The sequence below is a fragment of the Silanimonas lenta DSM 16282 genome, assembly GCF_000429065.1.
Lineage (GTDB): Bacteria > Pseudomonadota > Gammaproteobacteria > Xanthomonadales > Xanthomonadaceae > Silanimonas > Silanimonas lenta.
Map to the genome: position 1 here is coordinate 1 of NZ_KE386844.1, position 55,694 is coordinate 55,694.

Here is a 55,694-nt window from a genome sequence, read left to right on the forward strand (position 1 = left end):
TCGGTGAATCGGGACTTACGCATGGGCTCCTCGTCTTCGTCGGGAGCCATCCTCTCAACTTTCAACTGGACCGAAAATCGCCAGGCAGGTCACAGCCAGCGAAAGAGATCCAACAGCATCACTGCTAACGCGATCCCAGTAGCGACCCAAAGCACCCATGGGAGCGAGTACTGATTCGAAACCTCACGCATGAGGAGAACGAAAACCACTGCGCCAATAGTGAGGGGCCGCAGAGGAAAATCACCAAAGCGCATTCATCTATCTCCAGTCGACGATGATCCATCGCCCATTGATGCACATCATGCCCGCCGCATAGCCGCCTGCGCCCACTCCAAGCTTTAGCTTGTCACTCGGATTCACCGAAATGCCGGAACCACTCAAATCGATAGCGGCGCCACCTACAACCCCTTTCCCGCCTTCAAACTGAAGCTGGTGGCTGATCCAGGAATCCTTCTCAAGGTCGCACGACGTCACGTTCTGGGCACCGAATTGGAGCCCACCTCCAATGAATGCGCCACCGCCGAGACCGAAGCACGACTGCCCAACAATGCTAAGCGCCCACCCCGATACAGCAACGCTTACGCCAAGCGAGCCCCCTTTGATCGAGCCGAATGCCGTACCGCCTAAACCGACGGAATACTCCCTACTCATCGCCTGCTGGAATCGTCCTTGACCTTGAATCTGATTCATGCGCCCGCCGCTATAAGCACCGGCAAAGGCCTGCGACGCAGACTGTCCAAACAACCCCAACGGATCATTAGCCGTAAGCGGCGCCGCTCCGACGTAGCTATACGTCGAGATGCCGCCGTTTAGACCAATCGGATCGCTCTCCAGATACCGCCCGATGCTCGGGTCGTAGTAGCGGTGCACGTTGTAGTACCACCCGCTCTCGCTGTCGCGGTACTGCCCGGCAAAGCGCAGGTTGAACGTGAAGCTCGTCGCGTCGCCATCCGGGTTCTGGTTCGGGCTGCTCTCGCCGAACGGGTCGTTGCTCTGGTTCCAGCGCCAGATCCCGACGTTGCGGGTGGCCTCCACGATCACGCGCGGCGTGCCGAGGTGGTCGCTCTCGATGTAGTGCAGCACCGGGGTGGCCGCGGTGCCAGCGATCACGCCGACCGGCAGGTTGCCGAGCCAGATGATCTCCTGCACGCGGGCGCCGGCGTTGTCGTACTCGCCGATGAGCTGCGCGCTCTCGTTGTAGACGAAGTAGGTGTTGCCGCTGGTGTTGCTGCTCGTCCACTTCCGCACGCGCAGGCCCTGGCCGGTGTACTGGTAGCGCCGCGTGGTGGTGCCGTTGACGAACACCGTCAGACGGCTGCGGTCGTCGTAGGTGAGCTGCCGTGCACCGATGGTGATCGGGTTACCCACCGCGTCGTAGGTGCGGGCCTCGGTGCCGGTTTGGGTCAGGCGGTGGCTGGTGGTCTCGTAGCTGTAGGGCGTGATCGCGCCGTTCGCCGCCGTCTGCTTGCCGGTGCGGTTGCCCGTCTTGTCGACCGGGTACTGGCGCTGCGTGACGTTGCTGGTGTTGTCGGCATGCGTCAGGCGGTCGAGGCCGTCGTAGCGGAAGCGGGTGTTCGCGCCCGTGTCGAAGGTGAGCCACCGCGCTCGCGCGGCACAGCCGCGCGCGGTGGTGAACGGGTTGGGCAGGATTGCCCAACCCCGGAGCGACTTCGCGAGCGGAGGACGCGCGAGGTTAGTCGCCGGGTGGGGCATCTGGACAGGCTTGATTGCCATGGCCTGCAGGTGGCCTCAACTCTGCATTGAGTTTATTGAGCAACACCTGCGCATCCTCGTTTCCTTGATTGACGAGAATCCGCAAATGAAATCTCGCCCTGGCGACCGATCTCTGATCGCACCGCTCCAAAAGGAGCGACGCATAGTTTTTTCGTCCCAAGTCGCTTCCATTTTCCATTGCCACCCGAGACCAATACAGAGCCTCGTCTTTGTTCCCTCGGTCAAGGTAAAACCAAAAAACGTCAAGTGCATCCTGAGGTGATCCGTTTAATGCGGATTCGACCTTGGAATTGAGATTGGATTCTTCAATTTCGAATTGATGCGAGATATCCACGGGCTTCTCTCCCCCTTCAGCGAAAACCTGTGTCGATGCGGAAAGGAGAAAAACCAAAGCGGCAATAGTCAGCCTATTCATTATTTACCTCCATACGGAAACAAAATCATGTTTCCCCGCCTGCTTAGATCAGGCCACTCCGACGGCGGCGAAGTATGTGGCGCAATAATCACTCTGCCGTCACGGTATATCCAAACTCTTTCATTTGGCGCCGAGACATCGGCTTCAAGCTCTTCAGCCAAATCTCTTGCGTAGTCTTCCTGTCCGGTACGGCACGCATACAACTCAACAGGCATTCCCTCCGCGTACTTAGGGTGTCTCCTGATTCTTTGAGCAAGTTCGGCCGGCGTGAGCAACCCACCATAACCATCATTTACGGCACCAGGGTTGCCATGCCCCACAACGGAAAACACTCCCGGCGGGCTTTTAAGCGCAACGGCATTCGCATAGCCATTTGCACTAGGCTTTAGCAAGATCAAGTCAGCTAAACCAAGTGGATCAACAGAGCGAAGCGGATTCGCCCCCACATAGCCGTAGGTGCTGATCCCACCCCCCAGCCCAATCGGATCGCTCTCCAGATACCGCCCGATGCTCGGGTCGTAGTAGCGGTGCACGTTGTAGTACCACCCGCTCTCGCTGTCGCGGTACTGCCCGGCGAACCTCAGATTGAACGTGAAGCTCGTCGTGTCGCCGTCCGGGTTCTGGTTCGGGGTGCTCTCGCCGAAGGGGTCGTTCGTCTGGTTCCAGCGCCAGATCCCGACGTTGCGGGCGGCCTCCACGATCACGCGCGGCGTGCCGAGGTGGTCGCTCTCGATGTAGTGCAGCACCGGGGTGGCCGCGCTGCCCGCGATCACGCCGATCGGCAGGTTGCCGAGCCAGATGATTTCCTGCACGCGCGCGCCGGCGTTGTCGTACTCGCCGATCAGCTGCGCGTTCTCGTTGTAGACGAAGTAGGTGTTGCCCGAGGTGTTGCTGCTCGTCCACTTCCGCACGCGCAGGCCCTGGCCGGTGTACTGGTAGCGCCGCGTGGTGCTGCCGTTGACGAACACCGTCAGGCGGCTGCGGTCGTCGTAGGTGAGCTGCCGTGCACCGATGCTGCGCGGGTTGCCTACCGCGTCGTAGGTGCGGGCCTCGGTGCCGGTCTGGGTCAGGCGGTGGCTGGTGGCCTCGTAGCTGTACGGCGTGATCGCGCCGTTCGCCGCCGTCTGCTTGCCCGTGCGGTTGCCCGTCTTGTCGACCGGGTACTGGCGCTGCGTGACGTTGCTGGTGTTGTCGGCGTGCGTCAGGCGGTCGAGGCCGTCATACCGGAAGCGGTTGTTCGCGCCGGTGCCGAGGATGGCCGCGAGGTTGCCCACCGCGTCCACGCCGTAGTCCTGCGTCCAGCCGCTGGCCTCGCTACTGGTGATGCGGTCGATGGCGTAATCGAGGTCGTACGCGCGGGCCTGCGTGCGGCCGTTGCCGTAGGTCAGCTTCGACACCGGCCCGAAGGGCAGGCGCTCGATGCCGTTGATCAGGGGCAGGTCGACGCTGCTGCCGGGCAGGCGCACGGCCACGGTGCTCACTTCGCCGGTGGCATAGCCGAACTTGACGATGGCGCCGCTCGGCAGGGTCTGCGTGCTCAGGCGCCCTTGCGCGTCGTAGGCGTAGGCCGTGGTGAACGTGCGGCCATTGGTCACCTGCACCTTGCGGGTGAGGCGGCCCAGCAGGTCGTAGCACCAGCGCGTGCTGCCGCTGGCGTCCGTCATCGACGACAGACGGCCCAGCGCGAAGGTCTCGCCCGCCGGGCAGCCGGTGGCGCTGTCGTAGACGAACGTGGTGTTCAGCGCGGCGGTGGGGAACGTGATGCCGGTGAGGCGGTTCAGCGCGTCGTAGGCGTAGTTCACCGTCACGCCGCGGGCGTCGGTCTGGCTGCGGCGGTTGCCGGCGGCGTCCACCGTGTAGGTGGTGGTGCCGGTGTCCGGGCTTTCCAGTTTCAGCAGGTTGCCCAAGCCGTCGTGGGTGTAACGCGTGATCAGGCCCTTCGGGTCGGTGACCGTAGTGAGCTGGTCCAGCGCGTCGTAGCCGAACTGCGTTTCGACGTTCAGCCCCGCCACGTCCTGCAGCTGCTTCGTGACGCGGTCGAGCGCGTCGACGTCCTGGTCGGTAGTGCGGTTCAGCGGGTCGCTGACGAGGTCGAGGTTGCCGTTCGCGTCCTGCGTGAACAGCGTGGCCTGCCCCGCCGCGTTGGCGGCCTGCGAGAGCCGGCCCAGCGTGTTGAACTGCTGGGTGAGCGTGCGGCGCAGGGTGCCCGAGGCGTCCTTCACCGCCTCCGCCGTGCGGTTGCCGGCGTTGTCCAGCGTCCAGTCGATGCGGTTGCCGCGCTGGTCCTGCACGGCCGTCAGGCGGCGCGCGGTGTCGTAGGTGTAGGTGAGCGAGCGGCCGTCCGGCGTGGTGACCTTCTCTACGTCGCCCACCGCGGTGTAGTCGATGCGGGTGGTGAGCCCGCCCACCGTGCGCGAGGCCAGCCAGCCGCGCGGGGTGTAGGTGAAGGTGCTCAGCAGCCCGTTGGCGTCGCGGCTTTCCAGCAGGCGACCGGCGCCGTCGTAGCGGACGAAGTGCGTGGTGTAGCCCAGCGCGTTGGTGACGGACTTCAGGTCGCCCTTGCGGAACAAGCACGTCGTCGGCGACGAGCCACAGGCCGGATCCTCGGCATCGAAGTAAGTGTAGGTAGTGACGTCCGCCACATCCGTGCGCGGGCCGTCGATGGTGAGGAGGCGGCCTTCGGGGTCGCGCGTCATCGTCGTGGTCTGAATCAAGGGCGAGGACGGGTCCTGCACCGAGGCCGTGAGCAGTGCGCCCTTGACGTCGTAGGTGAATGTCTCGCGGCGCACGCTCTGTCCGGCTGCGTTCTTGATCCGACGTTCCGTCGGCTGGTTCCAGATCGGATGCAAATCGGTCTCTACACGCCGCTGCAGACTCGTTCCGGCCGCCTCAACAACTGCCGAGGGCGCAGCATTGGAATACTCGTAGGATGTTCGTTGGCCCTTTGCGTCCTGATGCTCTGTGAGCTGGTTGTTACTGTTGTAGGTCCAGCGCTCTGTCCCATTTGGCGCAGCAATCGCGGTAATGCGACGATAAGGATCATCGCTGATCGTATAGCGCCGCTGATAGCCTTCCGGCTGCGTGGTTTCAACCTCGGTGCGGCTCAGATACCGCAATGTAGTCTTCTCAGTGACTCCATTCGCTGTCACCACTTCACTGAGGCGCACGCTGCCATAGGGGGTGTAGCCGAAACGCATCACCCGCACGCCGGTCTCGTCGCTAATGCCAGTGAGCTGGTGCATGCCAAAGTGACCCGTTGGCGTCGAGGCAAGATCTGGCTCACCGTAGTGATAGTTTCGGTAGCGACCATCCGGATAGGCCACCCTGGCGAGATTGCCCCAGCGGTCATAGGTGTAGTCCAGCGAAGAGCCGTCTGGCAGCTCAATTCGAGTGACGCGAGGCAACCGAAGCTCGGTGGTGCAACCAAACCGTTCGCTTGCGCGTTCGCACGCAATGTTCGGGATCAGGATCTTTGGAGACTCATGGACGAAAGTGAGTCGGCGCCCATGCCTATCCACCAACGCCGTGACCAATCCATTAGCGCCCCGTTGGATTGTGAATCCAACACTGGGGTCGCTCAGGTTGACAACAGAGATCAGAAGGCCAGGCGACCCTGAAGGCGTACGTTGAAAGACCCATTGCTGACGCTTGGCATCAATCACGCGAATCTCGTTAGCCAGCACCAAGGTTAGGCGCTCGCCGTCCCGACTTGAGCGATAGGCATTAGCGCTCGCTCCGCCGATGCTCACTGAACCAGCATATCGCGCCCCGTCGTAGTGACCATTGGAGTCGGTCAGCCACCCCGCGGTATTGGCGCGCTGCGACAGAAGGGTGGTCCACCCGGCACCGAATGAGGCGCCGATCGCGCCCGGGAAATCACCGTCGGAATCCAGTGAGTGATAGGTGCGAGTGAAAGGGATGCCGCCAAATACGAAGTCGCGCTCGTAGCGCGCCTTGTCGCCCGTCGCGGGGAAGCAAGGGCGGTCGTTAGCGGGGCAGGTTGCGGCGCGCCGCGTGGTCTTTGTGATCTGGTGACTTGGGCCATGCGGCAGGCAGATGCGCGGCCACATCTCAGGATTACCCCCGGCGGAAAACCCTTCTGCACAGCGGTAAGGGATGGTCTGCCTAATCACCATATCAAGCGTTTGACGCTCAGAATGGTGCGGACACTGCCAACTCAATTCTAAGCGTCGTCCCGGATCCGAACCGAAGTACAAGACGTTGAGAAAGATCTGGTTTGGGGTGCCCAATGCACCCTTGGGCTCTCCCTGGTAACCACATTGCGGGTTGTTTTGTCGGAACATCGCAATCACGTTGCCAATCATCTCTGCTTCGTTCGCACACCAAGCAGAAGTGAATACTGGGCCGCGCAGGGCTTCTTCACCCACTGCGGCACAGAGGTGAAAGCTCGTGTTCGAGGTGTTCCACCCACCGACGTCGAATGCCGGCGTGCCCTGCCATTCCACTTCTTCGCGATCAACGACAAACGAGATTGTTTGCTTTGCCGCACCCTCTGCGGCAACCAAAGACGGCTGGTACTGACTTGCTCGAAGCTTGCCCCGGTATTCAGGGAAGGTCTGTTCTAGGTAGCTCTGCGCTTCACCCAGCGTAGGGAAACACTGTTCAGGCGTATTACGCTGGCTGTTTGAATAGCAGTAGGTTGTTCCTTGCCACTCACTAGGCGGCTGCGTTTGCGCCTGCACATGAGCAGGCATGAACGTAATGCAAGCGGCCACGGTAAGCGGAATCGCAACAAGGGAGGTGCGCGCCGCGAGCGAAAAGGCGCCAAGAAGAATTCCTGGGCGCGCGAAAAGACAAAGCAAGGTGTGCATTGGGGGGAGGGACTCATCCTGAGCCAATCGGGGGGCGGGGGAATTCCGAGCGGGACGCTACCTCACACGAACTTCATGCGCAAGTTTGAACCGCCCCGGCTTTTCCGGAGGCTGTTTTCATTGAGTCACGCCGCTTTGGCGTAACCACTGGTTTCGGCGTAGAACGCCGCCTCGGCTTCCGCCGGGGGAATGTAGCCGATCGGCCCCAGCAGTCGCTTTGTGTTGTACCACTGCACCCAATCAGCCACCGCCCATTCGACGTCCTCGCGGCCCCGCCAGGTCTGCCGGTAGATCACCTCGGTTTTGAACAGGCCGATCACCGTCTCGGCCAGCGCGTTGTCGTAGGAATCGCCCACACTGCCCACCGAGGGCTCGATCCCGGCGTCCAGCAGGCGGTCGGTGTAGCGGATCGACACGTATTGGCTGCCGCGGTCGCTGTGGTGCACCAACTTCTCGCCCGGCCGGCGGCTCCATACCGCCTGTTCCAGCGCGTCCAGCACGAACTGCGTCTGCGCCGAGCCCGATACCCGCCAGCCGACGATCCGCCTCGCGAAGACGTCGATGACGAGGGCCGCGTAGATGAAGCCCTGCCACGTGGCGATGTAGGTGAAGTCCGAGACCCACAACGCATTCGGCCGATCGGCCTTGAACTGGCGGTTGACCTTGTCCAGCGGCTTCTCCTCGACCTCATCGATGGGCCGCCAACGCTTCGGATCGCCGCGCCGCACCCCTTTCAGCCCGGCCCGCCGCATCAGCCGCTCGACCGTGCAGCGCGCCGCCGCGACACCTTCGCGGTGAAGCTGCTTCCAGACCTTGTCCGCGCCATACACCGACTTGTTCTCGCGCCAGACGCGCTCGATCGTGGCCGACAGCGCCTCGTCGCGATGCCAGCGCGCCGGCCGCGTCTCGGGCGCCGCCTCGCGGGCCTTGTGCAGGTGGTAGGTCTCGTTCGCCTGCCGCAGCTCGCGGTTCTCCTTCTCGAGCTGCTTCAGTCGCGCTTTGTCGTCGGTCGCGCCGCCCACTGCGACGAATACTCGGACTGGTGCTCCGCAGCACTTCGTGTTCCCCTTCCTCGCCCACGCGCTGGGCACCTTCGGCGGCGCGACCTTGGCCTGCGGGCTGGCGCCGCAGCGAAGTGCCGGGCCGGCCTGGGCGGTGGGCGTGCTGTTCCTGCTGGGCGGGATCGCAGCGGCGACAATGCTGCCAGCGCCCGCGTGGTTCCTCGCCATCGACCTGCTGCTGGCCTACCTGCCCGCGGCGTGGCTCGGGCTGCGCCTCGCCCGCCGGCTCCGGCCGGCGAGCTAACACCTGAGTTAAGCCGCGCCGCGAAGCGGCGTCGGCTTGGACGAATGGCTAGCGGCCAAGCCTTGCAGCTTTGCGAACCGGCGCTTTGCGATCAGATGCGTGGCTAGCTGTGGAGTTTCAACAGGTTGTTTTGCCCGAACGGCAAACGACTGATGGGTGGGCGACCGCCGAGTGCGCTGTGTGGGCGGTGACAGTTGTAGTGATGCAGCCAGTCCCGCAGCGCCTCGCGGCGCTGCTGCGACGTGGCATAGCTCGCGGCATACGCCCATTCGCGCAGGCAGGTCTGGATGAACCGCTCGGCCTTGCCATTGGTCTGCGGGGTGTACGGCCGGGTGCGCAGGTGGCGCACGCCCAGCCGCCGGCAGGCGGCCGCGAACGCCTTGGACTGGTAAGCCGACCCGTTGTCGGTCATCACCCGCTGCACCTTGATGCCGCAGGCGCGGTAGTGCGCCACCACCTGTTCCAGGAACGCCACCGCGCTGTCCTGGCGCTCGTCCTCGGCCATCGTCACCAGCGACGTGCGCGAATGGTCGTCGATCGCGACGTGCGCGAACTCCCAGCCGATGCCACGGCTGCGGTGAGTGCGATGCCCGGTGACCCGATGCCCGGGCGCGCCAATCCGCCCCAGTTTCTTGGTATCGATGTGGACCAGCTCGACCGGCGCTTGGCGCTCGTAGCGCACCACCGGCGCCTGCGGCTCCAGCTCGCGCCAGCGACTCAGCCCGGCCCGGCGCAGCACGCGTGACACCGTCGCGACCGAAAGCCCGAGGGTCTGCGCGATCAGTCGCCCGCAACGGCGCTGCCGGCGCAGCGCTTCGATCTGCGCGCGCCGCTCGGCCCCGATCGCCCGTGGACTCGAGTGCGGCCGGCTGCTGCGGTCGTGCAGGCCTTCGCCGTCGCGAAAGCGGCGCCACCACTTCCGGACCGTCGTTTCCGACAGGCCCATCGCCTGGGCGACTTCGGCCACGCGTTGTCCAGCCTGCAGGCGGCCGATCAGCACCTCTCGACCCTTCACGGTCAGGCGCGCATTCTTGTGCATGGTTGTTCCCCTCGCGGATGGAAGCTGGGTGTTTGGCGACATCAGCTTCGCCCTCCGGCCAGAGGGGAACAACCTCTTGAAACATCACAGCTAGACGGCAAGGCAACCGTCTTCCGATACCTCACCCCGGAGGCCGCATGGAAAAGTGGGTTGGCTATGCCATCGTCTCGATGCTCTTCGCGGGTTTCACCTCGGTCATCGCCAAGATGGGCCTGCAGGGCATCTCGGGCGAACTGGGCCTCGCGGTGCGCACCGTCTTCGTCGCCGTGTTCGTGCTCGGCTTCGCCGCGGTCTTCGTGGAGACGAAGGAACTCGGCGCCCTCGATGCCCGCAACCTGTTCTGGCTCGGCGCCTCGGGGGTGACCACGGCGGTGTCCTGGGTCTTCTACTACAAGGCGCTGAAGGACGGCGAGGTCTCGACCGTGGCGCTGATCGACAAGGGCAGCTTCATCGTCGCCGTGCTGCTGGCCTGGCTGCTGCTCAAGGAGCAGATCACGCCGCGGGTGCTGCTCGGCTGCCTTTTGATCGGTGCCGGGCTCTTCGTCGTCGCCCACCGGCCCTCGGGCTGAAAACGCCGCCTCAGCCCGCACCGCCGGGGCGCCGGGCCGTGGCCTGCCGGCTGGCGGCGGCCTGCTTCACCCGGCGCAGGGCCTCGGCCACCGCCGACTCGCCTTCGATGATGGTGCCGGTGGCATAGCCGTCGGCCACCTCGCCCTCGCCCTGCAGGTGGCTCGGCAGGTCCTGCTCGCGCAGGCCGCGCACTGGGGTGCCGGGCAGACGCACGTCGGGGGCGATGCCCACGGCCTGGATGGAACGTCCGGCAGGGGTGTAGTAGCGGGCGGTGGTGAGCTTCACCGCATCGCCATTGCCGAGGTCGACCACGGTCTGTACCGAGCCCTTGCCGAAGCTGCGGGCGCCGAGCAGCAGGGCGCGGCGCTGGTCGCGCAGGGCGCCGGCCACCACTTCCGCCGAGCTTGCCGTGCCGACGTCGAGCAGCACGGCCATCGGGGCGCCGCCGAGCAGGTCGCCGGGAGTGGCGCGGTAGAGGGTGTTGGCCACCGGGGTGCGGCCGCGGGTGCTGACGATGGGGCCTTCCTCGAGGAAGAGGTCGGCGGTGGCCACGGCGGTGGTGAGCAGGCCGCCGGGGTTGTTGCGCAGGTCGAGCACCAGGCCGGCGAGCGGGCCGCCGGACTCGCGGGCGAGGCGCTCGACGGCGCGGCGCGTCTCGTCGGCGGTATCTCCCTCGAAGTAGCGGATGCGAAGGTAGCCGTAGCCGGGTTCGAGCAGGCGGGCATCCACGCTGCCGGCGGCGATGCGCCGCCGCACCAGGGTGTAGTCGCGGGGCTGGGCCTCGCCGGGGCGCAGCACCGAGAGCCGCACGCTGGTGCCGGCGGTGCCGCGCAGGGCCTGGGCCGGCGCCTCGTCGCGGCGGCTGCCCACCGGGCGGCCGTCGATGGCCACGATGACATCGCCGGTGCGCAGGCCGGCCTGCTGCGCCGGGCCACCCTCGATGGCGCCCACCACGCGCAGGCTGCGGTCGGGCCGCACGTCCACCTCGACGCCGATGCCGTCGTACACGCCCTCGATCTCCTCGCGCAGGGCCCCGGCGCTGGTGGCAGGCAGGTAGGCGCTGTGCGGGTCGAGATCGGCGAGCAGGGCGCGGATCGCCGAGCGCATCAGCCGGGCATCGTCGATCGGATCGACATAGCCCTGCTGGATGGTGCGGAACACCTCGACGAAGCGGCGGATCTCCTCCAGCGGCACGGCCGGCGAGTCCGGCACGGCAAGCGGCGGCTCGGGATTGACCGGCGGCGTGGCGGCCACGGGCAAAGCCGCCGCGAGGCCGGCGGCGGCGATCAGGAGCGGGAGATGGGCGAGGGGGGAGAGGCGCATGGCGGGCCCGGTTGGACGGGCCATTATCCCGCCGTCGCGGGCCGCGGTGTGCAGGCCGCGTCTCGCCGCGGGGCTGCCGTTCAGCGCCACCAGCCGCGCGGATCGACGGGCCTGCCGTCGCGGCGCAGCTCGAAGTAGAGCGAAGGCTCGCCCTGCCCGCCCGAGCTGCCGGCGCGGGCCAGCACCTCGCCCTGCTGCACCCAGTCGCCCACTCCGCGCACCAGGGCGTCGTTGTTGGCATACAGGCTCATCCAGCCGCCGCCGTGGTCGAGGATCAGCAGCAGGCCGTAGCCGCGCAGCCAGTCGGCATAGGCCACCCGGCCCGGGGCCACGGCACGTACCGGGCTGCCGCGCGGCACGGAAAAGCGCAGGCCCTCGCTGGCCTGGCCGCCGGGTTGCGGGCTGCCGAAGCGCTGGAGCACGCGGGCGCCGGCCACCGGCAGTGGCAACTGCCCGCGACGGGTGGCGAAGGGACGGTCGTCGCCGAGCTGCCTGGGGATGTCGGACAGGGCATCGCGCAGTTCGGCGAGCAGGGCCTCGACGGCGCGCTGGTCGCGGCCCAGGGCGGCCAGCCGTGCCTCGCCATCGCGGAAACGGGCCTCGAGCCCGGCCAGGGTGGCGCGCCGGGCATCGCGCTCGGCGGCGAGGGCCCGGCTGGCCTCGGCAGCAGCGGCGGCGGCGGCCGCTGCCTCGGCGCGGCGCTCGCGCACCTCGGCCGCCAGCAGGGCCAGGGCCTCCATCTCGGCGAGCAGGGCGCGCACCCGGCGCTCGCGGTCGGCCTGCACGTAGCGGTGGTAGGCCAGCGCGCGCACCATCGCCCCCACCTGGTCCTGGGCCAGCAGCAGCTTGAGCTGCTCGTGCCGGCCGGCGGCATAGGCCGCCCGCACCAGGCGGGCCAGTGCCTCGCGCTGGGTGGCGAGCGACGCGGCCACGGCGGCCTGCTCGGCTTCCTTGGCCGCCAGCTCGGCCTCCCGGGCCCGCTGCTCGGCCTCGGCCGCGGCGAGCGCGGCATCGGCGCGGGCCACGGCGGTGTCGGCCTCGCGCAGGGCGGCCAAGGCTTCGCTGCGCTCGGCTTCGGCGCGGCGCTGCTCGGCAGCCAGGGCCACGACACGGCGCTTCAGTTCGGCGAGCTGGCGCTCCAGCTCCGCCTCGCGGGCGGCACGGGCCGGATCGGCCGGCTGGGCGAAGGCCGGGGCGGCAAGCAGCGCCGCCAGCAGGGCCAGTCCCGCCGCCAGCCGCGAGGCCCCCGCCATCAGGCAGGCAGCAGCAGGCTCTGGCCGCTCATCGCCGCTGGCTTCGGCAGGCCGAGCAGCTCGAGCACGGTGGGCGCGATGTCGCGCAGGGCGCCACCATCGCGCAGGCGCCGGCCGGGGCCGCCGAGGTAGACGAAAGGCACCGGGCCCACGGTGTGCGCGGTATGCGGCTGGCCGGTCTCCGGGTCGCGCATCAGCTCGAGGTTGCCATGGTCGGCGGTGACCAGCATGGCCCCGCCCACCGCCTCGATCGCCTCGCGCAGCCGGCCCAGGGCGGCATCCACCGCCTCGGCGGCCTTGATCGCCGCAACGAGGTCGCCGGTATGGCCCACCATGTCCGGGTTGGCGATGTTGCAGGCGATGAAGGCATAGCCGCCATGCCGGATCGCCTCGACGAGACGGTCGGTCACTTCCGGGCAGCTCATCTCCGGCTTCAAGTCGTAGGTGGCCACCTTCGGCGAGGGCACCAGGATGCGCGTCTCGCCGGGATATTCCTGCTCGCGCCCGCCGCTGAAGAAGAAGGTGACGTGGGCGTACTTCTCGGTCTCGGCGATGCGCAGCTGGGTAAGCCCCGCGGCAGACACCACCTCGCCCAGGGTGTCGCGCAGGTCCTCGGGCGGGAAGGCCACCCCGGCCGGCAGGCCGGCGGCGTACTCGGCCATGCCGACGAAGCGCGAAAGCGCGATCGGCCGCGGACGGGCGAAGCCCTCGAAGCCGGGCACGGTGAAGGCGGTGGTGAGCTGGCGGGCGCGGTCGGCGCGGAAGTTGAAGAACACCACGGCATCGCCATCGCGCATCGGCTGGGCGCCCTCGATGACCGTGGGCTTCACGAACTCGTCGCTCTCGCCGCGGGCGTAGGCCGCCTCGAGGGCCGCGAGGCCGTCGGCCGCCGCGAACGGGGCATGGGCATCGGTGATGGCGCGGTAGGCGGCCTCGATCCGCTCCCAGCGCTGGTCGCGGTCCATGGCGTAGTAGCGGCCGCAGACGCTGGCGAGCCGGGCATTGCCTGCCCTGGCGCAGGCCTCCGCCAGGGCCCGCAGCGAGGGGGCGGCCGACTTCGGCGGCATGTCGCGGCCGTCGAGGAAGGCATGCACCGCCACCCGCGGCAGGCCCTCGCGCCGTGCCAGCTCGATCAGGGCGAACAGGTGCGCCTCGTGCGAATGCACGCCGCCCGGCGAGAGCAGGCCCATCAGGTGCAGGGTGCCGCCGGCCTCGCGGGCGGCATGGCAGGCGGCCAGGAACTCGGCATTGGTGAAGAAGCTGCCATCCTCGATGGCGGCATCCACCCGGGTCAGGTCCTGGTAGACGATGCGGCCGGCGCCGATGTTCATGTGCCCGACCTCGGAATTGCCCATCTGCCCGTCCGGCAGGCCGACATGGCGGCCCTCGGTGTGGACGAGGGTATGCGGGCAGTCGGCCAGCAGGCGCCGCCAGTGCGGCAGCTCGGCAAGGGCGATGGCATTGTCCGCCGGGTCCTCGCGATGGCCCCAGCCATCGAGGATGAGCAGCAGGACGGGTTTGGGCGGCACGGCCATGACGGAGGCACCAGTGACGAACGGGAGACGACAAGTCTAGCGGCCGGGGCGCAGGATGGTGCCCGACGCCACCCGAATGCCCGGAGCACCGCCATGCCTGCCCCGTCCCGTCGCCCGCATCCACGCTCCCGCCGCAGCCTGCGCCTCGCCCCGACGCTCGGCCTCCTGCTGGCCGCCGGCCTCGCCCTGGCCGAGGCCCCGCGCAACGAATCGAAGGTCTTCGGCGCCCTCAATGCCGAGGCCGGGGTGGAATACGGCAGCCTGTCCACCGTGAACGGCGGCATCACCGTGCAGGCCGGGGCGCGGGTGCGCGGCGCCGAGACGGTGAATGGCGGCATCAGCCTCGGCGAGGGCGCCGAGGTGGGCAAGGCCGAGACGGTGAACGGCGGCATCACCCTGGCCAACCGCGTGCGCCTCGGCCAGGCCGAGACGGTGAACGGCGGCATCCGCATCGGCGAGGCCTGCGAGATCGACGGCTCGGTGGAGACGGTGAACGGCGGCATCCGCATCGGCCAGGGCAGCCGCGTGGGCCGCAACGCCGACACGGTGAACGGCGCCATCACCCTCGAGGGCGCGGTGGTGCGCGGCCGGGTGCGCACGGTGAACGGCGACATCCTGCTCGACAAGGGCGCCGAGGCCGGCTCGATCCAGGTCGAGAAGCCGAACCGCGGCTGGTGGAACTGGGGCACCGAGACCCTGCCGCGGGTGGTGATCGGCCGCGACGCCAGGGTGCACGGGCCGATGGTGTTCGAACGCGAGGTGCGCCTGTTCGTGCATGCCAGCGCCCGCATCGGCGAGGTGCAGGGCGCCACGCCGGTGCGCTACGAAGGCGACGAAGCGCCGCTCTGATCCATGCGGCGCTGCGGCAGGGCAAGCGCCGCCGCGGCGCCTACAATCGGGCCACGTTCCCTGAAGGATGGCCCGAGATGCGCCTGATTCCCTTCGCAGGCCTCGTCCTGCTCTCCGCCGCCGCGCTGGCGGCACCGGTACCGCCGGTGGATGGCAGCACCCACCGCCACGGCTTCGGCCCCGAGATCTCGGCCGAGGACTTCCGCGCCCATGTCGAGGTGCTGGCCAGCGACGAGTTCGCCGGCCGCGCGCCCGGCAGCGTGGGCGAGACCAGGACCGTGGCCTACCTCGTCGAGCAGCTGAAGCGCCTCGGCCTCAAGCCCGGCAACGGCGAGGCCTATACCCAGGACGTGCCGATGGTGGAGACCAAGGCCGACTTCGAGGCCAGCCGGCTCTCGCTCGCCACGCCCAAGCGCAGCCTCGCCCCGGCCCTCGGCCCGGAGGCCGTGGTGGGCACCCGCAGCGGCCAGGCCTCGGTCACGATCGAGGACAGCGAGCTCGTGTTCGTCGGCTATGGCGTGAACGCGCCGGAACTCGGCTGGAACGACTACGAAGGCCTCGACGTGAAGGGCAAGACCGTGGTCATGCTGATCAACGACCCGGGCTTCCATGTCGGCGACGAGACCCTGTTCGGCGGCAGGCGCATGACCTACTACGGCCGCTGGACCTACAAGTACGAGGAAGCGGCCCGCCAGGGCGCTGCGGCGGCGCTGATCATCCACGACGATGCCGGTGCCGCCTACCCCTGGGAAGTGGTGCAGAACAGCTGGGGCGGCCCGCAGTTCGACCTGCCCCCGAGCGAGGACCCGGAGCCGCGCCTGCCGGCCCAGGGCTGGATCAACGACGCCACCGCCCGCGCCCTGTTCGCCGACGCCGGCCTCGATTTCGAGGCCCTGCGCGCCGCCGCCAGCCGCCCCGGCTTCCGCGCCGTGCCACTCGAGGCCCGCCTCTCGCTCACGCTCGAGAGCAGCACCCGCAGCGGCACCTCGCAGAACGTGGTGGCGGTACTGCCCGGCAGCACCCGCCCGGACGAAGCCATCGTCTACCTCGCCCACTGGGACCACCTCGGCCGCAATTTCTCCGGCCTCGGCGACCGCATCTTCAATGGCGCGGTGGACAACGCCACCGGCGTGGCCGGCGTGCTGGAGATCGCCGAGCTGTTCACCACCCTCAAGACCCCGCCCGAGCGCAGCGTGGTGTTCCTGTTCGTCACCCTCGAGGAATCCGGCCTGCTCGGCTCGAAGTACTACGCCGCCCACCCGCTGGTACCGCTGGAGAAGACCGTGGCGGCGATCAACCTCGATGCCATGAGCGTGATCGGCCCCACCCGCGACCTCGTGGTGATCGGCCTCGGCAATTCCGAACTCGACGACCTCGCCCGCCGCTTCGCCAAGACCCAGGGCCGCGTGCTGGTGGAGGAGAGCGCCCCGCAGAACGGCTACTTCTTCCGCTCCGACCACTTCAACTTCGCCAAGGCCGGCGTGCCGGCGCTGTACGCCAAGGGCGGCGTGGACCATGTGGAGAAGGGCAGCGAGTACGGCCTTGCCTGGCAGGCCGACTACGTGGCGAACCGCTACCACAAGGTGGGCGACAACTTCGACCCCGCCTGGGACCTTCGCGGCGTGGTGCAGGACCTGCAGCTGCTGTTCGCGGTGGGCCACACGCTGGCGACCAGCGAGGCCTGGCCGAACTACGTGGAGGGCAATGCCTTCCGCAAGACGGAGCAGCGCGGGCGGTTCTGAGCGCGGTAGCGGGGCGGGGAGCGCCTGCCTTGTGCTGACGGGCGTCTCGGCTGGCGGGCCTGCCCGCGGCATGCGGCAGTTGGTCGAGAAGCGCCTGCCTTCGCGGCGCTCCGGGTGTTTCGCCGCGAGCCGCGACGCCGCGGGTGGCGTTTCGCGGCAAGCGAGCCATGGATGGCGAGCGCCCGAGTCGGGGCAGGACTGCCCCGACCGAGGGAAGAGCGAAATGCCGCACGCGGCAGGCAGGCTCGCCAGCCACGACCGCCGTCCGCACGAGGCAGGCGCTCCAGAGAAGGGCCGCACGCGGCAGGCAGGCTCGCCAGCGACGACCACCGCCCGCGACGCTACCGCCCCAGCGCCTCCCGCAGCGCCGCCGCCGTGCCCGCCACGTCCTCCATCATCGGCATGTGCCCGCAGCCCGGCAGCAGCACGGTGCGCGAGTCGGCAAGGCCGGCGGCGTAGGCAGCGGCGGCGCTCGGGTCGATCACCCGGTCGCCCTCGCACCACAGCAGCAGGGTAGGAGCGCGGATCTGCCCCAGCAGGGGCTGCACGGCGAAGCGCTCCTCGCCGCGCAGGCGGGCCAGCACCGCCAGCTCGAAGTCGCGGTCGGCGATGCGGCGGCGGATGAAGGCGCGGTCTACCGGCCAGGGCACGAAGGGCGGGTCGGCGAAGACCAGGCCGAGGTAGCGGTCGAGGCTGGCGCGATCCTCCACCGCGAAGGGATGCCCGCCCGCGAGCACGGCGCGACCGAAGGCGTTCTCCTCGAAGGGCACGCCAGCGGCGGAGACGAGGGCGAGGCGCCGTATCTTCTCCGGCCGGGTGGCGGCCACCAGGGCGGCGATATGCCCCCCCATCGAATGGCCCACGAGCAGCTCGGGCGGGCGCGGCAGGGTGTCGAGCCAGGCGGCGATGCGCCCGGCCTGGGCGCGCACGCCGTAGTCGGCCCCCGGCAGGCGCTGGCTTTCGCCCCAGCCGGCCAGGTCCGGAGCGACGAGGCGGTACTCGCCGGAGAGTGCCGCCATCAGCGGCAGCCAGTTCTCCTTGCTGCCGGTGAAGCCGTGCAGCAGCACCACCAGCGGCGCCGACTCCGGCCCGGCCTCGAGCTGCACGAGGCGCTGCCCCTCCACCTCGACCGTCCGCTCGCTGGCCCCGGCCTGCCAGCGCTGCACCGCCACGTAGGCGGCCAGCGCCCACTCCGGCTTCCAGGCGAGGAGGCCGATCACCAGCAGCAGGTCGAGGCCCAGCGAGAGCCACACGATCCGCCGCCAGCGCCTGCGGCGCGCATCGCTGCGCGGCTCCCCCGCCAGGCGCTGCGCCGCAGCCATGGCTCAGGGCGCCCTGGCGTCGAGCAGGGCCTGCACGCTGGCGCGGGTGATCGGGTGGTAGCCCGGCGCGGCCTGCTGGAACACCTGGCGGGCGAAGACGCGGTCGCCCTCCGACTGCTCGGCCAGCGCCCGGTAGATCGGCAGGATCAGCTTGCGCCGCCCCACCTTGCGCAGGAACTGCGCCAGCGCCGGCCGCGCCTCGAAGTAGCCGGCACGCACCGTGATCGGATACCAGCGCTGGGCGATCTCGCCATTGGCGGTGCCGGTGAGGCGGAAGGCGCCGTCGATCTCCAGCAGCTGCTGGGCGCTGATGTCGGCCGGCAGCCCCTCGAGGAAGTGCACCCACTCCTGGGTGATCCAGCGCGAGGTGTCGATGCCGCGGGCCGTGGTCTGGCCCTCGAGCCAGCGCGTACGCGCGGCGTCCACGGCCTCGAGACGGGCCGAGGTGGCCGGCACTGCGGTATCGGGCAGGCCGGGGCCGGCGATCCACGCCGCCACCTCCGCGTCGCTGACCTTGCCCGGATGCTTCGCCAGCAGCTCGCGGCGCAGGAAGGCGAGGAAATCGTCGGTGGTCACGCTCTTGAAGGCGTGCTCGTCGAACCACTTGCGCAGGAAGGGGTCGAACACCTCGCGGCCGAAGCGCTGCTCGAGGAAGATCAGGAACCACTGGCCCTTGATGTAGGCCACGTCATTGGTGGCGTCCTCCGGGTCGCCTCCCGGCGTGGCCGGCAGGGCCAGCACCTGGCGCTCGGGGGGCAGGCTGCGCAGCGCCTCGCGCAGCCCGGCCTGGGCCACCACGTTCTCCATCGCGGCCTGCTCGGCGCCGAACACCTGCTCGACGATGCGGTTCTCGACGTAGCTGGTGAAGCCCTCGTTCAACCAGAAGTCCTTCCAGCTGGCATTGGTGACCAGGTTGCCCGACCAGGAATGCGCCAGTTCATGGGCGATCAGCGAGACCAGCGACTTGTCGCCGACGATGACCGTGGGAGTGATGAAGGAAAGCCGCGGGTTCTCCATGCCGCCGTAGGGGAAGCTGGCGGGCAGGATCAGGAGGTCGTAGCGCTCCCAGCGGTAGGGGCCGTAGAGCGCCTCGGTGGCCGCGATCATCGCCTCGGTGTCGGCGAACTCGGCCACGGCCCTGTCGAGCACCGGGGCCTCGGCCCAGATACCGGCGCGCGGCGAGAGCGGCTTGAAGCGGAAATCGCCCACCGCGATCGCGAGCAGGTAGCTCGGGATCGGCTGCGGCATGCGGAAGCGGTAGTCGCCGGTGGGCTGGGCGTCCGGGCGGTTGTCGGCGCTCATCAGCGCCATCAGCCCGGCCGGGGTGCGCACCCGCGCGCTGTAGGTGAAGCGTACCGAGGGCGTGTCCTGCAGCGGCACCCAGCTGCGGGCATGGATGGCCTGCGACTGGCTGAACAGCAGCGGCTGCCTGCCGGTGGCGGTGAGCGCAGGCGGCATCCACTGCAGGCCCGAGGCCTCGGGCGAGGTGCGGTAGCGGATGCGCACCGCCTCCACCCGCCCCGGCAGGGAGATCACGAGGCGGCGGCCGAGGATCTCGTCCGGCTCGCCGAGGGTGAAGGCAGCACGCTGCCAGCGGCCCTCGCCCACCCGGGCCTGCACCCGCTCGATGGCAAGATCGCGGGTGTCGAGCACCAGCTCCGCCGGGCCGGTGGCCTTCGGATCGGCCCAGGCCAGGGTGTGCACCACCTCGCCCTGCAGGGTGCGGGTGGCGAAGTCCACCCGCAGGTCGAGGGCCATGTCGGTGATCCGCACCAGCTGCGGCTGGGCATGGCTGTGTTCATCATCGGCCCGGGAACTGGCCAGGGCCACGGTGGCAAAGGCAGAGAGGGCAAGGGCGAAGAGCAGGCGCATCGGGCGGTCCAAACAGGGGCCGGGCAGCATTTGAGTCTACTCAAACGCGGTGCGGTTCCGGCGGGAGAGAGTGGGCGCATGCCCCCGCCCCTGCCGCCGACGTTCCAGGACAGCGCCCAGCTGGACCACTTTCTCTCCCGCCTTGCCTCGGGACTGGAGGTGATGCCCCATGGCCTCGCGGCCTCGGTGGACGTCGCCCATGTCGAACCCGACCCGCGCGCCCTGGCCCAGGTCCCGGGGCAGGCGGCGCGCCGCTTCGCCAGCCTGCCGCTGCGGCGCCATGGCCACCTGCTCGCGGTGGCGATGGCACGCCCCCATGACCTCGAGGCCCTCCAGGGCATTGGCTTCCTCACCGACTGCACGGTGATCCCGCTTGCCGCCGATCCGCAGGCGCTGGAGGCCGCACTGGCGGCGCATTACGACTACCAGGACGACCTCGAGGTGGCCCGCCAGCTCGGCCTCGACCGGGAGCGCGACCCCGAGGCCGTGGCGGCGGCCGACATGGAGCGGCTGGCGGCGCAGGCACCGATCATCCGCATGATCAACGACGCGATCGCCGACGCCGTCTCGCGGCGCGCCTCCGACCTGCATCTCCGCCCGGGCGAGCACGGGACGGAACTGCTGTACCGCATCGATGACGAACTGGTACCGGTACGGCGCTTCCTGCCCGACCTGCTTCCGGCCCTGGTGTCGCGCATCAAGGTGCTGGGCCGGATGAACCTCGCCGAGCACCGCACGGCGCAGGACGGCCGCACCACCTTCGTGCTTCCCGATGGCCGGCCGGTGGACCTGCGCATCTCGGTGCTGCCGAGCATCCACGGCGAAAGCGTGGCGATCCGGCTGCTGGACAGCTCGCAGGGCCTGCGCAGCCTCGACCAGATCGGGCTCTCGCCCACCGACCGCCAGCGCATCGACGACCTCCTGGCCGCCGACCATGGCCTGTTCCTCGTCTGCGGCCCCGCCGGCTTCACCTTCGCCTCGGCCATGCGCAACTTCCTCCGCCACGATCCCGACGTGATCATGGTGGGCGAGATCCGCGACCGGGAGACCGCAGAGATCGCCATCGAGAGCGCCCTGACCGGGCACCTCGTGCTCAGCACCCTGCATACCAATACCGCTGCCACGGCAGTGACCCGCCTGCTCGACCTCGGCGTCGAACCCTACCTGCTGCGGGCCAGTCTGCTCGGCGCCATGTCGCAACGTCTGGTGCGCCGGATCTGCCCGCACTGCAAGGCCAGGACACAGGCCGACCCGCGCATTGCCGGCCTGCTCGGCCTGCCGGCAGACGCCCCTTACTGGAAAGGCCGGGGCTGTGCGGAATGCGAGGGCCTCGGCATGCGCGGGCGCACCGCCGCCTACGAACTGCTCACCGTCTCACCCGGCATCCTGCCGCTGGTCCGGGCGGGCGCGGAAGCCGACCGCATCCATGCCGTGGCGGTGCAGGAAGGCATGGTGCCGCTCACCGCGACCGCGGCGGCAATGGCGGCACGCGGCGAGATCTCGCTGGAGGAGGCCTTCCGCGCCCGCACCGACTGAGCGCGTAGCGGCCGTTCAGGCCTTGCAGCCGGAATGGATGGCGCAGATGCCGGCCGAGAGATTGCGGTAGTCGCAGCGCTCGAAGCCGGCCTCGGCCATCATCGCCTTCAACGCCTCCTGCGGCGGATGCTTGCGGATGCTCTCGGCGAGGTACTGGTAGCTGCCGGCATCGTTGGCGATGAGCCGGCCGAGCCGCGGCAGCACCTGGAAGCTATGGAAGTCGTAGAGCGGCCGCAGCCACTCTGGCTTCACTTCGGAGAACTCCAGCACCAGGGCCTTGCCGCCGGGCTTCAGCACCCGGTGCATCTCGCGCAGGGCGCGGGCCTTGTCGGTGACATTGCGCAGGCCAAAAGCGATGGTGACGAGGTCGAAGCTGGCGTCCGGGAAGGGCAGGGCCTCGGCGTTCAGCTGCACCCAGCGCAGGCCGCGCACGAGGCCCCGGTCGGTCATGCGGTCGCGGCCCACCCCGAGCATGGCGGCGTTGATGTCGCCCACCACCACCTCGCCGCTCTCGCCCACCCGCTCGTGCAGCAGGGCGGCGATGTCGCCGGTGCCACCGGCAAGATCGAGGACCCGGTCGCCTTTCGCCACCCCCGAGGTGGCGACGAAATGCCGCTTCCAGAGCCGGTGCACGCCCAGGCTCATCAGGTCGTTCATCAGGTCGTACTTGCCGGCCACCGAGGTGAACACGCCGCGCACCAGGCGGGCCTTCTCGGCCACGGGCACGTCGCGGAAGCCGAAGTGGGTGGTGCCCTCGGGGCGGTTCGTCTCGTCCATCCGCCGATTATGCCGGAGCCGCCCCCCGCCCTGGCCGGGGCCAGCGGCCAGGCTCAGCCGCGCTCGAGCCCGGCCGCCGCCAGGGCCTGCTCGTAGGCGGCCCAGCGCTCGGCCTGCTCACGCCCCAGCCGGTGCAGGTAGTCCCAGGTGTAGAGCCCGGTGGCATGGCCATCGCTGAAGCGCAGCAGCACGGCGTAATGGCCCACCGGCTCCACCGCCTCGATGGCCACCCCGCGCTTGCCCGCCACCAGCACTTTCTGGTCTGGCGAATGCCCCTGCACCTCGGCGCTGGGCGATTCCACCCGCAGGTACTCCGCCGGCAGGCGGAAGGTCTGGCCATCGTCGAAGGCCACTTCCAGCAGCCGCGAGACGCGGTGCAGGGTGATCGCGGTTGGACGGGCGTTCATCGGCGCAACGGGGCCAGGGGCATCGGCAGGACGCGAAGCATGGCCGGAAACGGCGGCCTGCCGCGAGCCCCGCGCCGTGAAGACCGGGCTGAACGCCGCGCGACGGGCGGCTGAATGGACGTGGCGCCGGGCCTTGCCAGCGCCCATGGCGGGCCTATGCTCGGAGGCATCCGCTGCACGAGGAGCCTGCCATGCGCCGCCTGCCGCTCATTGCCGCCCTGCCCGCCCTGCTCGTCGCCCTGCCGGCATCCGCCTTCCAGCAGGTCGAGGTGAAGCTGCCCGCCGCCCTCGCCCAGGTACAGCAGGTCTACATCGCCCCGGCCACGCTCGAGCTGCCCGAGGCCCGGCGCTTCGACCGCCGCGGCGATGGCCCGCGCCCGGTGCTGGAGCGCGATGCCGAGGCCCGGGCCGCCGATCTCGCGGCCGCCCTGCGCCGCGGCTTCGACCGCGGCTTCACCGTGGTCGATGCGCCCGGCCCCGGCGTGCTGGTGGTGCAGCCCACCCTCACCCGCCTCGAGTCCAGCCGGCCGACCATGGCCGACTACCAGCGCGAACCCGGCCTCGGCTTCGAGTCCGTCTACGCCGGCGGCGCCGCGGTGCGCTTCCGCCTGGAGCGCGACGGGCAGGAGGTGGCCGTGCTGGAGGACCGCTACATGGGCAGCTTCAGCGATGGCGTGCCGCGGGTGGGCATCTGGCAGGACACCGACCGCGCCTTCTCGCAGTGGGCACGCCGGCTGCCGGCCTGGGTGGCGCAGCCGCGCACCGCAGGGCGCTGAACGCCTCCGTCCTCATCCTTCGCCGAAGGCCCGGCCCCGCCGGGCCTTCGGCGTTCAGGGCTTGCGCCGCGCCCGCGGATGGGCGCTGTCGTACACCTTCGCCAGATGCTGGAAATCGAGGTGGGTGTAGATCTGGGTGGTGGCGATGTTGGCGTGGCCCAGCAGTTCCTGCACGCCGCGCAGGTCGCCGGAACTCTCCAGCACGTGGCTGGCGAAACTGTGGCGCAGCAGGTGCGGATGCACGCGCTTCCACACGCCCTGGCGCATCGCCAGCTCGCGCACCCGCTTCTGCACGGCGCGCGGGCTGATCGGCGCGCCGCCGCGGCCCGGGAACACCGGCCGTGCCGCGGCCTCGGGGCCGGGCACGGTCGCCAGGGCCTCGGCCCGCCACGCGGCCAGGGCCGCGCGCGCGTGGCGCCCCACCGGCACGATGCGGGTCTTGCGGCCCTTGCCCAGCACCCGCACTTCGCCGCCGTCGAGGTCGAGGTCGCCCCAGCGCAGGGCGCAGAGCTCCGAGACGCGCAGGCCCGAAGAATAGAAGAGTTCCAGCATCGCCCGGTCGCGCACCCCGAGCGGCGCTGCCGTCGGCACTTCGACGAGCTGGCCCATCTCATCGACGTCCAGCACCTGCGGCAGCTTGCGCGGCGCCCTCGGGCCACGCAGGCCGGCGGCGGGATCGGCGGCGAGATGGCCATGCTTCAGAAGCCAGCGGAACAGGGCGCGGCAGGCCGAGAGCCGGCGCTGCACGCTGGCCGGCGCAAGGCCGCGGGCGTGCTCGTCGGCGACGAAGCGGCGCAGGGCGAGGCCATCGATGGCGGCCACCGCGGCGAGCCCCTGCGCCTCCAGCCAGGCCGTAAAGGCCGCAAGGTCGCGGCGGTAGGCATCGAGGGTATGCGGCGAGGCCTGTTTCTCCACCGCGAGGTGCTCGAGGAAGGCCGCGATCGCCTCGCCCGGCGCCATGGCGCTCAGTCCGCGCGGTCGAGGGCGGTGGCCAGGGCCTCGGCCATCATCCGCAGGAACAGGGTGCCCATGCCAGGGTAGAAGCGATTGGCATCGGAACTGCCCACGGCCACGAGGCCCCGGCCGGGCAGGGGCAGCAGCACGCAGGAGGCCACGCCGGCAGCCGCCCCGCCGAACAGCAGGGCGCCACGCTCCGGATCGGGCCGGCCGCAGTAGGGCTCGCCCCCGGCCACCAGCGGACGAAGGGCGGCAAACCGCGGATCGGCCTCCGGCAGCACCTGCAGCCAGGGGGCCGCCTCGAGCCCGACGGGCGCGGCATGCAGCAGTACCCGCACCTGCTCGCCGGCGAAATCCTCGCCGAGCACCGCCACCAGGGTGCGCAGGGTGTCGGGCACGCTGCGGGCCCGCATCAGGGCCAGGGTGAGCTGGTGGGTACGCACCGCGAGCCGCTCGTTTTCCTGCGCGTTCAGCGAGAGCTCGTGCAGCCGCCGGGTGAGTTCGCGGTTCTTCTCGCGCAGCACCTCGAGCTGGTAGCCGGCCAGCGAGGCGCTGCCCCCCTGGTCCTTCGGCACCACCAGGAGAAGGGCGAGATCGGGATGCTGCTCGAGGAAGCGCGGATGGCGGCGCAGCCAGTTGGCGACTTCCGCGGCCTCGAGCCGCGCACTGCGTTCCTCAGCCATCGATCCACTCTCCTTCGAAGACGAACGCGGCCGGGCCGCGCATGAACACCGGGTGGCCCTCGCCGGCCCAGTCGATGTGCAGGCTGCCGCCGGGCAGATCGATGCGCACCGACGGGCCGACCCGCCCCTGCCGCGCCAGCACCGCCACCGCGGCGCAGGCGCCGCTGCCACAGGCCAGGGTCTCGCCGACCCCGCGTTCGAAGACCCGGAGGCCGAGGTGATCGGGGCCGTGCACCTCGGCGAAGCCCACGTTCACCCCCTCGGGGAACAGGCCGCTGGCCTGCAGGGCCGGGCCGAGCCGGGCCACCTCGGTGGCAGCGAGATCCTGTACCTCGAGCACGGCATGCGGGTTGCCCATCGACACCGCGCCAAAGGCAAGATCGCCGGCGGCGGTGCGCGCCACGTAGCGCAGCCGCGCATCCGGCACGGCGAGCGGGACCGCTCCGGGGCGGAAATCGGGCACTGCCATGGCAAGACGCACCGTGCCATCGTCCAGGCATTCCACCTCGATGCGCCCGGCGGGACTGCCCATCGCGAAGCGCGCGCCGGCCGCCGCCCCGTCGCGGCGCAGCCAGGCGGCCACGCAGCGGGCGCCGTTGCCGCACTGCCCGGCGGCGCTGCCATCGGCATTCCAGATCCGGTAGTCGGCCACGAGTCCGGGAGCCGAGGGCGGCTCGATGGTGAGCAGCTGGTCGCAGCCGATGCCGAAATGGCGGTCGGCCATGCGCGCCACCTCGCCGGCACCGGGCGGCGGGCTGCCATCGCGCAGGTCGAGCAGCACGAAATCGTTGCCGGCCCCCTGCATCTTGCTGAAGCGCCGGCGCCGCGGCGCCGTGGCGCTCATGCCAACGCGGCCTCGGCCTTCGGCGAAGGGCGCACGAGATCGCCCTTGTTGCCGCAGGCGGCAAGAAGCAGCAGCGTGGCGGCGATGAGGACGAGGGCGAGGCAGGGACGCTTCATGGCAGCAGGCGGGCCGGGCGGAGGCCGGTCGGGAAATGCTCCCGAGTATAGCCACGGCATGGCACCGGCGATGAATACGTTTGCGCCTCGCCAGCCGGCACGGGCAGCCGCTCATGCGAAGGATTAGGCTGGCGGGCCACGGTACCGCCGATGCCCCGCGCCTTGCTTCCGATGACCCAGGACGCCTCCCTCTTCGTGCTCTTCGGCGCCACCGGCGATCTTGCCCAGCGCATGCTGCTGCCCTCGCTCTATGCGCTGGAGCGCGACGGCCTGCTGCCAGGACCGCTGCGGCTGCTGGGCACGGCGCGCAGCCCCATGGACGGCGAGGCCTTCCGCGCCCATGTCGCCGAATCGGTGCGCCGTGCCGTGCCGGGGGGCGAACTGCAGGAGGAGGCGCTGTCCCGGCTGCTCGCACGCTGCGACTACCAGCCCGCCTCGGTGGACGATCCCGCCGCGCTCTCCGCCCTCTCCGCCCGCATCGCCGCCCTGCGCGGCGAGGGCGACACCCTGGTGCACCTCTCCACCGCGCCGAAGTTCTACGGCCCGATCTGCCAGGCGCTCTCGGCCGGCGGCGTGGCCGACGCCCGCATGCGGGTGATGCTGGAAAAGCCGATCGGCCACGACCTCGGAAGCTCCATCGCCATCAACGAGGCCGTGGCGCAGGTATTCCGCGAGGCACAGGTGTTCCGCGTCGACCACTACCTCGGCAAGGAGGGGGTGCAGAACCTGCTGGCCCTGCGCTTCGGCAATGCCCTGTTCGAGCCGCTGTGGAACTCGCGCTTCGTCGAGCAGGTGCAGATCACCGTGGCCGAGACGGTGGGCCTCGAGGGCCGCGGCGGCTACTACGACGAGAGCGGCGCCATGCGCGACATGGTGCAGAACCACCTGCTGCAGCTGCTCACCCTGACGGCCATGGAGCCCCCTTCCCACTTCGAACCCTCGGCGGTGCGCAACGAGAAGCTGAAGGTGCTGCGCTCGCTGCGGCCCATCGAAGGCGAGGACGTGGCCACCCACACCGTGGCCGGCCAGTACACCGCCGGCGCCATCGACGGCCGGGCGGTGCCGGGCTATGCCGACGAGCTGGGCCGGAAGAGCCGCACCGAGAGCTTCGTGGCCATCCGCGCCCACATCGACAACTGGCGCTGGAGCGGCGTGCCCTTCTACCTGCGCACCGGCAAGCGCCTGCCGCGCCGCGCCACCGAGATCTTCGTGAAGCTGCGCGCCGTGCCGCACTCGATCTTCGATGGCGAGGGCGCACGGCCGGAGCCGAATGCCCTGCTGATCCGCCTGCAGCCGGAGGAGCGCATCTCGATGATGCTGATGAGCAAGACCCCCGGCCTCGACCGCGGCGGCCTGCGGCTCTCGCAGGTGGCGCTGGACCTCGACCTGCACGATGCCTTCGCCCACGAGCGGCGGCGCATCGCCTACGAACGGCTCTACCTCGACGCCCTGCAGGGCAACGGCACCCTGTTCGTGCGCCGCGACGAGATCGAGGCGGCCTGGACCTGGGTGGACCAGATCCTCGGCGGCTGGACCGCACGCGGCCAGGAGCCGAAGCCCTATCCCGCCGGCACCTGGGGGCCGACGGCGGCACTGGCCCTGCCCGAACGCCATGGCCACAGCTGGCGCGAATGAGCCTCCGGAGTGCCGCGGCATGAGCCCCCTGCCCCTCACCGTGCATGCCGATGCCGAGGCCCTCGCCGGCGCGGTGGCCGCGGCCCTGGCCGAGGCGATCCGCCGCGGCGTGGCGGCGCAGGGCGAGGCCTGGCTGGCCCTGGCCGGCGGCAGCACGCCCTTCGCGGCCTATCGCCGGCTGGCGGCCATGGATCTGCCCTGGTCGCGGGTGCATCTCGTGGCCAGCGACGAGCGCTGGGTGCCTGCCGGGCACGAGCGGCGCAACGAGCGCGCGCTGGCCGAGGCCTTCGCCGCGGCCTTTGGCGTCCGGCTGCACCCGCTGGCGCCGGCCGATGCCGATCCCGCCGCCTTCGCGCCAGGCCATGCCGCCACCCTCGCCACCGCCGAGGCCAGCCTCGCGCCCCTGCATCCGCGCGCCTTCGACGCCGTGCTGCTCGGCATGGGCAGCGATGCCCATTTCGCCTCGCTGTTCCCCAAGGTGACGCCGCCTGCCGCGCTCGATGCCGGTGACCGCAGGCCGGTGGTGGCACTCGTCCCCGACCCGCTGCCGCCCGAGGCTCCCTACCCGCGTGTCTCGCTCACGCTCTCCCGTCTGGTCGCCACGCATGCCCTGCTGCTGATGATCTCCGGTGAGGCCAAGCGCGCCGCGCTGGAATGGGCGCGCACCCGCCCGGCCAGCGAGGCCCCGATCCATGCCCTGCTGGCCGCCGCGCCGGACCTGGCGATCCACTGGAGCCCCTGAATGTCCCTGCATCCCGTCGTCGAGCGCGTCACCGAACGCATCCGCGAACACAGTGCGGAGAGCCGCCGCGCCTACCTCGCCCGCATCGAGGCCGCGCGCCTCGGGGGCACCGCCCGCGCCCGCCTCTCCTGCGGCAACCTGGCCCATGGCTTCGCCGCCTCGGGCGAAGACAAGGACGCGCTGAAGCGGCAGGTGAAGCCGAACCTCGGCATCGTCACCGCGTACAACGACATGCTCTCGGCGCACCAGCCCTTCGCCACCTATCCCGAGCTGATCCGGATGGCCGCGCGCAATGCCGGCGGCACCGCACAGGTGGCCGGCGGCGTGCCGGCGATGTGCGACGGCGTGACCCAGGGCCGCACCGGCATGGAGCTCTCGCTGTGGTCGCGCGACACCATCGCCCAGGCCACCGCCATCGCCCTCTCGCACGACATGTTCGACGCCGCGCTGATGCTGGGCGTCTGCGACAAGATCGTGCCCGGCATGCTGATGGGCGCGCTCGCCTTCGGCCACCTGCCGGTGATCTTCGTGCCGGCCGGCCCCATGCCCTCCGGCCTGCCCAACAAGGAGAAGGCGGCGGTGCGCCAGCGCTATGCCGAGGGCAAGGCCACGCGCGAGGAACTGCTGGCGGCCGAATCGGCGAGCTACCACGCTCCCGGCACCTGCACCTTCTACGGCACCGCCAACTCCAACCAGATGCTGATGGAGGTGATGGGCCTGCACCTGCCGGGCGCGGCTTTCGTCAACCCGGGCACCGCGCTGCGCGACGCCCTCACCGTGGCCGCCACCGAGCAGGCCCTGCGCATCACCGCGCTGGGGCCGGACTGGCGGCCCGTCGGGCATGTGGTCGACGAGAAGGCCATCGTGAATGCCATGGTCGGGCTGGCCGCCACCGGCGGCTCCACCAACCATGCCATCCATCTCGTCGCCATCGCCCGCGCCGCCGGCCTGCGCATCGACTGGGGCGATCTCGATGAACTGTCGCGGGCCACACCGCTGCTGGCCCGCGTCTATCCGAACGGCCAGGCCGACGTGAACCACTTCCATGCCGCCGGCGGCCTTGGCTTCGTGATCCGCGAGCTGCTGCAAGCCGGCCTGCTGCATGGCGACATCAAATGCGTGCATGGCGGCGATCTTTCCCGGCAGGCGCTCGAGCCGCGGCTCGAGGGCACGCGGCTCGTCTGGCACGAGCCGCCACGCGCCAGTGGCGACCTCGACGTCCTGCGCCCGGTGGTCCGGCCCTTCGATGCCGAAGGCGGCCTTCGCCTCCTCACCGGCCGCCTCGGCCGTGCCGTGGTGAAGGTCTCGGCGGTGGCCCCGGAGCACCGGCGCATCACTGCGCCGGCCCGGGTGTTCGAGGACCAGGACGCCCTGCTCGCCGCCTTCAGGGCGGGCCGGCTCGAAGGCGATTTCGTGGCCGTGGTGCGCGGCCAGGGCCCCAGGGCGAATGGCATGCCGGAGCTGCACAAGCTCACGCCGACGCTCGGCCTGCTGCAGGACCGCGGCCAGCGCGTGGCCCTGCTCACCGACGGGCGCATGAGCGGGGCCTCGGGCAAGGTGCTGGCCGCCATCCACCTCGTGCCGGAGGCGGTGGCCGACGGGCCGATCGCGAAACTGCGCGAAGGCGACCTCGTCACCATCGACGCCGAGGCCGCGACCCTCGAGGTGGCGGTGCCGGAGGCCGAGTGGGCGGCCCGCCCGCCCGCCCCCATGGACGTCTCGGGCAACCAGTTCGGCGTAGGCCGCGAGCTGTTCGCGGTATTCCGCGCCGCCGCCGGCAATGCCGAGGAGGGCGCCTGCGCCCTGTTCGGGAGCCAGGGCCCATGAACCCGCACCCCGTCACCGCCACCGCCGCGGCCCCGGCGCTGCAGCGCCCCGCCCTGGTCGCCGACATCGGCGGCACCAATGCCCGCTTCGCCCTCACCGATCTCGCCGCGCCGCGCCCGGCCCTGCACGCGGTGCAGAACCTGCCCTGCGGCGGCTACGCCAGCCTGCAGCACGCCGCCGAGGCCTACCTCGCCGGCATCGGCGTGGCGCCAGTGCAGGCCGCGATCGCCGTGGCCTGCCCGGTGGATGGCGATGCCATCCGCCTCACCAACCGCGCCTGGGCCTTCTCCCGCCGCGAACTGCAGGCCGTGCTCGGCTTCGAGCGCCTCGAAGTGCTGAACGATTTCGGCGCCGTGGCCTGGTCGGTGCCGGCGCTCGCGCCCGGCGACGTAGTGCCGCTGCATGGCGACCCTGCCCTGCCCACGCGCGGCCCGGTGAGCGTGCTCGGCCCCGGCACCGGCCTCGGCGTGGCCCTGCTGGTGGGCGATGCCCGGCGCGGCTGGCAGGTGGTGGAAACCGAAGGCGGGCACGTCAGCTTCGCCCCCATCGGCGAGGAGGAGCAGAAGATCCAGCGCTGGATGAACCAGCGCTTCGGCCGCACCAGCAACGAGCGCCTGCTCTGCGGCGCCGGGCTCTCGCACATCGAAGCCGCCCTGCGCGACCCCGGCACCGGCCCCGGGCCCCTGGGCGAGCGCGCCAGCGTGCTGCGCGACCCCGCCGCCATCGTCGAAGCGGCGCTGGAGGGCCACGACCTCGATGCCCGCCGCACCCTCGCCCGCTTCTGCGCCGTGCTCGGCAGCGTGGCCGGCGATACCGCGCTGATCCATGGGGCGAAGAGTGTGATGATCGCCGGCGGCATCGTGCCGCGCTTCATCCCCTTCCTGCAGGCCAGCGCCTTCCGCGAACGCTTTCTCGCCAAGGGCCGTTTCGCCGCCTACCTCGAGAAAGTCAGCCTGCATGTCATCACCCATCCGCAGCCGGGCCTGCTGGGCGCTGCCTGTGCACTACGGGCGGCAGAATGAGCAGCGAGTGGTGAAGCGAGGAAAGAGGAAAGAGGAAAGAGGGAACAGTGAAGCGGGCATCGACAGGCAGGGGAGTATCGGGGCGATGAACTGGACGACGGAGAAGCGCAATGCGGCGATCGATGCCGTATTCGCCAGGGCGCCGGTGCTGCCGGTGATCGTCATCGAAACCATCGATCAGGCCGTCCCCCTGGCCCGCGCCCTCGTGGCCGGGGGACTGCCGGTGCTGGAGGTCACGCTGCGCACGCCGGCGGCGCTCGAGGCGATGCGGCGCATCGCTGCCGAGGTGCCGGAGGCAGTGCTCGGTGCCGGCACCGTGCTCACGCCGACCGACCTCGACGCCGCGGCGAACGCCGGCTGCACCTTCGCCATCAGCCCTGGGGCAACACCCGCCCTGTATGCCGCCGCCGAGGCCAGCCCGATCGCCTGGCTGCCGGCCGTGGCCACCGCCAGCGAGGTGATGCAGGGCCTTGCCCACGGCCACCAGCGCTTCAAGTTCTTCCCCGCCATGCCCGCGGGCGGCACGGCCACGCTCAAGGCCTTCGCCGGCCCCTTCCCGCAGGCGCGCTTCTGTCCTACCGGCGGCCTCGATGCCGGCAGCGCCCCGGCCTTCCTCGCCCTGCCGAACGTCGGCACCGTGGGCGGCTCGTGGATGCTGCCGAAGGACGCCATCGCCCGCGGCGACTGGGCGCGGATCGAGGCTCTCGCACGCGCGGCCGTGGGCCTGCGCCCGGCCTGAGCGCGCCACCGCCATCCACGGCGCCTTGAGCCCCGCCCCGGCGCGCCGGGGTATCCTCCGGCCGATGGCCCGGAAATCCCGCCCCACTTCCTTCGACATCGCCTACCGCGCCGGGGTCTCGCAGGCCACGGTCTCGCGCGCCCTGCGCGACAGCCCGCTGGTGAGCGAGGAAACGCGCCGGCGCATCCGCCAGATCGCCCGCGAGCTCAACTACAAGGTCGACAAGAACGCCTCCAATCTGCGGCGCCAGAGCGCGGTCACCCTGGCCCTGCTGCTGTTCGAGGACCCGACCCCGAACGACACCCTGATCAACCCCTTCTTCCTCACCATGCTGGGCTCGATCACCCGCGCCTGCGCGCGCCAGGGCTACGACCTTTTGGTGAGCTTCCAGCAGTTCAGCGAAGACTGGCATGCCGACTACCAGGACGCGCACAAGGCCGACGGCCTGATCCTGCTCGGCTACGGCGACTGGCACAGCACCCGTGGCCGCCTGCAGCGCCTCGTGGAGCAAGGCACGCATTTCGTCCGCTGGGGACCGGTGTTCGAGGACCAGCCCGGGGTCTCGATCGGCAGCGACAACCGCCATGGCGGTCAGGTGGTGGGCCGCCACCTCGCCGCCCTCGGCCGCCGCCGCGTGGCCTTCCTCGGCGCCAACCGCCCCACCGCGCCCGAGTTCCGCGACCGCTACCTCGGCCTGTGCGACAGCCTCGCCGAAGCCGGGCTTTGCACCGAGCCGGCCCTGCAGGTGGACGTGGTGGATTCCACCGAGCTCGCCGGCTACGCCGCTGCCCAGGCCCTGTTCGCCCGCGGCGTGGCCTTCGATGCCCTGTTCTGCGCCTCCGACCTGATCGCCATCGGCGCTTTGCGCGCCCTGCTGGAACAGGGGCGCCGCGTGCCCGAGGACGTGGCCGTGGTCGGCTTCGACGACCAGCCGGTGGCGGCTTTCTGCAACCCGCCGCTCACCACCGTGATGCAGGACACCAAGCTCGCCGGCGAGAAACTGGTGAACACCCTGATCCGCGAGATCCGCGGCGAGCCGGTCGAAAGCGAAGTGCTGCTGCCCACCCTGGTGGTGCGGCAGAGCTGCGGCGCCGCCCTCCCCCGCTCCCGCCCCGCCACGTCCAGCCAGGCCCGATGAGCATGAAACCCGCCGCCCTTTGCACCCTCCTCGCCTCCAGCCTGCTGCTCGGCGCCTGCGCCAGCCGTCCGGAGCCCGCCAAGACCGCCGCCACACCTCCGGCCAGCGCGCCCGCCGCGCCCTTCCTCGAACGCAGCCTGCGCCTCGACAATGTGCTGCTGGGCCCGCAGCCGGGCGCCGAAGACTTCGCCGCGGTCCGGGCCCGGGGCATCACCCGGGTGATCAACCTGCGCACGCCCGAGGAGACCGCCACCCTCGGCTTCGATCCCGCCGCTGCCGCTGCATCCGCCGGGCTCGACTACCGCGTGCTGCCGGTGCCGAGCAGCGGCGGCTTCAGCCCCGCGGTGCTGGATGCCTTCAGCGCCGAGATGGCCAAGGGCGGCGAATTGCTGCTGCACTGCGGCACCGGTGCCCGCGCCGGCCAGCTCTATGCCGCCTGGCTGGTGCGCGAGCGCGGCCTCTCGCCGCAGGAGGCGATGCAGCGGGTGGCACCGCTGGGGCTCTGGCCCCTGCCCATGGAACGCCTGCTCGGCCGGCCGCTCGCCATCGACTTTGCCGCGCCGGCCGGCGGGGACGCGCCCCAGCCCTGAGGCGGCTTCGGCTCAGGGCCGACGCATCGCCTCCACCGCCGCGCGCAGCGCCAGGGCGGTGAGCGGCCGCTCGTAGAGATACACCTGCACGCCGTTCGCCGGCACCCGGGCCTCGAAGGCCTCACCCTCGCGCAGCTCCAGCGTGCGGCCCTCCAGGGCCTCGCGCCAGCGCCCCGGCTGCAGGGGACCGGTGAGCCGGAACTCGGCCGCCGCATCGCCCTTGTTCAGCAGCACCAGCGCCGTCTGCGCCACCGCGCCCTGCTCGTACACGCGGTAGAAGGCCGCGCGCTCGCCCTCGAACAGCAGGTTGAGCTGCAGGCCGCGCTGCAGGGCCGGGGTCTGGGCACGCAGCCGGGCGATGCGCCGCAGCGCCTGGTGGATGGGATGTGCCGGCGCGGCGTCGATGCGTGCCTGGCCGAAGTAATTGCGGTTGCCGGCATGCTCGGCGGTGCCGCGCTCGAAGCCGATCTCCGAGCCGTAGTAGACGACCGGGATGCCGCGCACCGTGAACAGCAGGTTGTGGGCATTGATGAAACCGGCATCGTCGGCGTCCAGCCGCGGCATGTCGTGGTTGTCGTGGAAGGTCATCAGCTCGTAGGGGTTGGCATAGGGCCCGCCCTCGAGGAACAGCACCCGCTCGATGGCCTCGAAGCCGGTGCGCGGCCGGCCGAACACCTCACCCATGGCCTTCTGCAGCGGGAAGTCGAGCACGGCGATGCCGCCGTTCTCCGGCCGGGTGAAGGCCCCCAGTACCTCGGGGTCGTAGTCGAAGGCCTCGCCGAACAGGAAGAAGCCCGGGTGCACGGCGCGGATGCGGTCGGTGAAGCGCTTCCAGAACGAATGCGGCATGTGCTTGATGGTGTCCACCCGGAAGGCATCGGCGCCCTCCTCGATCCACTTGAGGTAGGCGGCCACGAAGTACTCCAGCACCGCCGGGTTGTCTTCGTTGAAGTCGGCGAGCTGGGCGATGTCGGGCTTCGTATTGAAGAAGGCGTGCAGCGGCTCTCTGTCCGGGCGCAGGCGCTTCGGATGCAGGTTCTGGTGGTCGGCCAGCAGCCGGCCCTCGGCGTCGAAGAGCTTGCCGAAGTCGTCGCGCTGCGCCGGCGCGCCGAAGGCCGGCGAGCCGTGGTTCAGCACGATGTCGAGCACGGTCTTGAGGCCGCGGGCGCGCAGGCCCTCGGTGAGCTCGCGGAAGCCCAGGCCCTCGCTCGGCCAGTGCTCGTCCACGCGGAAGAAGTTGGTGCCCCAGTAGCCGTGATAGCCGGTCTTGCCGCGATCGGTGAAGTGCCCGCCCCAGACCACCGCCTCGCCGCCGGAGAAGGCCTCGTTGGGGTTCTCGACGATGGGCGAGAGCCAGACCGCGCCGAAGCCCATGTCGCGGATGTAGCCGGCGTTGTCGAGCAGGCCGCGGAAATCACCGCCAAGATAGCCGGCGTTGTCGGTGCGGCCCGGCGGCGCGCCGGGCGTCACCCGGTCGAAAGTGCCGTGGTCCGGCAGGCCCTGTTCGCGCTGGTCGTTCGTAGGATCGCCGTTGACGAAGCGGTCGGTGAGCACGAAATACACCGCATGCTCGGCCATCGGCTCGGTGGTGCCGACGAGGTCCTGGCGCACCGGGCTGCCCGTTTGGGCGGCGACCGGCGCGACGAGCAGGGCGGCGAGCAGCAGGGGCAGCGGGAGCAGGCGCATTCATCGCCTCGTCGGCAGTGAGGGAGCCCCGAGTGTAGCCAGCCCGCGCCGCAGCGCCGCCCCGGGCGGCGCGGGATGCAATCGAATGCAGCGAAGAGCGCCTAGTTCCCCTTCTCCACCCCCAACTGGTCGAGCATGAAGGCGTAGTACTCGGCGGCCTCGGCGAAGCGGCGGAAGCGCCCCGACTTGCCGCCGTGGCCGGCTTCCATGTTGGTGCGGAAGACGAGGAGATTGTCGTCGGTCTTCTTCGCCCGCAGCCGGGCCACGTACTTCGCCGGCTCCCAGTACTGCACCTGCGAATCCCAGAGGCCGGTGCCGACGAACATCGCCGGGTAGGCCTTGGCCTCGATCTGGTCGTAGGGCGAGTAGGAGAGCATGTAGGCGTAGAAATCCTCCTGCTCGGGGTTGCCCCACTCGTCGTACTCGTTGGTAGTGAGCGGGATGCTGGGGTCGAGCATGGTGGTCACCACGTCGACGAAGGGCACCAGCGAGAGCATCACCCGGTACTTCTCCGGCGCCATATTGGCCACCGCGCCCATCAGCAGGCCGCCGGCGCTGCCGCCCATGGCCGCCACCCGGTCCTTCGCCGCGTAGCCGTTCGCCACCAGCCAGTCGGTCACGTCGATGAAGTCGGTGAAGGTGTTCTTCTTGTTGAACAGCTTTCCGTCGTCGTACCAGGCGCGGCCCAGTTCCTGCCCGCCGCGGATGTGGGCCAGGGCATAGACCACGCCGCGGTCGAGCAGCGAGGGCAGCTGCACCGAGAAGCGCGGGTCCTGCGAACTGCCGTAGCTGCCGTAGGCGTACTGCAGCATCGGGGCCGTGCCGTCCTTCGCCAGGCCCTTGCGGTAGACCAGCGAGACCGGGATGCGGGCCTTGCCGTCGCGGGCCGGCACCCAGACGCGCTCGGTGACATAGTTGGCGGGGTCATAGCCCCCCAGCACCGGGTCGCGCTTCAGCAGCCGGCGCTCGCCGGTCTCGACGTTCACCTCGTAGGTGGTGTTCGGGGTGGTGAAGGAGGTGTAGGTGTAGCGCACCCACGGGGTATCGGGCATCGGGTTCATGCCAAGGCCCATGGTGTAGGCCGGCTCGTCGGACTTGACGTACTGGCTCTCGCCGCCGTCCTTGAGGATGCGGATGCGGCGCAGGCCTTCCGAGCGCTCGCCGATGGCCATGAAGCCGTCGAACAGCTCGATGCCCTCGATCAGCACGTCGTCCTTGTGCGGCACCAGCTCGCGCCAGTTCTCGCGGCTGCCGAGCGCGTCCTCGGCCGCGGTCATGATGCGGTAGTTCGGCGCCTGCCAGTTGGTGGTGATGACCCAGCGGCCGGCGTAGTGGTCGGCGTTGTACTCCACGTCGCGCTCGCGCGGGGCGATCACGAAGAACTCGCCGGGCTCGGAAGCCCTGGTGCAGCGCTGCTCCGAGGACACCGTGCTCTGCACGCCAATGCAGATGTACTGCTTCGAGCGGGTGCGGCCGATGCCCATGTAGAAGCTGGTGTCGGCCTCGGTGTAGACGGTCTTGTCCTGCGAGACCGGAGTGCCGATGACATGCGTCTTGACGTGGGTGGTGAGCAGGGTCTTGGGGTCGTTCTCGACGTACCAGATCGTCCGGTTGTCGTCGCCCCAGACGATGTTGGCGCTGGCCCCGGTCACGGCCTCGTCCAGCAGCTCGCCGCTGGCGATGTCCTTGACCTTGATCGTGTACTGGCGGCGGCCGTTGAGGTCTTCGGCCCAGGCCAGCTTCGTGCCATCGGGGCTCACCTCCCAGGTGCCGACCTGGAAGAAGTCCTTGCCGGCGGCCATGGCGTTCTGGTCGAGCAGGATTTCCTCCGGCGCCTCCATCGTGCCCTTGCGGCGGGCCACGATGGGATAGTCCTTCCCGGCCTCGAAGCGCGAGTAGTACCAGTAGCCATCCTCGAAGTAGGGCACGCTGGCATCGTCCTGCTGGATGCGGCCGACGATCTCGTCGTAGAGGCGCTGCTTCAGCGGCGCGAGCGGCGCCAGTACGGCATCGGCGTAGGCGTTCTCGGCCTCGAGATAGGCCAGCATCTCCGGATTGGTGCGCGTATCGTCGCGCAGCCAGTAGTACTCGTCGATGCGCACGGCGCCATGCGGCGCCTTCACCTCGTGCGGGCGCTTCTCCGCCACCGGCGGCGCAGGCAGCGCGGCGGAGGCCAGCGGCGCGGCAAGGCCGGCGGCAAGGGCGAGGCCCAGGGGGGCGAAGGACTGGCGGCGCGGCAGGGCGCGGGCAGGGCGGGGGGACATCGGCATCACTCCGTGAACAGCGTCTTCTTGAGGAAGGTGTAGGCAAGCGCGTTCATGTAGGCGCTCTGGGCATTGTTGGCAGCGCCACCGTGGCCCCCCTCGATGTTCTCGTAGTAGTAGACCGGGTGGCCCATCGACTGCATCAGCGCGAACATCTTGCGGGCGTGGCCGGGGTGCACGCGGTCGTCGCGGGTGGAGGTGGTGAACAGCACCGGCGGATATTTCACGTCCGGCTTCACGTTGTGGTAGGGCGAGAAGCGGCGGATGAACTCCCACTGCGCCGGATCATCCGGGTTGCCGTACTCGGCCATCCACGAGGCACCGGCCAGCAGCTGGTTGTAGCGGCGCATGTCGAGCAGGGGCACCTGGCAGACCACGGCGCCGAACAGCTCCGGGTAGAGCACGGTCATGTTGCCGACCAAAAGGCCGCCGTTGCTGCCGCCCTGGATGCCGAGATGCTTCGGCGAGGTGATGCCGCGCTGGATCAGGTCTTCCGCCACGGCAGCGAAGTCCTCGTAGGCACGCAGGCGGTTCTCCTTCAGCGCCGCCTGGTGCCAGCGCGGGCCGTACTCGCCGCCGCCGCGGATGTTGGCCACCACGTACACCCCGCCCTCGCTGAGCCAGGCACGGCCGACCGCGGCCGAATAGGACGGGGTGAGCGAGATCTCGAAGCCGCCGTAGCCGTAGAGCAGGGTCGGGTTCCTGCCGTTCTTCGGAAGGTCCTTCCGCGCCACCATGAAGTAGGGCACGCGGGTACCATCCTTGCTGGTGGCGAAGTGCTGGCTGATCTCGAGGCCGGTGGCGTCGAAGAAGGCCGGGAGCTGCTTCAGCGGCTCTGGCGCGCGGCCGATGCTGCCCATCATCAGGGTGGTGGGCGTGAGGTAGTCGGTGACGGTGAGGAAATAGTCGTCGCCCTCATCGGCATCCACCGGGGAGAGCGAGACCGTGCCGAAGGCCGGGGCCCCCGCCAGCGGCTCGCGGCTCCAGCGGCCATTGGCGTAGGTGAGCACGTAGAGGCGGTTCTTCACGTCCTCGAGCACGTTGAGCACGAGGTGGTTACGGGTGGGCGACATGCCAGCGAGCGCCGTGGTGGCGCTGGGCTCGAACAGCAGGTCGAAGTCGCGGCCACCGGCCATGAAGTCGTCGAACCTGGTGGCGATCAGCGCGCCCTTGGGATAGGTGCGGCCGCCCACCGTGTAGTCCTCGCGCAGCTCCAGCACCAGCCATTCGCGGTAGACGCTCTTGCTGGCGCTGTTGGGGGCGTCGATCTTCGTGAGGCTGCCATCGGCGCCGCGCAGGTAGAGCTCGTCGTTGTAGAAGGCCAGGGTGCGGCTGACGAAGTCGCGCTCGAAGCCGGGGGTAAGATCGCGGTAGCCGGCGATGTACATGTCATCGGCCTTGCCCTCGTACACCACCTTCGCCTCGGAAAGCGGCGTGCCGCGCCGCCACTCCTTCACGATGCGCGGGTAGCCCGAACGGGTCATCGAGCCGGGCCCGAAATCGGTATAGACATAGACGCTGTCGGCGTCACGCCAGGCCACGCCGCCCTTGGCCTCGGGCAGCACGAAGCCATCCTCGACGAAGCGGCGGCTGGCCATGTCCCATTCGCGTACCACGATGGCATCGGCGCCGCCGCGCGAGAGCGAGACGAGGCAGCGCGCGTAGGCCGGGCGCAGGCAGTTGGCGCCGCGCCACACCCAGTTCATGTTCTCGGCCTGGTTGATGGCGTCGAGGTCGATCAGTACCTCCCAGGCCGGCTCGGGCTTGCGGTACTCCTCCAGCGTGGTGCGCCGCCACAGGCCGGCCGGGTTCTTGGCGTCGCGCCAGAAGTTGTAGAAGTACTCGCCCTGCTTGCTGACGAAGGGAATGCGCGCATTCGAATCGAGGATGGCGAGCAGGTCGGTGCGCAGTGCCTGGAAGCCGGGCTCGGCCTCCAGCAGGGCCGTGGTGGTGGCGTTCTGCTCGCGCACCCAGTCGAGCGGACGCTGGCCTTCCACCTCTTCCAGCCAGAGCCAGGGATCGGCGGGAGCGGGGGCAGGATCGGCGGCGGACAGGGCGCTGGTCATCAGGGCGGCGGCAAGCGTGATCGCGAGGGGGAGGCGGCGGGAACGCATGGGGTCTCCACGGGGGCCGGATGGGAAGGCCCGAGCATACCCCCCGCCCCCTGCCCGGCCCGCATGACCAAAGTCACGGGGCGTTCGCTCCCGCCGCGCGAGGCTCGCGTGGTTCCTCGGGAGACCGCCATGCGCCGCCTTCGCCACGCCGCCCTCACCTTGCTTGCCGCGCTGCTGCTCGGCGCCTGCACCCACGCCCCGGAGCCCCGCCCCATGCCCGCCGATGCCACCCCGCTCGACCTCCCCGCCTTCATGGGCACCTGGCATGTGGTGGCCCACGTGCCCTATTTCTTCGAGAACGGAAAAGTGGCCACACGCGACGTGTACGCCCTGCGCGAGGACGGCCGGGTGGAGAACCTGTTCGTCTTCAGGCGCCGCTTCGACGGGCCCGACCGCACCTGGCGCGGCCTGTCCTCGGTGGTGCCGGGCAGCGGCAACCGGGAATGGAAGGTGCGCTTCGTCTGGCCCTTCTCCACCCGCCTGCAGGTGCTGGAGGTGTCGGAGGATGGCCGCACGGCCCTGCTCGCCACCCCGGACCGGAAACTCGCCTGGATCTTCTCCCGCGAGCCGGTGCTGGAGGACGGAGAGCTTCAGGCCCTGGCGCGCCGGCTCGCCGGACAGGGGGTGGATGCCCATGCCCTGCGCCGTGTGCCGCAGCAGCCGGGGCAGGAGCGCGAACCGATCCTGCGCTGAACGCCACCCTGCCGCCACGGTGGCGGCAGGGCGGGGCGCATGCTATGCCATGCGCATCCGACTGCAAGGAGCCCCGCCATGCTGCCCGCCGCCCGCGCCACCCTGACCGGCCTCATGCTCGCCGCCGCGGGCCTGGCCTTCGCCCAGTCGCCACCGCCGGACGGCTACATCGGCCCGGAACTGGGCGCCGAGCCCGTACCCTCGAAGTCGCGTTCCGGCGGCTGGGGCCCCGGCGGCTGGCAGGGCGGGTGGACCTTCTGCGCCCGTGAGGGCGAGCGCTGCCAGGTGCGTGGCTGGGGCGTGGTGCGCTATGGCGCGGCGGGACGCTATGTGTACCGCGAAGTGAGGAACGCCAGCTTCCGCTGCGACAACACCCTGTTCGGCGACCCAGCCCATGGCCGCGAGAAGGCCTGCGAGGTGCGCTACTACGAGGAGGGGGGCTGGGGCGGCGGCGAGACCGGCGGCGGCTGGAGCCGCTGCGCCCGCGAGGGCGGCGTCTGCCAGGTGCAGGGCCCGGCCACCGTGCGCTTCGGCGCGGATGGCCGCTACTACGAACGCGAGGTGCGCGGCGGCCCTGTCGGCTGCGACGTACAGACCTTCGGCGACCCGGCGCCGCGGGTGACCAAGCACTGCGACGTGCGCTACGGCCATGGCGGCATCGGCCCGGGACCCGGCCCGGGCGGCGGCACCTGGACCGCCTGCGCCCGCGAGGGTGGCATCTGCCGCCTGCCGGGCCCGGCCACGGTGCGCTACGGCGCCAACGGGCAATACACCTTCCGCCGTTTCGAAGGCGGCAGCGTGAGCTGCGACAACCGCAGCTTCGGCGACCCGGCCCCGGGCCGCAGCAAGCAGTGCGAGTACCAGGCCGAGGGCTGGGGCGGCGGCGCCTGGTCCTACTGCGCCGAGGAGGACCAGTTCTGCAGCTTCCGCGGCCGCCGCGCGGTGCGTTACGCCGCGGATGACGGGCGCGAGGTGGTGCGTTCCTTCCGCAACGGGGTGGAGTGCTCGAACCGCGCCTTCGGCACCGATCCCGCGCCCCGCCACAAGAAACGCTGCTACGTCGACCTGCGCTGAAGGGGAAAGGCCTGGCCCGGCCGGAGGCCCGGAGGCTTCAGCCCGGCCAGGCGTCGAGGGCCTCGGCGGCGATGCGCCGGCCGAGCTCGCGCAGCTCGCGCGCCCGCCAGAACTCGTAGAAGCTCGCCGATTCACGCGGGATGCGGATCACGAGGTCGGGCGGATCCTGGGCGAGGTGCAGGCGCGTCATCTGCGACTGCATGGTGTCCATCGAGCGCGACATCAGGTCGAGCAGTCCGGAAAGGCCGCCGCCCGCCGCCGAGGCGGAGGCTGTGGCGCCCGTCTCCGGCGCCGCCGCCACGCCGAACCAGGCGGCCACGCGCTGGCGCCAGCCGCTGGTGCGGCGCTCGGGCTCGTCGTCGAACATCTCGGCCTCCGGCAGGGGCGCCGGCGGGGGCGGCACAGGCCGCTCGCCGCGGGCGCTGAGATCGACCGCGATCACCGCATCGCAATGGAAGGCCCGGGTGGCCGCGAGCGGCAAGGGTGCGAGCAGGCCGCCGTCCACCAGCTCCCGGCCATTCACCACATGCGGCGTGAACACCATGGGGATGGCGATCGAGGCGCGGATGGCATCGAACAGCGGCCCGTGCTGGAACCAGACCTCGCGCTGGGTGGCAAGGTCGGTGGCCACGGCCACGAAGGGGATGGAAAGCGCCTCGATGCGGTGCTCGCCCACCAGTTCCTTCAGGGTGGCGATCACCCGCTCGCCGCGGATCAGACCGGGCGCGCCCAGGGTGAGGTCGAGCAGGCGCAGTACATCGTTGCGCTGCAGGGTCTCGACCCAGTCGCGGTAGGCGGCGAGCTGCCCGGCGGCATGGATGCCGCCGATGAGCGCGCCCATCGAGGACCCGGCCACTGCCGCCACCTGGTAGCCGCGCTCCTCCAGCACCTCGATCACGCCGATGTGGGCGAGGCCCCGGGCCCCGCCGGCCCCGAGCGCCAGGGCGACACGGCGGCCCCTGCCCTCAGTCGCCATAGACCTTCGCACTGAGCTGCAGCAGGGAACGCACCTGCTCGCGCAGGGGCAGCGGTTCGACCACCTCGGCATCGGGGCCGTAGCGCAGCACGTCCATCAGCAGCTCGCGGGCATGGCTGTAGGGCACGCGCAGTTCGTAGCGGCCGTCGGGCAGGAAGCGCCCTTCCTGCCTGGAATGCCAGTGCTCGTCGGCCACCCAGCGCGCTGCCTTGGCGCTGAAGCGGATGGTGGCCCAGGCCTTGGGCGCGCCGCTGAAGATGCCGTAGCTGGAAGCGAAATGGGCATCGAGCTCGGTCTCCGGCAGGTCGAGGGCCGGGGCGTCTTCGAGGCGCGCATGGGCGATGCGGTCCACCGAGAAACTGCGCAGGGCCTCGCGCTCGTGGTCGTAGGCATCGAGATACCAGTTGTCGCGGTAGTGGGTGAGGCGCTGTGGCGAGACCTGGCGGTGGGTGCGGGTATTGGTGGTGCGGGCGGTGTAGTCGAAGCGCAGGCGTCTGCGCTCGAGCACGGCGCTGGCGACCATGCGGAACACCGCCTCATCCACCCGGCGGGTGCCGCTGCCGAGCACCCGCACCCGCTCGATCGGCCAGCGCTTGCCCCCGGCATGCTGCTGCAGCAGGGCATCGATCCGGCTCTTGAGCGGGGCGAGGGCCGCCGAAAGGATGCCCGGGCCGGTGCGGTCGAGCAGCTGCTGGGCGGCGGTGAGGGCATGCAGTTCCTCCGAACTCAGCCACAGGCCGGGCAGCTCGAAACGCTCGGCCTCCTTCTCGGCATAACGGAAGCTGGCCTCGCCCTCGCCGTGCTCCAGCGGGGCGCCGAGCGCATCGCGCAGGAAGGCAAGGTCGCGGTAGAGGGTGGCGCGCGAGCAGCCGAGCTCGTCCATCAGACGCTGCAGGGGCACCGGGTAGCGGGAGGCCTTGAGGCTGCGGTGCAGGGCGAGGATGCGTTCGTAGCGGTCCATCGGCGGCGGGCCCGGGGCGGGACGCCAAGGATGGCAAAGCCTCCGCCTCTACGCCACGCAAGGGTAAAGTCGGCGCCGTTCCGCCCCGGAGACCCCATGGACGCCCTGCTCACCCTCGCCGTCGTGCTCGCCGCCACCGCCCTGTTCGTCAGCGAGAAGCTGCGGGTGGACGTGGTGGCGCTGATGGTGCTCTGCGCCCTTCTGCTGCTCGGCCTGGTGGAGCCGAAGGAGGCGCTCGGCGGCTTCAGCAGCGAGGCCACCATCACCGTGGCGGCGATGTTCGTGCTGAGCGCCGGGCTCACCCGCAGCGGCGCCCTGCTCGGCCTGGGCCGCCTGCTGGCGCGCATCCGCAATCCCTGGATCATGCTCGGCGTGGTGCTGGGTGTGGCCGCCCCGGTCTCGGCCTTCATCAACAACACCGCGGCGGTGGCGGTATTCCTGCCGATCCTGCTCGCGGCCGCCACGGCGGCGCGGCGCAGCCCCTCGCGCATGCTGATCCCGCTCTCCTACGTGGCGCAGATGGGCGGTGTGTGCACCCTGATCGGCACCTCGACCAACCTGCTCGTGAACTCGCTGGCGCAGCAGGCCGGCGAGCCGGGCTTCACCCTGTTCGAGTTCTCCGAGCTCGGCCTGGTCTTCCTCGGTTTTGGCGTTGCCTACCTGCTCGTCGCCTCGCCCTTCCTGCTGCCCGAACGCGAGGCGCCCTCACTGCCGCAGGCCGCCGAGCTCGGCAAGTACGTCACCGAGCTCAAGGTGCCGGAAGGCTCGAAGCTGGTGGGTCGCACCGTGGCCGAGATCGGCGCGGTGGAGAACCACCGGGTCTATGTGCTGGAACTGATCCGCGGCGAGACCCTGCACTGGGCGCCGCGCGCCACCGCCATCGAGGCCGGCGACGTGCTGCTGGTGCAGGGCGAATGGCCGCGGCTCACCGAGTTCGCCCGCGCCCATGGCCTCTCGCTCGACACCCCGCAGGCGGAACGCACCGTGCTGGTCGAGGCCATGGTGGCGCCAAACAGCCGGCTCGCCGGCCGTACCCTGGACGAGGTGGCGCTGCCGCAGCAGCACCAGGCGCGGGTGATCGCCCTGCACCGCCGCGGCGAGCGGGTGGCCGAGCAGCTGCGCTCGCTGCCGCTCGCGGCCGGCGACCTCGTGCTGCTCAGCATCCCCGACTCGGAGATGGCCGAGCTGCGCCGCGACACCGCGCTGGTGATCGTCTCCGAACGCAACGAGGAGCGCATCGACTGGCGCCGTGCCCTCACCGCCGTGGGGGTGATGGTGGCCGTGGTGACGCTCGCCGCGCTCAACATCATCCCCATCGTCGAATCGGCCATCCTCGGCTGCATCGCCCTCGTAGTGCTGCGCGCGCTGGAGCCGGACGAGGCCTATGCCGCCATCGACTGGCGGGTGATCGTGCTGCTGGCCGGCGTGTTCCCGCTCGGCATCGCCATGCAGGAAAGCGGGCTGGCGCGGCTGGTGGTCGACTACACCCTGGGGCCGCTCGGCGGCTTCGGCCCGCTGGCGGCGCTGGCCGCCCTCTATCTGCTCACCACCCTGCTCACCGAGGTGATGAGCAACAACGCGGCGGCCGTGCTGCTGACGCCGATCGCCCTGGGCACCGCCTCCACCCTCGGAGTGGATGCCAAGCCCTTCCTGATCGCCGTGATGTTCGCCGCCTCCACCGCCTTCGCCACCCCGGTGGGCTACCAGACCAACACCATGGTCTACAGCGCCGGTGGCTACCGCTTCGCCGACTTCCTGCGCATCGGCCTGCCGCTGAACGTGCTGTTCTTCCTCGTGGCGATCGTCTTCATCCCGCGCTACTTTCCGTTCTCGCCCTGACCCGCCCGGGTCGCGGCCCACCCCCGGAGGACCCCCGCCATGCCCCGCGCCCTGCCCGCCCTCGCCCTGCTGCTCGCCCTGTCCGCGCCTGCCGCCGTGCTGGCCGATGCCAAGGCCGAACTCAGCCGTGCCTTCGACCGCTTCCTCGAGGCCCCCTCGTTCCGCGCCACCATGAGCGACGCCAAGACCGGCGAGCGCTACGTGCGGGTGGAATACGCCGCCCCCGACCGCTACCGCGTCGTCAACGAGCAGGGCGGCCCGACCATGGTGGTGGTGGGCAATACCGCGCAGATGGAGGTGGGCGGCCGGATGATGAACGTGCCGGTGCCGATCAACCAGATCGTCAGCGCCTACCGCAACGAGGAGATGCTGCGGAAGCAGCGCGAGACGATGACCGTGGAGGCCCTGCCCGACGGTGAGGTGGACGGCCGTCCGGCCAGGGTCTACCGCTTCACCACCCAGCACCCGCGGCCCTCCACCGCCACGGCCTGGGTGGGCGAGGGCGACACCCTGCTGCAGATCGAGGTGGACGGCGGCAACACCGCCCGCGGCAAGGTGGTACGGGTGCGCTACAGCGACCTTGGCGCCGACATCCGCATCCCCTGAGCCGCCGCCGGCGGCGCGCCGGCGCTAGTGCCCGAGCAGTTCGCCGGCGCCCTGCGCCAGCAGGGCCTCGGCCACGCGCCGGCCCAGGGCCTCGGGCTCGGCGGCGCTGCCCCGGGCCTCGGCACGGACGAGCCGGCCGCTCGCCGCATCGCCCACGGCACCGCGCAGCAGCAGCTTCTCGTTGAAGAGTTCGGCGAAGCCGGCCACCGGCACGTGGCAGCTGCCGTGCAGGGCGCGGTTCATGGCGCGCTCGGCCTCGACGCAGACCCGGGTGGCGCCGTCGTCGAGGGCCGCCAGCAGGGACGCGGTGGCCGCGTCGTCGGCCCGGCATTCCAGCGCGATCGCCCCCTGCGCCACGGCGGGCAGAAGGCGCGGCGGAGCGAGCCGCTCGCGGATGCGTTCGCCCAGGCCCAGCCGCTGCAGGCCGGCGCAGGCGAGGATGATCGCCTCGTACTGGCCGGCATCGAGCTTGGCCAGCCGCGTATTGACGTTGCCGCGCAGGTCGAGCAGCTCGAGGTCGGGACGCAGGGCCCGCAGCTGCGCCTGCCGGCGCAGCGAGCTCGTGCCCACCCGGGCGCCGCGCGGCAGCGCATCCAGGGTGTCGAAGGCATTGGAGACGAAGGCATCGAAGGGATCGGCGCGTTCGAGAATGGCCGGCAGCACGAAGGGGCCATCGAGCTCCATCGGCACGTCCTTCAGCGAATGCACGGCGGCATCGGCCCGGCCTTCCAGCATCGCCACCTCCAGTTCCTTCAGGAACAGACCCTTGCCTCCCACCGCCGCCAGAGCGCGGTCGAGGATCTGGTCGCCTCGGGTGCTCATCGGCACCAGCACCACCTCGAGGCCGGGATGCAGGGCGCGCAGGCGGGCGGCGACGTGTTCGGTCTGCCAGAGCGCGAGCGCGCTCTCGCGGGTGGCGAGTCGGAGCTGGGGCATTCGGTCGGTCTTCGGCAAAGCGTCTAGAGGTGCTTGAGCTCTTCCTTGAGCAGGGGCAGGCAGCGGCGGCTCACTTCCAGCCGTGCCGGACTGTCGCGCAGCAGGGCGTACACGCTGCCATCGGGATTGCGGCGCAGCTCGACGAGCTGCTCGCGGGCCACCAGGCAATTGCGGTGGATGCGCAGGAAACGCGGGGCGAACTCGGCCTCGAGGCTTTTCAGTGAATCCTCCACCAGGTCCTCGCCGCGGGCATGGTGCACCACCACGTACTTTTCTTCGGCCTGCAGGTAGTGGATGTCGGCCACCGGCACCAGGCGCAGCGAGCCGCGCAGGCGCGCCGCGAGATGGCTGCGCTGCCGCCCCGTCAGGGCCGGCGCCGCCATCTGCTGGCGTCCGGCGCGACGCTCGGCGGCGCGCTGCAGGGCGGCGGCGAGGCGCTCGGCGCGCACCGGCTTCAGAAGGTAATCGACGGCCGCCGCCTCGAAGGCGGCGAGCGCATGCTCGTCGTAGGCAGTGCAGAACACCACCGCCGGCGGCGAGGCCAGCGCGGCGAGGTGGCGGGCGGCCTCGAGACCGTCCATGCCGGGCATCTCGATGTCGAGCAGCACCACCTCGGGGCGCGCCTCCGGGCCGGTGCAGGCCTCGATCACCGCCCGGCCATCGGCCACCGCGCCCACCACCCGGTGCCCGCCCAGCCCATCGACGAGGGCGGCAAGACGCTCGCGGGCCAGCGGTTCGTCGTCGGCGATCAGGACATCCATCGGCAGCGGAAGCTCAAGACAGGGGCAACTCGATCCGGACCCGATAGTAGCCCTCCCGGGCCTCGGCCAAGAGCGTCGCTCCACGCCCGAAGCGATGCGCCAGGCGTTGCCGGATCGACGCCAGGGCATGGCCGTTCCCCGGCCTCGATGGCAGCCCCTCGGGATAAGGGTTGCCGATCTCGATGCAGAGCCGACGGCCGTCCGCGCGCAGGATGACGCGGATCTCGCCGCCCTCGCGAAGCCTCGCAATTCCGTGCACCACGGCATTCTCCAGCAAAGGCTGGAGCACCAGCCGCGGCAGGGGGAGATGCAGGGGCAGGCCGGGCTCGGCCTCCCAGGAAACCCTGAGCCGCTCGCCGAGGCGCAGCTGCTCGATGCCGAGGAAGCGCTGGGCGAGATGGATCTCGTCGGCCAGGGTCCCCTCGGCCCCGCCCTGGCCCAGGGCGGCGCGGAAGAGTTCGGAAAGATCCTCCACGGCCCGTTCGGCCGCGGCGGGATCCCGCCGGACCAAGGCAGCGATGGAGTTCATCGAGTTGAACAGGAAATGCGGCCGGATCCGGGCCTGCAGGGCTTCCATCTGTGCCTGGGCAAGGGCCTTCACCTGGGCCCGCCAGCGATCCTGGGCGGCAAAGTAACGAAGCGCGATCCCGGCGATGAGCCCGGTCAGGAGGGTGGTGGTCAGCACGAACTGCCGGTTGAGGCCGGCATCCAGCACGAAGTCGCCGAGCGAGGCGGCGATGTAGTTCAGGGCCGCCGCCCCCAGCCCGGCGACCCCCATCGGCACGGCCGTGGCCACGACGAAATCGGCGTGCCGGGGCAGCCTGAGCAGCCAGGGCCGCAGCTTGCACAGAGCCACGGCGGAAGCGATGGCGATCCAGGTGGCAAGCGCGCTGGCCGAGGCGAACTCGATGAAATCCCAACGCGCCGCCCGGGTCGGCGCCAGGGCGACCACCAGCACCACGAGCTGGCCGGCGCCGATGGCCGCCGCCAGGCGCAGCGGGGTGCAGAACTCCGGCAGGACGAGGCGGTCGGCGGCGGGCGGCATGCCGCCAGTATCGCCGATCGTCCCCCGGCTCAGGCCGGCGCCGGCGCCCAGCGCGGCCGGCTGGGGAAGGCGTGGCGGAACAGGCGCCAGAGCACCGAACCAAACTGCCGCGGCAGCGAGCCCGTGTTGTAGGGCACGCCGTACTTCGCACAGATCGCCCGCACCTCGCTGGCGATGGCGGCGTAGCGGCGGGCCGGCAGGTCGGGGAAGAGGTGATGCTCGATCTGGTGGCTCAGGTTGCCGGTCATCAGGTGCATCAGAAAGCCGCCGGAGATGTTCGAGGAACCGCGGATCTGCCGCTGGTACCAGCCGGCGCGGGTCTCGTCCTTCACCTGCGCCGGAGTGAAGGTGATGGCATCGCGGGTGAAGTGGCCGCAGAAGATCACCACGAAGGTCCAGAGATTGCGGGCGAGGTTGGCGGCCATGTTCCCCAGCAGCACCGGCAGGAAATAGGGGCCGGCCAGCAGCGGGAAGACCACGTAGTCCTTGCCGCCCTGCCAGGGCAGCTTGCGCAGGAGCGGCCGGGCCTCGATCCAGAACTCGCGCCAGGGCCGGCGGCCCTTGAGGTACTTGCCGAGCTTGAGGTTCTGGATGGCGATACCGGTCTGGTAGAACACCGCCAGCACCAGGGCATAGAGCGGCTGGCCGAGCGCGAAGGGCGTCCAGCGCTGCTCGGGGAAGATGCGCAGCAGGCCGTAGCCCACGTCGTCGTCCTTGCCGCGCACATTGGTCCACTGGTGGTGGCGGTGGTTGTGGGTCTCGCGCCACCACTCGGTGGGGCAGAGGTGGTCCCACTGGAAGCGGTCGCCCTGCAGGCTCGGGTCGTTCATCCAGTCGTACTGGCCATGGATGACGTTGTGGCCGAGCTCCATGTTGTCGAGGATCTTCGACACCGCCAGCGCGAACACGCCGAAGCACCATAGCGGCCAGAGCATCCAGGGCGCCGGCGCCGCGCCGTAGAGGGCGAGCCGGCCGATGGCCTCACTCCAGCGCACGGCATGGCGCACGCGGCGGATGTAGCGGGCATCGGCAGCACCGAGGTCGCGGACGTGCTTCTCGCGCAGGGCGTCGAGCTCGGCGCCGAAGGCCTCGAGGCGTTCCCCGGTGAGCAGGGGCGTGGCGGCAGCAGCAGACATGCAGGGCGGGTTCCGGGGTCGCAGAATCAAAGGTCGATCACAAGGTCGCTGCGCGCGGCGCTGATGCAGAGCTTCAGCGCCGTGCTGGCCTCGGGGTGCAGGCTGTCGTCGCGCAGGTCGAGGTGCACGCCCTCGGCCTTGGCGCAGGCACAGCGCCCGCAGAGGCCCTGGCGGCAGCCGTGCGGCGGGGTGAGGCCGGCGGCCTCCAGCGCGGCCAGCAGCGGCGTGCCGGCAGGGATGGACAGGGTGCGGCCGCTGCGCCGGAGGTGCAGCGTGACGTTCGCCTCCGGCGCCTCGGGCAGGCGCAGGAGCGGCGGGGTGAAGCTCTCGGTGGCGATGCGTGCGGCCGCTCCGCGCAGCAGGGCCTCGACCCGTGCCACGAAGCCGGCAGGGCCGCAGGCCAGCACCTCGGCCCCCTCCGGGCTCGCCGGCAGCGCGGGCAGCAGGCCGGCCTCCAGCCGGCCGGCCGCCTCGTGGGCGGACTGCGGCGCATCGCCGGTGAGGAAGAGGCGGAAGCGGAAATCCGGGAAGCGCGCCTGCAGGGCCTGCAGTTCCTCGAGGAAGCAGGCCTCGGCGCGCTCGCGCACCCAGTAGGCGAGCGCCAGACCGGCGAGCTGGCCGCGGGCCGCGGCGGCGCGGATCTGGGCCATGGCGGCGGTGATGCCGCTGCCCGCGGCCATCAGCAGGCGCTGGCTGGCCTGCGGCAGGGCGAAGCGCAGCCCGCCCCAGGGCTCGCTGATGGCGAGACGCTCGCCGTCCCGCGCCCGGGCCAGCCACTCGGCGAAGCGCCCGCCGGCCACCCGGCGCACGGTGATGGCGAGTTCGCGTTCGCCGGGCAGGCTCACCAGGGTGAAGCTGCGCTGGAAGCGCCGGCCATCCAGTTCGAAGCCCAGGGTGAGGTGCTGCCCGGGCTGCCAGTCGCGCAGGCGGCGGAAAGGCTTCAGCCACAGGGTCTCGGAATCCACCGCGGCCGGCGTACGGCGCAGCAGCCGCGCGGTATTGCCATACGGGCTCCAGCCCGGCTGCAGCAGGCCGCGCCAGTAGTGCCAGGCCGGGCGGAAGGGGGGAAGGGACAGCGTGGCACTCATGCAGGAGCGGAGCATCGGGGGTGGGCGCGGGCGATTCTATACACTTGTGCATACAGGTGTTCAAAGCCCGCCCCCGGCCGGGGTGCTACCGTTCAGGCGCCACGTCCCGGCCCGTCCCTTCGCATGCCCCAGCCCACCCCGCTCCGCCCGCCCCAGCCCCGCGCCGCCCCCGGCCAGCCCGGGCGCAAGCCGCAGATCAGCCGCGAGGACCTGATCGCCGCCGCCCTGCGCCTGCTCGGACCGCACCGCAGCGTCTCCACCCTCAGCCTGCGCGAGGTGGCGCGCGAGGCCGACATCGCCCCGAACAGCTTCTACCGCCACTTCCGCGACATGGATGCGCTGGCCATCGCCCTCATCGAGCTGGGCGGCCGCAGCCTGCGCACCATCATCCGCGAGGCGCGGCTGCGCCTGCGCCCCGGGCGCAGCGTGATCCGCACCTCGATCCAGACCTTCATGGAGCAGCTCGACGCCGACGAGCGCCTGCTGCACATCCTGCTGCGCGAAGGCAACGTCGGCTCGGATGCCTACAAGGCCGCGGTGGAGCGCGAGCTGCGGACGTTCGAGGAAGAACTCTGCGCCGATCTCGTGCGCCTGTCCGAGGCCGGCGGCCGGCCGATCCACGCCCCGGCCCTGGTGGCCACCGCCATGACCCGGCTGGTGTTCGCCATGGCCGCCACCGCCATCGACCTGCCGCGCGAGCGCCGCGGCGAGGTGGTGGAGCAGATGGTGCAGATGCTGCGGATGATCATGGAAGGCGCCCACGTGCTGGCCGAGCGCGAGGAGCGCTGAAGGCCGGGGCGGGGGGGCGCAGCCTGCCCTCAGGCGCTGGCGAAACGCGCCTCCATCCAGTCGCCGAGATCGCGGATCTCCTCGGCGCACACCGAATGTGGCATCGGATAGCGGCGCAGCGTCGCCTCCATGCCCAGCGCTTTCAGCGCCTCGACGGATTTCTGCCCGGCCGCGAGCGGCACCACCGGATCCTGCGTGCCATGCGCCATGAACAGCGGGGTGGCGAGGCCCTGCGGCGTGGCCTCGGCCGGTGTCTCGGCGGCCAGCGGCAGATAGGTGGAGAGCGCCACCAGGCCAAGCAGGGCCTGCTCGCGGCGCAGGCCGGTGGCCAGCGTGATCGCCCCGCCCTGCGAGAAGCCGGCGAGGAGCACCCGGTTCGCCGGCACGCCGCGGTCGCGCTCGCGGGCGACCAGCGCCTCCACTTCGCCGATCGAGCGGCGCACGCCGGCGGCGTCCTCGCGCACCTTGCCAAAATCGAGGCTCACGATGTCGTACCAGGCGCGCATCGGATAGCCGTTGTTGAGGGTGATCGGCATCACCGGCGCATGCGGGAAGACGAAGCGCAGGGCCGGCCAGTGCGGGCGCACCAGTTCGGGCACGATCGGGGCGAAGTCGTGGCCGTCGGCACCGAGGCCGTGCAGCCAGATCACCGAGAAGACCGGCTTCGCACCGGTGGTGGTTTCGATCGTCTCGAGCATCGTCCGGGTCCGTACGGCATCAGCAGATGAGGGCGCGGCATTGTGCCCGAGGCGCGGTCCCCTGCCCTCCCCCGGCCCCGAGGCCGCAGAATGCCGGGATGTCCACGCCCTTCCCGTGCTGGCGCCTCGACGATGCGGCGCCCCTCGAGACCCTGGCCGCCCAGGGCTTCGTGAAACTCTCGCCGGCCCGCCTCGCGGCGGCCACCGGGGTCGATGCCGCGGCCCTCGCCGCCCTGGCCCGCCACTGGGAGGGGCTGCCGCCCGATCCCCATCTGCGCGACGGTGGCCGCTACCGCCGCCGCCGCCATGCCTCGCTGCTGATGGACGAGACGGGCCAGCGCATCCTCCGCCGTGTCGAGCGCCCGCACTGGCAGCCCACCGACTACAACGCCCTGCACGGCGGTTTCGAGCGCTGGTTCGCCCCCTTCACCGAGGCCCTGCTGGCCGAACCGGCCCTGCCCGCCCTGCTGGCCGGGCTCGGGCGGCTCTGCGCCGGCATGGCCGGGCGCGCGCCCCGCTTCGTCGAGGCGCATGCCTTCCGCATCGACACCACCGATGGCATCGGCCGCCCCACTCCCGAGGGCGCGCACCGCGACGGCGTCGATTTCGTGGCGGTGCTGTTGCTGGCCCGGCACGGCGTGCGCGGCGGCGAGACCCGGGTGTTCGAGGCCGAGGGCCCGGCCGGCCTGCGCTTCACCATGGCCGAGCCCGGCACCACCCTGCTGCTGGACGATGCCCGGGTGGTGCACGAGACCACCCCGCTGCAGCCGGAGGCCGGCCACGGGCACCGCGACACCCTGGTCATCACCTGGCGCTTCGAGGGCTTCCTCGACCCGCCGGACGGTCCCCGCCCCGGCCAGGGCGCGGCGTCAGACATCCTGCACGAGAGGTGACGGAAACCAGACGATAAAAGCGTCAGCAGGCTGGCACGAAACTTGCTGGATTCCCGGCATCCCCGACCGGAGCCGGCCATGCACGACGCCCCCGCCACCCTCGAGCGCCCCGCCGCCCATGACGCCATGCGCGAGCCCGGCATCTTCAAGGGCTGCTCGGAACCCCAGGGCCCGCTCACCGCGGCCACCAAGGACGCCATCCTCGCCTACCTCGGCAAGCCGAATGCCCCGGCCTGGGAGCGCCTGCGCCACCGCGCCATCGCCGGCCACACCACGCTCGCCGAGGCCTGGGCCTTCTCGGGCGGCTCGGCCTCCGGCCGCCGCTACCCCAGCGCCGCCGAGCTGATCCGGGCGATGCGCCTCGCCGCCGCGCGCCGGCTCCCCGCGCCCAGCCCACGCCCGCACTGAGCCGCCGCGGCGCGGCTCAGACCCCGGGCTCGTCGGCGAAGCGGGCCTGCACCGCCCGCACCTCGTCGAGGCGGCGGCACAGGCCTTCCACGGCCTCGGGCCAGAAATGCCGGCCCTGCTGCTCGCGCAGCCAGGCCACCGCCTCCTCGTTGCTCCAGGCCTGCTTGTAGGGCCGCACGCTGGTGAGGGCGTCGAACACGTCGGCCACCGCCACCAGCCGGGCCTCGAGGCTGATCGCCTCGCCCGCCAGGGCATTGGGGTAGCCGCTGCCGTCCCATTTCTCGTGGTGCTCGAGCGCGATGCGCCGCGCCATACGGATCAGCGGGCTTGGATCCTCGCCGAGGATCTCGGCCCCGATCTGCGGGTGGGTGCGCATCACCGCCCACTCGCGCTCGTCGAGCTTGCCAGGCTTGAGCAGGATGCCGTCGGGGATGCCGATCTTGCCGATGTCATGCATCGGCGCTGCGGCCTGCAACAACTCGCACCAGGAGGCCGGGGCGCCCAGGGTCTCGGCGGCGAGCCGGCTGAAGTGGCTCATGCGGATCACGTGCATGCCGGTCTCGTTGTCCTTGAACTCGGCGGCCCGGCCAAGGCGGTGGATCACCTCGAGGCGGGTGCGCTCGATCTCGCCGCGCTGCACCAGCTGCAGGTGGGTGCGCACCCGGGCCTTCAGCACCGCCGGCGAGACCGGCTTGGTGACGTAGTCCACGGCCCCGAGGCCGAGGCCCAGGGCCTCGTCCTCGTCCTGGTCGAGGGCGGTGCAGAACAGCACCGGGATGCCCGCGGTGGCTGGATCGGCCTTCAGCGCGCGGATCACCTCATGGCCGCTCATGCCCGGCATCATCACGTCGAGCAGGATCAGGTCCGGCGCGCCCGCCCGCACCCGCGCCAGGGCCTCCTCGCCGCTGCGCGCGAACACCAGCCGGTAGTCGGCCTCGAGCACGCGCTTGAGGAGCTGCAGGTTGGCCGGCTCGTCGTCCACCAGCAGCAGGCGCGGCCGCGCCTGCGCCTCCACCCAGGCGCCCCAGTCGAGGCCGCCTTCGCCCATGCTCATCGCGTCATCTCCTCATCGGCCCGGCAGGCCGCCTGCCAAGCCTCGAGACCTTCGCGGGCGGCATCGAAATCGAAGGCATCGAAGGCGGCACGCAGCGCGGCGGCGCGCGGCGCATCGGCGCGCGCCAGGACGGCCAGGGCCGCCTCGTCGATCTCGCCCTCCTCGCAGGCGCGCCGGCAGCGCGCGAGCGCGGCATCGACCGCCGCGGCGTCCGGCACCCCGGCCGTCGGCCCGGACGCGACGCCGTCTGGCGCGGGGGCGGCAGCCCCGCCCTGGGTGGACAGCCACTGCCGCAGCTCAGCCCAACAGGCCAGGGCCTCGGCCACCGGCGGCGAGTCGCCGAGCTTCAGGGCCGCCTCCCCGCGGCGCAGCACCGCCGCCAGCGCGGGCAGGGCGAAATTCGCCGCCACCCCGGCCATCCGGTGCCAGTCGGCCAGGGCCCAGCCATCGATGGCACTCCACTCGCCGGCGCTGCAGGCCACCCAGTCGCGCAACCGGGGCAGCCAGTCCGCCCCCCACAGGGCTTCGCCGCGGGCGGCATCGGCCACTCCGCCCGCCGGCGAGGCCGGCGGCTCGGGCGCGCCGGCGAGCTGGCCCAACGCCCGGTGCAGGGCCTCGAGCTGGATCGGTTTCTCGAGGAAACCGTCCATGCCGGCGGCTTCGGCGGCGCGGCGGTCTTCCTCGTGCACGCTGGCGCTGAGGGCGAACACGGTCACCGGCGGCAGGCCATGCGCGGCCTCGAAGGCGCGCAGGCGGCGGCAGGCGCTGAACCCGTCCACCCCGGGCATGTGCAGGTCGAGCAGCACGCCGTCCCAGCCCTGCGGCTCGGCCTCGTAACGGGCCAGCAGGGCCTCGGCGGCATCGTAGACCTCCACGGCATGGCCGGCCCGGCGCAGCAGGGCCTGCAGCAGCTCGCGGTTCTGCGCCACGTCGTCCACCGCCAGCAGGCGCAGCGGCCGCGTCGTGGTGGCGGCAGGGCCAGTGGTGGCCGCCGCCTCGGCGCAGGCGCCGTCGGGCAGCACCGGCAGGGGCAGGCGCACCCGCACCGTGGTGCCGAGGCCGGGTTCGCTCTCCAAGGCCACGCCGCCGCCCA

At 70.9% G+C, this 55,694-nt stretch carries 48 protein-coding genes and 1 pseudogene (1 of these 49 running past the window's edge); 20 read left to right on the forward strand and 29 right to left on the reverse strand.

Translation table 11 applies throughout. The features are described 5' to 3' along the window. Positions 1-258: 258 nt before the first annotated feature. From G408_RS14815 to G408_RS0108790, 4 genes and pseudogenes are all read right to left on the reverse strand, one after another. Positions 259-1,734 (reverse strand): RHS repeat-associated core domain-containing protein, encoded by a 1,476-nt coding sequence (locus G408_RS14815; protein WP_051282811.1) that lies wholly within the window; start codon positions 1,732-1,734, stop codon positions 259-261. Then, positions 1,694-2,149, reverse strand: a complete 456-nt coding sequence (locus G408_RS15335) for a hypothetical protein (RefSeq protein WP_156890114.1) — start codon at positions 2,147-2,149, stop codon at positions 1,694-1,696. The genes G408_RS14815 and G408_RS15335 overlap by 41 nt, the downstream gene beginning before the upstream one ends. Then, positions 2,149-6,981 carry an RHS repeat-associated core domain-containing protein gene (locus G408_RS15130; RefSeq protein ID WP_084628157.1) on the reverse strand — a complete coding sequence of 1,611 codons (4,833 nt, stop codon included), beginning with the start codon at positions 6,979-6,981 and terminating at the stop codon, positions 2,149-2,151. Before G408_RS15130 ends, G408_RS15335 begins: the two co-directional genes overlap by 1 nt. 125 nt (positions 6,982-7,106) lie before the next feature. Next, positions 7,107-8,000 (reverse strand): annotated as a pseudogene (locus G408_RS0108790) (IS3 family transposase); the annotation flags it as partial. Positions 8,001-8,040: 40 nt separating this feature from the next. Here G408_RS0108790 and G408_RS15340 point away from each other — a divergent pair. Beyond that, positions 8,041-8,286: a hypothetical protein gene (locus G408_RS15340; protein WP_051282813.1), complete on the forward strand. Its 246-nt coding sequence runs from the start codon at positions 8,041-8,043 to the stop codon at positions 8,284-8,286. Positions 8,287-8,389: 103 nt separating this feature from the next. On the opposite strand, the gene G408_RS0108800 is transcribed toward G408_RS15340, so the two are convergent. Further along, entirely contained in the window at positions 8,390-9,325 is a 936-nt protein-coding gene (locus tag G408_RS0108800; protein ID WP_028770787.1) for an IS481 family transposase, read from the reverse strand. Between the two features lie 137 nt (positions 9,326-9,462). Here G408_RS0108800 and G408_RS0108805 point away from each other — a divergent pair, with 137 nt between their 5' ends. Then, positions 9,463-9,894 carry an EamA family transporter gene (locus G408_RS0108805; protein ID WP_028770788.1) on the forward strand — a complete coding sequence of 144 codons (432 nt, stop codon included), beginning with the start codon at positions 9,463-9,465 and terminating at the stop codon, positions 9,892-9,894. A gap of 10 nt (positions 9,895-9,904) precedes the next feature. Here G408_RS0108805 and G408_RS13945 read toward each other — a convergent pair whose 3' ends face one another. The 3 genes from G408_RS13945 to gpmI form a co-directional block, all read right to left on the reverse strand. After that, a complete protein-coding gene (locus G408_RS13945) occupies positions 9,905-11,218 on the reverse strand; it encodes a S41 family peptidase (RefSeq protein ID WP_051282814.1) in 1,314 nt (437 codons plus the stop codon). An 80-nt stretch (positions 11,219-11,298) separates the two neighbouring features. Next, positions 11,299-12,471: a murein hydrolase activator EnvC family protein gene (locus G408_RS0108815; protein WP_037412886.1), complete on the reverse strand. Its 1,173-nt coding sequence runs from the start codon at positions 12,469-12,471 to the stop codon at positions 11,299-11,301. Then, positions 12,471-14,006: a 2,3-bisphosphoglycerate-independent phosphoglycerate mutase gene (gene gpmI / locus G408_RS0108820; protein ID WP_028770789.1), complete on the reverse strand. Its 1,536-nt coding sequence runs from the start codon at positions 14,004-14,006 to the stop codon at positions 12,471-12,473. The genes G408_RS0108815 and gpmI overlap by 1 nt, the downstream gene beginning before the upstream one ends. A 93-nt stretch (positions 14,007-14,099) precedes the next feature. Here gpmI and G408_RS0108825 point away from each other — a divergent pair, with 93 nt between their 5' ends. Together G408_RS0108825 and G408_RS13950 are read left to right on the forward strand one after the other, a co-directional pair. Continuing rightward, positions 14,100-14,855 (forward strand): DUF4097 family beta strand repeat-containing protein, encoded by a 756-nt coding sequence (locus tag G408_RS0108825; RefSeq protein ID WP_051282815.1) that lies wholly within the window; start codon positions 14,100-14,102, stop codon positions 14,853-14,855. 77 nt (positions 14,856-14,932) lie between these two features. Then, positions 14,933-16,597: a M28 family metallopeptidase gene (locus tag G408_RS13950; RefSeq protein ID WP_051282816.1), complete on the forward strand. Its 1,665-nt coding sequence runs from the start codon at positions 14,933-14,935 to the stop codon at positions 16,595-16,597. A gap of 341 nt (positions 16,598-16,938) precedes the next feature. Here G408_RS13950 and G408_RS13955 read toward each other — a convergent pair whose 3' ends face one another. Together G408_RS13955 and G408_RS0108840 are read right to left on the reverse strand one after the other, a co-directional pair. Further along, positions 16,939-17,919, reverse strand: coding sequence for an alpha/beta fold hydrolase (locus tag G408_RS13955; protein WP_051282817.1), 981 nt, complete (start codon positions 17,917-17,919; stop codon positions 16,939-16,941). Positions 17,920-17,922: 3 nt separating this feature from the next. Further along, positions 17,923-19,791, reverse strand: a complete 1,869-nt coding sequence (locus G408_RS0108840; protein ID WP_028770791.1) for a M1 family metallopeptidase — start codon at positions 19,789-19,791, stop codon at positions 17,923-17,925. 78 nt (positions 19,792-19,869) lie between these two features. Between G408_RS0108840 and G408_RS15345 the strand changes: the two genes are divergently transcribed. Continuing rightward, positions 19,870-21,327, forward strand: coding sequence for a GspE/PulE family protein (locus G408_RS15345; protein WP_028770792.1), 1,458 nt, complete (start codon positions 19,870-19,872; stop codon positions 21,325-21,327). Positions 21,328-21,342: 15 nt separating this feature from the next. Here the strand turns inward: G408_RS15345 and ubiE are convergent, their stop codons facing one another. After that, positions 21,343-22,104, reverse strand: a complete 762-nt coding sequence (gene ubiE / locus G408_RS0108850) for a bifunctional demethylmenaquinone methyltransferase/2-methoxy-6-polyprenyl-1,4-benzoquinol methylase UbiE (protein ID WP_028770793.1) — start codon at positions 22,102-22,104, stop codon at positions 21,343-21,345. A 53-nt stretch (positions 22,105-22,157) separates the two neighbouring features. Further along, the gene (locus tag G408_RS0108855; RefSeq protein WP_028770794.1) at positions 22,158-22,511 is read right to left on the reverse strand and encodes a gamma-butyrobetaine hydroxylase family protein; all 354 of its coding nucleotides are present in this window, start codon (positions 22,509-22,511) and stop codon (positions 22,158-22,160) included. Positions 22,512-22,702: 191 nt separating this feature from the next. On the opposite strand from G408_RS0108855, the gene G408_RS0108860 reads away from it, so the two are divergent. Next, a complete protein-coding gene (locus G408_RS0108860; RefSeq protein WP_028770795.1) occupies positions 22,703-23,287 on the forward strand; it encodes a DUF3313 family protein in 585 nt (194 codons plus the stop codon). Between the two features lie 54 nt (positions 23,288-23,341). Here the strand turns inward: G408_RS0108860 and xerC are convergent, their stop codons facing one another. Genes xerC through lptM form a run of 4 tightly spaced genes read right to left on the reverse strand, consistent with a single transcriptional unit; the run spans position 23,342 to position 25,887 of the window. Continuing rightward, positions 23,342-24,247 (reverse strand): tyrosine recombinase XerC, encoded by a 906-nt coding sequence (gene xerC / locus G408_RS0108865; protein ID WP_037412887.1) that lies wholly within the window; start codon positions 24,245-24,247, stop codon positions 23,342-23,344. Between the two features lie 5 nt (positions 24,248-24,252). Beyond that, complete coding sequence (locus G408_RS0108870; RefSeq protein ID WP_028770797.1) at positions 24,253-24,927, reverse strand: DUF484 family protein; 675 nt, start codon at positions 24,925-24,927, stop codon at positions 24,253-24,255. Further along, complete coding sequence (gene dapF, locus G408_RS0108875) at positions 24,920-25,771, reverse strand: diaminopimelate epimerase (protein ID WP_028770798.1); 852 nt, start codon at positions 25,769-25,771, stop codon at positions 24,920-24,922. The genes G408_RS0108870 and dapF overlap by 8 nt, the downstream gene beginning before the upstream one ends. Next, positions 25,768-25,887, reverse strand: a complete 120-nt coding sequence (gene lptM, locus G408_RS15150; protein ID WP_156890117.1) for an LPS translocon maturation chaperone LptM — start codon at positions 25,885-25,887, stop codon at positions 25,768-25,770. Before lptM ends, dapF begins: the two co-directional genes overlap by 4 nt. A 171-nt stretch (positions 25,888-26,058) precedes the next feature. Between lptM and zwf the strand changes: the two genes are divergently transcribed. From zwf to G408_RS14820, 7 genes are all read left to right on the forward strand, one after another. Beyond that, positions 26,059-27,522 carry a glucose-6-phosphate dehydrogenase gene (zwf, locus tag G408_RS0108885; RefSeq protein ID WP_028770799.1) on the forward strand — a complete coding sequence of 488 codons (1,464 nt, stop codon included), beginning with the start codon at positions 26,059-26,061 and terminating at the stop codon, positions 27,520-27,522. 19 nt (positions 27,523-27,541) lie between these two features. After that, positions 27,542-28,264 (forward strand): 6-phosphogluconolactonase, encoded by a 723-nt coding sequence (pgl, locus tag G408_RS0108890; RefSeq protein ID WP_051282818.1) that lies wholly within the window; start codon positions 27,542-27,544, stop codon positions 28,262-28,264. Beyond that, positions 28,265-30,091 carry a phosphogluconate dehydratase gene (gene edd / locus G408_RS0108895; RefSeq protein ID WP_028770801.1) on the forward strand — a complete coding sequence of 609 codons (1,827 nt, stop codon included), beginning with the start codon at positions 28,265-28,267 and terminating at the stop codon, positions 30,089-30,091. It abuts the gene before it with no gap. After that, complete coding sequence (gene glk / locus G408_RS0108900; protein ID WP_051282819.1) at positions 30,088-31,113, forward strand: glucokinase; 1,026 nt, start codon at positions 30,088-30,090, stop codon at positions 31,111-31,113. Before edd ends, glk begins: the two co-directional genes overlap by 4 nt. Positions 31,114-31,198: 85 nt before the next feature. After that, complete coding sequence (locus tag G408_RS0108905; RefSeq protein ID WP_028770803.1) at positions 31,199-31,852, forward strand: bifunctional 4-hydroxy-2-oxoglutarate aldolase/2-dehydro-3-deoxy-phosphogluconate aldolase; 654 nt, start codon at positions 31,199-31,201, stop codon at positions 31,850-31,852. Between the two features lie 64 nt (positions 31,853-31,916). Continuing rightward, positions 31,917-32,990 carry a LacI family DNA-binding transcriptional regulator gene (locus G408_RS13960; RefSeq protein ID WP_037412888.1) on the forward strand — a complete coding sequence of 358 codons (1,074 nt, stop codon included), beginning with the start codon at positions 31,917-31,919 and terminating at the stop codon, positions 32,988-32,990. Continuing rightward, the gene (locus G408_RS14820; RefSeq protein WP_084628166.1) at positions 32,987-33,580 is read left to right on the forward strand and encodes a protein tyrosine phosphatase family protein; all 594 of its coding nucleotides are present in this window, start codon (positions 32,987-32,989) and stop codon (positions 33,578-33,580) included. Before G408_RS13960 ends, G408_RS14820 begins: the two co-directional genes overlap by 4 nt. 12 nt (positions 33,581-33,592) lie before the next feature. Here G408_RS14820 and G408_RS0108920 read toward each other — a convergent pair whose 3' ends face one another. The 3 genes from G408_RS0108920 to G408_RS0108930 all read right to left on the reverse strand — a co-directional run bounded on the left by G408_RS0108920 (position 33,593) and on the right by G408_RS0108930 (position 39,644). After that, positions 33,593-35,266 (reverse strand): alpha-amylase family glycosyl hydrolase, encoded by a 1,674-nt coding sequence (locus G408_RS0108920; protein WP_028770804.1) that lies wholly within the window; start codon positions 35,264-35,266, stop codon positions 33,593-33,595. Positions 35,267-35,367: 101 nt separating this feature from the next. Continuing rightward, a complete protein-coding gene (locus tag G408_RS0108925) occupies positions 35,368-37,530 on the reverse strand; it encodes a S9 family peptidase (RefSeq protein ID WP_084628225.1) in 2,163 nt (720 codons plus the stop codon). A 5-nt stretch (positions 37,531-37,535) separates the two neighbouring features. Continuing rightward, positions 37,536-39,644, reverse strand: coding sequence for a prolyl oligopeptidase family serine peptidase (locus G408_RS0108930; protein WP_028770806.1), 2,109 nt, complete (start codon positions 39,642-39,644; stop codon positions 37,536-37,538). 129 nt (positions 39,645-39,773) lie between these two features. Between G408_RS0108930 and G408_RS0108935 the strand changes: the two genes are divergently transcribed. Together G408_RS0108935 and G408_RS14825 are read left to right on the forward strand one after the other, a co-directional pair. Then, positions 39,774-40,337 carry a lipocalin family protein gene (locus G408_RS0108935; RefSeq protein WP_028770807.1) on the forward strand — a complete coding sequence of 188 codons (564 nt, stop codon included), beginning with the start codon at positions 39,774-39,776 and terminating at the stop codon, positions 40,335-40,337. 78 nt (positions 40,338-40,415) lie between these two features. Next, positions 40,416-41,411, forward strand: coding sequence for a hypothetical protein (locus G408_RS14825; RefSeq protein ID WP_051282821.1), 996 nt, complete (start codon positions 40,416-40,418; stop codon positions 41,409-41,411). A 37-nt stretch (positions 41,412-41,448) separates the two neighbouring features. On the opposite strand, the gene G408_RS0108945 is transcribed toward G408_RS14825, so the two are convergent. After that, complete coding sequence (locus G408_RS0108945; protein ID WP_028770808.1) at positions 41,449-42,387, reverse strand: patatin-like phospholipase family protein; 939 nt, start codon at positions 42,385-42,387, stop codon at positions 41,449-41,451. Continuing rightward, a complete protein-coding gene (locus tag G408_RS0108950; RefSeq protein ID WP_028770809.1) occupies positions 42,377-43,348 on the reverse strand; it encodes a helix-turn-helix transcriptional regulator in 972 nt (323 codons plus the stop codon). The genes G408_RS0108945 and G408_RS0108950 overlap by 11 nt, the downstream gene beginning before the upstream one ends. A 96-nt stretch (positions 43,349-43,444) precedes the next feature. Here G408_RS0108950 and G408_RS0108955 point away from each other — a divergent pair, with 96 nt between their 5' ends. Together G408_RS0108955 and G408_RS0108960 are read left to right on the forward strand one after the other, a co-directional pair. Continuing rightward, positions 43,445-45,187 carry an SLC13 family permease gene (locus G408_RS0108955; RefSeq protein ID WP_028770810.1) on the forward strand — a complete coding sequence of 581 codons (1,743 nt, stop codon included), beginning with the start codon at positions 43,445-43,447 and terminating at the stop codon, positions 45,185-45,187. Positions 45,188-45,226: 39 nt separating this feature from the next. Beyond that, positions 45,227-45,793, forward strand: coding sequence for a hypothetical protein (locus G408_RS0108960; protein WP_028770811.1), 567 nt, complete (start codon positions 45,227-45,229; stop codon positions 45,791-45,793). A gap of 24 nt (positions 45,794-45,817) precedes the next feature. On the opposite strand, the gene hemC is transcribed toward G408_RS0108960, so the two are convergent. The 5 genes from hemC to G408_RS0108985 are packed head-to-tail and all read right to left on the reverse strand — an operon-like array spanning position 45,818 to position 50,759. Continuing rightward, positions 45,818-46,729, reverse strand: coding sequence for a hydroxymethylbilane synthase (hemC, locus tag G408_RS0108965; RefSeq protein ID WP_028770812.1), 912 nt, complete (start codon positions 46,727-46,729; stop codon positions 45,818-45,820). 23 nt (positions 46,730-46,752) lie between these two features. Beyond that, a complete protein-coding gene (locus G408_RS0108970; RefSeq protein WP_028770813.1) occupies positions 46,753-47,490 on the reverse strand; it encodes a LytR/AlgR family response regulator transcription factor in 738 nt (245 codons plus the stop codon). A 13-nt stretch (positions 47,491-47,503) separates the two neighbouring features. Then, entirely contained in the window at positions 47,504-48,535 is a 1,032-nt protein-coding gene (locus G408_RS0108975; RefSeq protein WP_028770814.1) for a sensor histidine kinase, read from the reverse strand. A gap of 29 nt (positions 48,536-48,564) precedes the next feature. Further along, positions 48,565-49,671 carry a fatty acid desaturase family protein gene (locus G408_RS0108980; protein WP_028770815.1) on the reverse strand — a complete coding sequence of 369 codons (1,107 nt, stop codon included), beginning with the start codon at positions 49,669-49,671 and terminating at the stop codon, positions 48,565-48,567. 26 nt (positions 49,672-49,697) lie between these two features. Then, entirely contained in the window at positions 49,698-50,759 is a 1,062-nt protein-coding gene (locus tag G408_RS0108985; RefSeq protein WP_051282822.1) for a flavin reductase family protein, read from the reverse strand. A 123-nt stretch (positions 50,760-50,882) separates the two neighbouring features. On the opposite strand from G408_RS0108985, the gene fabR reads away from it, so the two are divergent. Then, positions 50,883-51,548, forward strand: a complete 666-nt coding sequence (gene fabR / locus G408_RS13975; protein ID WP_051282823.1) for an HTH-type transcriptional repressor FabR — start codon at positions 50,883-50,885, stop codon at positions 51,546-51,548. A 29-nt stretch (positions 51,549-51,577) separates the two neighbouring features. Here the strand turns inward: fabR and G408_RS0108995 are convergent, their stop codons facing one another. Then, the gene (locus G408_RS0108995; RefSeq protein WP_028770817.1) at positions 51,578-52,246 is read right to left on the reverse strand and encodes an alpha/beta hydrolase; all 669 of its coding nucleotides are present in this window, start codon (positions 52,244-52,246) and stop codon (positions 51,578-51,580) included. Between the two features lie 98 nt (positions 52,247-52,344). Between G408_RS0108995 and G408_RS13980 the strand changes: the two genes are divergently transcribed. After that, positions 52,345-53,139 (forward strand): 2OG-Fe dioxygenase family protein, encoded by a 795-nt coding sequence (locus G408_RS13980; RefSeq protein WP_051282824.1) that lies wholly within the window; start codon positions 52,345-52,347, stop codon positions 53,137-53,139. Positions 53,140-53,217: 78 nt separating this feature from the next. After that, positions 53,218-53,547 carry a hypothetical protein gene (locus G408_RS0109005; RefSeq protein ID WP_028770818.1) on the forward strand — a complete coding sequence of 110 codons (330 nt, stop codon included), beginning with the start codon at positions 53,218-53,220 and terminating at the stop codon, positions 53,545-53,547. A 16-nt stretch (positions 53,548-53,563) separates the two neighbouring features. Here the strand turns inward: G408_RS0109005 and G408_RS0109010 are convergent, their stop codons facing one another. Then, positions 53,564-54,601: a response regulator gene (locus G408_RS0109010; protein WP_245584297.1), complete on the reverse strand. Its 1,038-nt coding sequence runs from the start codon at positions 54,599-54,601 to the stop codon at positions 53,564-53,566. Beyond that, positions 54,598-55,694, reverse strand: the 3' portion of a protein-coding gene (locus G408_RS0109015) for an MHYT domain-containing protein (protein WP_028770820.1). It continues 2,185 nt past the right edge of the window; the window shows 1,097 of its 3,282 coding nt (coding positions 2,186-3,282); the start codon falls outside the window, past its right edge — the gene reads right to left on this strand; it ends in the stop codon at positions 54,598-54,600. Before G408_RS0109015 ends, G408_RS0109010 begins: the two co-directional genes overlap by 4 nt.

Excerpts from the sequence above, each read along its gene's own strand:
- G408_RS14815 (WP_051282811.1), bottom strand. The coding sequence starts at position 1,734 with ATGGCAATCAAGCCTGTCCAGATGCCCCACCCGGCGACTAACCTCGCG.
- G408_RS15335 (WP_156890114.1), bottom strand. The coding sequence starts at position 2,149 with ATGAATAGGCTGACTATTGCCGCTTTGGTTTTTCTCCTTTCCGCATCG.
- G408_RS15130 (WP_084628157.1), bottom strand. The coding sequence starts at position 6,981 with ATGCACACCTTGCTTTGTCTTTTCGCGCGCCCAGGAATTCTTCTTGGC.
- G408_RS0108800 (WP_028770787.1), bottom strand. The coding sequence starts at position 9,325 with ATGCACAAGAATGCGCGCCTGACCGTGAAGGGTCGAGAGGTGCTGATC.
- G408_RS0108805 (WP_028770788.1), top strand. The coding sequence starts at position 9,463 with ATGGAAAAGTGGGTTGGCTATGCCATCGTCTCGATGCTCTTCGCGGGT.
- G408_RS13945 (WP_051282814.1), bottom strand. The coding sequence starts at position 11,218 with ATGCGCCTCTCCCCCCTCGCCCATCTCCCGCTCCTGATCGCCGCCGCC.
- G408_RS0108815 (WP_037412886.1), bottom strand. The coding sequence starts at position 12,471 with ATGGCGGGGGCCTCGCGGCTGGCGGCGGGACTGGCCCTGCTGGCGGCG.
- gpmI (WP_028770789.1), bottom strand. The coding sequence starts at position 14,006 with ATGGCCGTGCCGCCCAAACCCGTCCTGCTGCTCATCCTCGATGGCTGG.
- G408_RS0108825 (WP_051282815.1), top strand. The coding sequence starts at position 14,100 with ATGCCTGCCCCGTCCCGTCGCCCGCATCCACGCTCCCGCCGCAGCCTG.
- G408_RS13950 (WP_051282816.1), top strand. The coding sequence starts at position 14,933 with ATGCGCCTGATTCCCTTCGCAGGCCTCGTCCTGCTCTCCGCCGCCGCG.
- G408_RS13955 (WP_051282817.1), bottom strand. The coding sequence starts at position 17,919 with ATGGCTGCGGCGCAGCGCCTGGCGGGGGAGCCGCGCAGCGATGCGCGC.
- G408_RS0108840 (WP_028770791.1), bottom strand. The coding sequence starts at position 19,791 with ATGCGCCTGCTCTTCGCCCTTGCCCTCTCTGCCTTTGCCACCGTGGCC.
- G408_RS15345 (WP_028770792.1), top strand. The coding sequence starts at position 19,870 with ATGCCCCCGCCCCTGCCGCCGACGTTCCAGGACAGCGCCCAGCTGGAC.
- ubiE (WP_028770793.1), bottom strand. The coding sequence starts at position 22,104 with ATGGACGAGACGAACCGCCCCGAGGGCACCACCCACTTCGGCTTCCGC.
- G408_RS0108855 (WP_028770794.1), bottom strand. The coding sequence starts at position 22,511 with ATGAACGCCCGTCCAACCGCGATCACCCTGCACCGCGTCTCGCGGCTG.
- G408_RS0108860 (WP_028770795.1), top strand. The coding sequence starts at position 22,703 with ATGCGCCGCCTGCCGCTCATTGCCGCCCTGCCCGCCCTGCTCGTCGCC.
- xerC (WP_037412887.1), bottom strand. The coding sequence starts at position 24,247 with ATGGCGCCGGGCGAGGCGATCGCGGCCTTCCTCGAGCACCTCGCGGTG.
- G408_RS0108870 (WP_028770797.1), bottom strand. The coding sequence starts at position 24,927 with ATGGCTGAGGAACGCAGTGCGCGGCTCGAGGCCGCGGAAGTCGCCAAC.
- dapF (WP_028770798.1), bottom strand. The coding sequence starts at position 25,771 with ATGAGCGCCACGGCGCCGCGGCGCCGGCGCTTCAGCAAGATGCAGGGG.
- lptM (WP_156890117.1), bottom strand. The coding sequence starts at position 25,887 with ATGAAGCGTCCCTGCCTCGCCCTCGTCCTCATCGCCGCCACGCTGCTG.
- zwf (WP_028770799.1), top strand. The coding sequence starts at position 26,059 with ATGACCCAGGACGCCTCCCTCTTCGTGCTCTTCGGCGCCACCGGCGAT.
- pgl (WP_051282818.1), top strand. The coding sequence starts at position 27,542 with ATGAGCCCCCTGCCCCTCACCGTGCATGCCGATGCCGAGGCCCTCGCC.
- edd (WP_028770801.1), top strand. The coding sequence starts at position 28,265 with ATGTCCCTGCATCCCGTCGTCGAGCGCGTCACCGAACGCATCCGCGAA.
- glk (WP_051282819.1), top strand. The coding sequence starts at position 30,088 with ATGAACCCGCACCCCGTCACCGCCACCGCCGCGGCCCCGGCGCTGCAG.
- G408_RS0108905 (WP_028770803.1), top strand. The coding sequence starts at position 31,199 with ATGAACTGGACGACGGAGAAGCGCAATGCGGCGATCGATGCCGTATTC.
- G408_RS13960 (WP_037412888.1), top strand. The coding sequence starts at position 31,917 with ATGGCCCGGAAATCCCGCCCCACTTCCTTCGACATCGCCTACCGCGCC.
- G408_RS14820 (WP_084628166.1), top strand. The coding sequence starts at position 32,987 with ATGAGCATGAAACCCGCCGCCCTTTGCACCCTCCTCGCCTCCAGCCTG.
- G408_RS0108920 (WP_028770804.1), bottom strand. The coding sequence starts at position 35,266 with ATGCGCCTGCTCCCGCTGCCCCTGCTGCTCGCCGCCCTGCTCGTCGCG.
- G408_RS0108925 (WP_084628225.1), bottom strand. The coding sequence starts at position 37,530 with ATGTCCCCCCGCCCTGCCCGCGCCCTGCCGCGCCGCCAGTCCTTCGCC.
- G408_RS0108930 (WP_028770806.1), bottom strand. The coding sequence starts at position 39,644 with ATGCGTTCCCGCCGCCTCCCCCTCGCGATCACGCTTGCCGCCGCCCTG.
- G408_RS0108935 (WP_028770807.1), top strand. The coding sequence starts at position 39,774 with ATGCGCCGCCTTCGCCACGCCGCCCTCACCTTGCTTGCCGCGCTGCTG.
- G408_RS14825 (WP_051282821.1), top strand. The coding sequence starts at position 40,416 with ATGCTGCCCGCCGCCCGCGCCACCCTGACCGGCCTCATGCTCGCCGCC.
- G408_RS0108945 (WP_028770808.1), bottom strand. The coding sequence starts at position 42,387 with ATGGCGACTGAGGGCAGGGGCCGCCGTGTCGCCCTGGCGCTCGGGGCC.
- G408_RS0108950 (WP_028770809.1), bottom strand. The coding sequence starts at position 43,348 with ATGGACCGCTACGAACGCATCCTCGCCCTGCACCGCAGCCTCAAGGCC.
- G408_RS0108955 (WP_028770810.1), top strand. The coding sequence starts at position 43,445 with ATGGACGCCCTGCTCACCCTCGCCGTCGTGCTCGCCGCCACCGCCCTG.
- G408_RS0108960 (WP_028770811.1), top strand. The coding sequence starts at position 45,227 with ATGCCCCGCGCCCTGCCCGCCCTCGCCCTGCTGCTCGCCCTGTCCGCG.
- hemC (WP_028770812.1), bottom strand. The coding sequence starts at position 46,729 with ATGCCCCAGCTCCGACTCGCCACCCGCGAGAGCGCGCTCGCGCTCTGG.
- G408_RS0108970 (WP_028770813.1), bottom strand. The coding sequence starts at position 47,490 with ATGGATGTCCTGATCGCCGACGACGAACCGCTGGCCCGCGAGCGTCTT.
- G408_RS0108975 (WP_028770814.1), bottom strand. The coding sequence starts at position 48,535 with ATGCCGCCCGCCGCCGACCGCCTCGTCCTGCCGGAGTTCTGCACCCCG.
- G408_RS0108980 (WP_028770815.1), bottom strand. The coding sequence starts at position 49,671 with ATGTCTGCTGCTGCCGCCACGCCCCTGCTCACCGGGGAACGCCTCGAG.
- G408_RS0108985 (WP_051282822.1), bottom strand. The coding sequence starts at position 50,759 with ATGAGTGCCACGCTGTCCCTTCCCCCCTTCCGCCCGGCCTGGCACTAC.
- fabR (WP_051282823.1), top strand. The coding sequence starts at position 50,883 with ATGCCCCAGCCCACCCCGCTCCGCCCGCCCCAGCCCCGCGCCGCCCCC.
- G408_RS0108995 (WP_028770817.1), bottom strand. The coding sequence starts at position 52,246 with ATGCTCGAGACGATCGAAACCACCACCGGTGCGAAGCCGGTCTTCTCG.
- G408_RS13980 (WP_051282824.1), top strand. The coding sequence starts at position 52,345 with ATGTCCACGCCCTTCCCGTGCTGGCGCCTCGACGATGCGGCGCCCCTC.
- G408_RS0109005 (WP_028770818.1), top strand. The coding sequence starts at position 53,218 with ATGCACGACGCCCCCGCCACCCTCGAGCGCCCCGCCGCCCATGACGCC.
- G408_RS0109010 (WP_245584297.1), bottom strand. The coding sequence starts at position 54,601 with ATGAGCATGGGCGAAGGCGGCCTCGACTGGGGCGCCTGGGTGGAGGCG.